We start from the raw sequence: 56,443 nt of genomic DNA on the forward strand, positions 1-56,443 counted from the left end.
CGACGTAGACCACGTAGTTGTTGACGTGGTCGTTGTCGGGGATCGTGTGGGCCATGTTCTGCTCCACCTCGACGAACTGCACGACGGTCTCGCCCGGCGCGATGACGGGCTGGGACTCGTAGAGCTGCGACCAGACGGCCTCGCCGCCGGTCCGCACGAAGGCGGCGCGGATCGGCAGGTTGATCGGGCCGTTGTTCCATTTCGGGCCGGTGATGACGCGGCCGGCGACGCCGAAGCTCATCTTCAGGTTCTTGCCGTCGAAATCGCACTCGCGGGCGACCTTGGTGATGCCGCCCTGGTAGATGACGTGGGCCGGATCGCCCTCGAAGCCGCGCTCGTAGGCGCGGAAGGTCTCGGTCCCTTCCCGGATGACCACCGGCGGGCATTTCGCCGCCACTGCCGGCGGCGGCGCGTCGGGATCGACCTTGAGCGCGTTGGGATCCTCGCCCGAACCGACCATCAGCCGGAACAGACCGACCGTCGAATCGCTGGCATCGCGGCTGGCCTGCGTGTCGCAGCCGGCCGCCGTCAGACCGAGAACGAGGAGGACTGCACCCTTGAAGGCCGGAACCCGGCCGGAAACGTCGCGGAACGACCGCATGCTGCACATACCCTTGTCTGCGCCCCCTCGACGCCGCCTGGCGGAGCGAATTCGACGTCCGAGCCCCACATGGAGCAGGTGCTCTGCCGGACATCGAATTCCGAAACTCCTTCGGATTCGATCGGTGCCGGCGATCCGCTGGGATCCCGGCATCTGCTCTGCATGCCGCTTCGGCGGCATGCGAATGTCGGACCATGACCCCTTGGTCTGGTTGCCTGCGCCGGCCGACGGCCGGCGCGGGCGCCCTTATATCAGCAGGCGAACCGATTTCCCAAGACCTCGCTTCCCGGCACCCGGCCGCGACGACCTGGCGGGTTGACGCGGCGGGGTCCAGGGACCACCTCACCTTGACAGGAACGGGGCCGGACCGGATACAGGCCCTGCCTGTCCGGATTCCCCGAAACGTTGGACTCAGGGACACCGGGCGAACCGAGGGACACTTCCCCGCATTCCGGCCATGACCGCAGCCACGAAGCCTCCGCTGAAGATCCTGCTCTGCTCGCCGCGCGGCTTCTGCGCCGGCGTCGACCGGGCCATCCAGATCGTCGATCTCGCCCTCAAGCGGTTCGGCGCGCCGGTCTACGTGCGCCACGAGATCGTCCACAACCGCTACGTCGTCGACAGCCTGAAGGCGAAGGGGGCGATCTTCGTCGACGAGCTCGCCGAAATCCCGGAGACCGACGCGCCCGTCGTGTTTTCCGCGCACGGAGTGGCCAAGTCGGTCCCGGAGGCGGCGGCGGCGCGCAACATGTTCCAGATCGACGCGACCTGCCCGCTCGTCACCAAGGTGCACCGGGAAGCCGTCATTCATCACAGGAAGGGCCGCGACATCGTGCTGATCGGCCATGCCGGCCATCCCGAGGTGATCGGCACCATGGGCCAGCTGCCCGAGGACGCGGTCGTCCTGATCGAGACGGTCGAGGACGCCCGGACGTTTTCGCCGAAGCGCCCGGGCGAGCTTGCCTACATCACCCAGACGACCCTGTCGGTCGATGACACCGCCGCCATCGTCGCGGAGCTGCGCGCCCGCTTCCCCGCCATCGTCGGGCCGCACAAGGAGGACATCTGCTACGCCACCACCAACCGGCAGGAAGCGGTGAAGGTGGTGGCGCCGCGTGCCGAGGCGACGATCGTGGTGGGCGCGCCGAACAGCTCGAACTCGCAGCGCCTCGTCGAGGTCGCCGAACGCGCCGGCTGCCCGCGAGCCGTGCTGCTGCAGCGCGCCGCCGATATCGACTGGTCCGTGTTCGGGCATATCGGATCGCTGGCCATCACCGCCGGCGCCTCGGCGCCCGAGGTTCTGGTGGAGGAGGTCATCGAGGCCTTCGCCGAACGCTACGCGATCGACGTCGAGGTCGTGTCGACCGCCGACGAGACCATCACCTTCAATCTGCCGCGGGCCCTCCGCGAAGCGGCCGAATAGGATTTTCCGGCATATGGCCGTCTACACGGAAGTGCCCGACGAGGATCTCACCCGATTCCTCGCCGAATACGACGCCGGCCGGCTGCTCTCCTTCAAGGGCATCGCCGAGGGCGTCGAGAACACCAACTACATCGTCCACACCGACCGGGGCAGCTTCATCCTGACGCTCTACGAGAAGCGGGTCGACCCGAAGGACCTGCCGTTCTTCCTCGGCCTGATGGAGCATCTCTCCGGCAAGGGCGTCACCTGCCCGCTGCCGATGCACGACAGGCAGGGTCGCAGCCTCGGCACGCTGTGCGGTCGTCCGGCGGCGCTGATGACGTTCCTGGAGGGCGTCTGGGTGCGCAGGCCCGCCGTCGGCCACTGCCGCTCGCTCGGCACCACGCTGGCGGCGATGCACAAGGCCGCGCTCGACTATCCCGGCGAACGCACCAACGCCCTGTCCGTCGAGGACTGGCGGCCGATCTTCGCGGCCGTCGCCGACCGGGCCGACACCCTGCAGGCGGGCCTCGCCGCGGAGATGGAGGCCGAGCTGACCTACCTGGAGGCCAACTGGCCGCAGGATCTGCCGCTCGGCGTCATCCACGCCGACCTGTTTCCCGACAACGTGTTCTTCCTGAACAGCCGGCTGTCGGGCCTGATCGACTTCTACTTCGCCTGCCGGGACGCGCTTGCCTACGACATCGCCGTGTGCCTCAACGCATGGTGCTTCGAACCTGACCTGTCGTTCAACGTGACCAAGGCGCGGGCCATGCTCACCGCCTACGCCGACCGGCGGCCGCTGACGACGGCCGAAGCCGCAGCCCTGCCGCTGCTCGCCCGCGGCGCCGCCATGCGGTTCTTCGTGACCCGCCTCTACGACTGGCTGAACCACCCGCCTGGCGCCTTCGTGCGTCCCAAGGATCCGCTCGAATACGCCAGGCGGATCAGGTTCCACCGCTCCGTCGGCTCGGCCGGCGAATACGGTCTCGACTGATGGCCGAGACCGCGCGCGTGCAGATCTGGACCGACGGCGCCTGCTCCGGCAATCCCGGCCCGGGCGGCTGGGGCGCCCTGCTGGTATGGGGCGATCACGAGAAGGAACTGTGTGGCGGCGAGGCGCTGACCACCAACAACCGCATGGAGCTGCTGGCGGCGATCCGCGCCCTGGAGGCGCTGAAACGCCCCACCGCCGTCGACCTCCACACCGATTCCGCCTACCTGCGCAACGGCATCATGACCTGGCTGAAGAGCTGGAAGGCCCGCGGCTGGCGCACCGCCGACAGGAAGCCGGTCAAGAACGTCGAGCTCTGGCAGGAACTCGAGGGTGTCATCGGCCGGCACGACATCGTCTGGCACTGGGTCAGGGGCCACGCCGGAGACCCCGGCAACGAACGCGCCGACGCGCTCGCCCGCCAGGGCATGGCACCCTTCAAGCCGTCCCGCCGCCCCCCCCTGTCGGCACCCCGTCCGAAAGGCTGACCCCCCGCGGCGCCTCCGACCGGCCGCCGCGCTGCCGGGGAGGCATGGCGCCGGCCGACCGCGCGCCTGCAGCGCGAGCCCCCTCCCCGACCCTCCCCCACCGGGGGGGGAGGGAGATGGAGGCCGTGTCGCAGAGCCTCCCTCTTCCCCACTTGCGCTGCGAATTGCGTCCGAACCGAGTACCGCGCAAGCCGATGGGAGTCCCACACGAGGCAGCAGGAACCGCGAATCGTGCCACAGCGCCTCCCCTCCCCCTCGTGGGGAGGGGTCGAGGGTGGGGCGCGCAGCGAGCCTGTGGCGAGCGGAGCGTGCGGCGGGCGCGCTGTTGCTCGAGCGACGGCGTCCTTCACCAAGGCCCAGCACGTGGGCATCATCGTACCGCCGAATGCCGCATTCGAAGAGCAACTCCGCAGAATCGGGCCAACGGCTGAACACCCCGCTGCCGCAGAACGCGCACCTCCGGCGCGCGCCCCCTCCCCGACCCTCCCCCACGAGGGGGGAGGGAGGAGAGGGCCGCACCGGAAAAGCTTTGTCTCCCCCTTGTGCAGCGGCGCCCCTTCGCCATGACGGTGAAGGCAGAAGAAGGCCGTGCCACAGTGCCTCCCCTCCCCCTCGTGGGGAGGGGTCGGGGGTGGGGCGCGCAGCGAGCGTCAGCGAGCGGAGCGTGGGGCCGGGCCGCATCCGCGCTATGATCCTCCCTCGACCCGCGGAGCCGCCCGTGCCGATCAGCCGCGTCACCCACAGGACCCGCCGCCGCGCCCGCGCTCTGCGGCGCGAGCCGACGGACGCCGAGCGGGCGCTGTGGCGCGCGCTCGATCCCGTGCGGCGCCGCGGCGTGCCTCTGCGGCGGCAGGCGCCGATCGGCCCGTTCATTGCCGACTTCGCCATCCTGTCGCTGAAGCTCGTCATCGAGATCGATGGCGGACAGCATGCCGACAACGCCCGCGACCGGGCGCGCGACGCCTGGCTCGCCGCGCAGGGGTTTCGTGTCGTGCGGCTATGGAACAGCGACGTCCTGTCGAACACCGACGGCTGCTGCCAGGTGATCGAGGCCGCCATCGAAGAGCAGCGGCGGATGATCGTGCCCGACCGCGACGGCTGAACCGGCCGCTGCCGCAGAACGCGCGCCTCCGGCGCGCGCCCCCTCCCCGACCCTCCCCCACGAGGGGGGAGGGAGAAGAGGGCCGCACCGGAAAGGCTTCGTCTCCTCCTTGTGCAGCGGTGCCCCTTTGCCATGACGGTGAAGGCAGAAGAAGGCCGTGCCACAGCGCCTCCCCTCCCCCTCGTGGGGAGGGGTCGGGGGTGGGGCGCGCAGCGAGCGTCAGCGAGCGGAGCGTACGGCGGTCGCGACCGATGCCGGGGCCGCCGCATGCCGGCGCCGGTGCGGCGGCCTCCGAAAGGACCGGCCGGACTGGCGCTGCCCGTTTGGCGGAATCCTGCCTAAATCGACACCGGCCGCCGGGCCCAGCCGCCGGGGCAGACCGTCGGGGCAGACCGTGGCAGACCGTCGGGGCAGACCGTCGGCCGGCTCAGATCTGCGCGAGCAGTGCGTCGGCGCTGGAGGCCTCGGCGGTGGCGCCGGTCTCCTCGACGTTGAGCACCTTGACGACGCCGTCGTCGACCAGCATCGCGTAGCGCCGCGAGCGGGTGCCCATGCCGCGCGGGGAGCCGTCGAAGGACAGGCCGGTCGCCCTGGCGAAATCGGCATTGCCGTCGGCCAGGAACTCGATCGTGCCCTCGGCCCCGGTCGATTTCGACCAGGCGTCGAGGACGAAGACGTCGTTGGTGGAGACGCAGGCGATCGCGTCGACGCCCTTGGCCTTGAACTTGTCGGCATTGGCCAGGAAGCCGGGCAGGTGAAGGTTGTTGCAGGTCGGCGTGAAGGCGCCGGGCACCGCAAACAGCACGACCTTGCGGCCGGAAAACACGTCGCCGGTGGATTTCTGCGCGGGACCGGATTCGCCCATTACCATGAAGGTGGCATCCGGCAGCTTGTCCCCAACCTTGATCATTTCCCTCTCCTCTTCGAAAACCCCGGGCACCGGCGGACGTCCGCCGCCGGCCGATCCCGGCATGGTACCCGACATGACCTAATCGAGGGCGACCCGCTGCTCAAACGAAAAGGTGGGCGACACGCCCGTGACGCGCAGTTCGGCGCCCCGGATCGCCGCTGCGTCCGGCGCGCCGTCGAGCGGCACCAGGAACAGGCCGGGCTCGGCGTCGGACCGTTCCGGGACCGGCAGGTACCATCCCTCGGGGGCCTCGACCACCGCATAGGCGTCATCCGGTTCGCCGGGCAGCTTCAGCCGCAATTCGAGCACCGGCACCTCGCCGCTGCGATCGACCGTCGCCGAGACGACGCCGCCGCGCCCGTCCGGACCGTCGACGGCCACGGGCACGCGGGCCCGGTAGAACTCGATGCCGGCCGGCCGCGCCGAGCGGCCGTCGAGCAGCCGTTCCGCCTCGGCTTCCGCCGGGACGCAGATGTCCTTGCAGACGCCGTAGGCGAGCCTGACGTCGAGGTCGACGGGCACGTCCGGGTCCTGCGGCGTGACGACCAGCGGAAACACCACCGCCTCGGTATAGCCGACGATCCAGGCATAGCCGTCCCAGTGCAGCTCCGGGGCCGGCCATTCGATTTCGACGGCGGCGAGGTTCCGCGACCCGGAGAAGTCCAGCTGCGGCGGGATGCCGGAGTCGCCGGGATCGCGCCAGTAGGTCTTCCAGCCCGGATCGAGCAGGATCTCCAGGCCCGCCAGCCGGTCGGGACCGTCGGCCAGCACGCCGCCGTCGATCAGCCGCACCCGTGCGGGATCCTGCCAGGCCTGCGCGGCGGCCGGTGCGGGCGCGGCGGCAAGGATCGACAGCGCAGCGATGGCGGCGGCAAGGGCAGGAATTCGCAACACGGGGCGCGGCACTCCGGTATGGGCTGGCGGCTCGGACCGCCTGATCATGGCCTAATCCGGTGACGCGGCGACATCAAGGCCCTTCAAGCCTGTGTGACCTCCGGCTCGCCGCGGCACTTCCAAATTCCGCCGGGAGCGCTACCATTGCCGTCATGGCGTTCAAGGAGTTCCAGGGTTTCGGCGGCGGCGGCGGACGGGGTTTTCTCGACGGCCAGGTGCTGATCGCCATGCCGACGATGGGCGATCCGCGCTTCGAGCGGAGCGTCATCTACATGTGCGCCCATTCCGACGACGGCGCCATGGGGATCATCCTCAACCAGCCCGCCGAGAACATCCGCTTCACCGACCTGCTGCGCCAACTCGACGTCATCGGCGAGGGCGACGAGATCCGCCTGCCCGCCGATGTCGGCCGGATGCGGGTCCATGTCGGCGGGCCGGTGGAGACCGGCCGCGGCTTCGTGCTGCATTCCGCCGACTGGTTCGTCGAGAACTCGACCCTGCCGATCGACGAGGGCATCTGCCTGACGGCGACACTGGACATCCTCAAGGCGATCGCCAAGGGCGACGGGCCGCAAAGCGCGCTGCTGGCGCTCGGCTACTCCGGCTGGGCGCCGGGTCAGCTGGAGAGCGAGATCCAGGCGAACGGCTGGCTGCATTGCGGCGCCGATGCGGACCTGATCTTCGGGGTGGATCTGGATTCCAAATACGACCTGGCGCTGCGCAAGCTCGGGATCGACCCCGGCCATTTCTCGCCGGACGCGGGCCGCGCCTGACGGCACACCGATGGCACACTGACGGCAGGGCGACGGCAGTCCGGCGGCACCGTCCTGGCAGGCTAATGACGCATCATGGCGGACTGGCGCGCCAGCAGGTGCCGGCATTCCTCCGCCGACATCGGCTCGCCGAACAGAAAGCCCTGCGCGTACTCGCAGCCGAGCGCGTAGAGCTCGATGGCGTCCTCGTCGGTCTCGGCGCCTTCCGCGACAACTTCCATGCCGAGATCGTGGGCCAGCGCGACGATCGAGCGCAGGATCACCGGCCGCGTCCCGCTGCCGTTGTGGCGCACGAACGACCGGTCCACCTTGATGGTATCAAAGGGGAATCTCTGCAGGTAGCTGAGCGATGAATAGCCGGTGCCGAAGTCGTCCAGGGCCAGCCCGGCGCCGAGTTCGCGGACACGCTCGAGGACCTGTGCGGCGTATTCCGGGTTCTCCATCACCAGCGACTCGGTGACTTCGAGCTTCAGCGTGCCCGGCACAACCTCGTTGCGGTCGAGCACGGCGCGGATGTCGTTGATCAGGTCGTGGCGCAGCAGCTGCCGGCTGGAGACGTTGACGGAGGCGAAGATCGGCAGGTGGACCCCCATCGCCCGCTGCCAGGCGCCGAGCTGGCGGGCCGCGCGATCCATCACGAACAGCCCGATCTCGACGATCATGCCGCTTTCCTCGGCGATGGACAGGAATTCCTGCGGATTGAGGCGGCCGTGGCGGGGGTGATCCCACCTGACCAGCGCCTCGAATCCCGCGATCCGCTTGTTGTCCAGCCGCATGATCGGCTGGAAGACGAGCTTGATCTCCTCCCGCTCAAGCGCCCTGCGGAGGTCTGATTCCAGGGCCAACCGGTCGCCGCCCATGGTGCGCATCACCGGCTTGAACGCCTCGACCCGGTCCGGTCCGAACCGCTTGGCGTGGTACATGGCGATCTCGGCGTCCTCCAGCAGGTCCTCCTTGCGCTTGTCGCCGCCGTCAAAGACGGAAATGCCGACGCAGGCAGTCAGGAACACCTCGCGGTCGCCGAAGGTGATCGGGGTGCGGATGGTGCGGCGCACGGCCTCGGCGAAGGCAGCAATGCGCTTGGGATCGCCTTCCGACACGAGGATGATGCCGAACTGGTCGCCGGCCAGCCTGGCCAGCGTGTCCGACAGCTTCAGATGGCGCTGCAGGCGCCTTGCCATCGTCAGCAGGATCGAATCGCCGACCGCGATGCCGAACCCGTCATTGACCTGGCGGAAGCGGTCGATATCGATGACGAAGACCGTCGGCCGGGTCTCGCCGCTGCGGCCGCGCAGGATCGCCGCCTCGAGGCGGTCGAGGTAGAGCTCGCGATTGGGCAGGCCCGTCAGATTGTCGTGCACCGCGTCGTGCAGCAGGCGCTCCTCGGCGTTCTTGATCTCCGTGACGTCGACGAGCGTGCCGACGAGGCGGATCGCCTCGCCGTCGTCGCCGAGGATCGGGCGCGCGCGCATCCGGTACCAGAAATAGTGGCCGTCGGCGGCCCTCAGCCGGAAGTCCTGGGCGATCCGTCCGCGCCGCTGCTCGACGACGGCATCGAGCGAGGCGCGAAACCGGTCGCGGTCTCCGGCATGAAGCGCGTCGATCCAGCGGCGCACGCTGCCTTCCAGGGCGTTCGGCTTCAGGCCGAGCTTCTCCTCCAGCTCCGGCGAGACGAAGATCCGGTCGCGCGGAACGTCCCAGTCCCACACCAGGTCCCCGGCGCCGATCAGGGCCAGCGCCTTGCGGTGGAAGTCGCTGAGCATGCCCGAGCCGATCGCTCCGCCGGCGAAGGCGTGCTGCATGACGGTGAAGCCGACCAGCAGCACCAGCACCACGAGGCCGCCAGCCAGGGCCGGAGAGACCAGATCGTTCGACAGCCGGCCGGTTACGGTCATCCCCGCGGCAACGAGCCAGGCGAGCAGCAGCAGCCAGGTCGGTATCAGCAGGATGGCCCGGTCGAAGCCGCGGAAGGCCAGGAACAGGATGAGAGCCATTCCGATGATGCCGATGCCGCCGAGCGACAGGCGGGCGATCCCGGCGGCGAGCGGCGCGTCGAACACCGCAAGGGCGGCGACGCCGACAAGAGTGATCAGCCACAGCGCCGCGACATACAGCAGCCGCACGTGCCATCGCATCAGGCTGAGATAGGCGGTCAGGAAGATCAGCAGCGTTGCCGCCAGGATCGCCTCGGCGCCCGCCCGGAACACCTGGTCGCCCTGGACCGGCACGTCGAAGATCTTGTTCCAGAACCCGAAGTCGATCGACAGGTAGGCCAGAACCGCCCAGGCGATGCTCGCGGCGGCCGGAAAGATCAGCGTGCCCTTGACCACGAACAGAACGGTGAGAAACAGCGCCAGAAGGCCGGCTATGCCGATCACCATGCCCTGGTAGAGGGTGAAGCTGTTGACGTTCTCCTTGTAGGCGTCGGGCTGCCACAGGCGCAGCTGCGGTATGCTGTCGCCGGCGAGTTCGACGACGTAGGTCACCACGGCGCCCGGATCGAGGGTGATCAGGTAGATGTCGGCGTCGTGACTGTCTTCCCTGTCCGGCCGGAAGCCCTGACTCGGGGTGATGGCGCTGATGCGCGACTGGCCGAGATCCGGCCTGACGATGCCCGAGCCGACCATGCGGAAATAGGGGGCCACCAGAAGGCGGTCGATCTGTTCGTCGGAATCGTTGCGCAGCGCGAACACGGCCCAGGACGCGGTGTGGCCGGGCTCGCGGGAACGTACCTCGATCCGGCGCACGAAGCCCTCCGCGTCCGGCGCGGTCGAAATCTGGATGCGGTCGCCGTATCTCAGATACAGGTCGACGGACTCGGTCAGGTCGATGGCGCTGCTGTCGAGGGGAACGGGGATTGCCTCAAGGGCATGCGCCGGTAACACGGCGAGCGCCAGCACGACCAAGCCCAACAGGGCTGCGGCCAGCCGTCCTAGGTGCCCCCCGATCCTGTCTTTCATCCGGCCTTCCGTGTGTCGCGATTCCGGCGCCGCCGGCATGTCAGCATTCACCGCACCAGGGGGCGCGGATCGTCGCTGAGCATCGCGTAGAGGAAATGGTCCTGCCAGACGCCATTGATACGCAAATACCGACGCGCAAAGCCCTCGCGCGCAAATCCGACTTTTTCAAGAAGCCGTATAGACGCCGCGTTCGAGGGAAGGCAAGCCGCTTCGAGCCGATGCAGCCTGAGCTGTTCAAATACGAATGGTACCAATGCGCTCACGGCAGCGGTCATATAGCCTTGGCGGGCGAAGGATTCGCCGATCCAGTATCCCAGCGATGCGGACTGGGTCACGCCGCGCCGTACATTTGACAGGGTGACACCGCCGATGAACGCGTCGTTGTCACTGCGGAAAATGAAGAACGGATATGCGGCGTCCTCGCGGATGTCCTGGAGGTAGCGTCGAATGCGGCGGCGGAACGCCGATCGGGTGAGATCGTCCATCGGCCAGGTGGGTTCCCAGGGGGTCAGGAATGCCCGGCTGCTCTCACGCAGTGCCATCCAGGCGGGGAAATCCCCCATCTGAGGGGTGCGCAGCAGAACCCCCTCGCCATGGATCGCCGGTCCCGTTTCGGCGGTTACCGACCTGAGGAACACCATCTTGCCAAAACCGTCGCCCGATCATGCCGCGTCGCGCGCGGCTGCACGCAATCTTTCCTGCAAATCAGAGGCGGATTCAAGGCGTTCGACGGGCCCGACCGCCGCAAGGGTCGGCGGATTGTCGTAGATGATCCTGGCCAGGATGTTCCTGACGCTTGCGGCATCGACCGCGTCGATACGACGGGTGAGTTCCTCCATCGATACGGTGCGACCGAGGAACAGCGACTGGCGCGCGATCTGTTCGACCCTGGCCGCACAGCTTTCCAGCCCCATGAGCAGGCCGGCCTTGAGCTGGGCACGTGCGCGGGTGACCTCCTGATCGTCGATCTCGCTGATCGCGTTCGACACTTCCGCGGTCGTGACATCGATCAGCTGCTCGATGTCCTGCGGTTCGGTCGCCGCCGATATGCCGAACAGACCGACGTCGGAAAACGCCCAGTTGAACGCATAGATCGAATAGCAGAGGCCCTTCTCCTCGCGGACGCGCTGGAACAGCCGCGAGGACATGCCTCCGCCCAGCACGGCGGCTGCGATCCGGGCCGCATAGAAATCCTCGTCGACGAACGCCGGTGCGGGAAACGCGAACAGCAGGTTGGCTTCGGACAGGTCCTTCTCGACCTTGCGCTCGCCCCCGACGTAACGCGCCGCCGGCGACGGCGCGCCCGGTGTGGCGGCGAAGCCGCCGAACAGGTCGCCGGCGAGATCGACGATCGCCTCGTGGTCGACGGCGCCGGCCGCGCCGACGATCATTTCCGGCGCCCGATAGTGCTCGGACAGGTAGGAACGAAGCCCCTCGACGCGCTGGGCGGCGACCGTCTCGGCGGTGCCCAGGATCGGCCGGCCGATCGGCTGGTCGCCGAACGCGGCTGCCTGCAGCAGATCGTGGACGAGATCGTCCGGATCGTCGAGGGCGGCACCGATCTCCTGCAGGATCACGTGCTGCTCGCGGCGCAGTTCCTCGCCGTCGAAGACGCTGTCGCGCAGGATGTCGGAGAGGATGTCGAAGCCGAGCGGCACGTCCTCCTTCAGCACCCGCGCGTAGTAGGCGGTGGTCTCGTGGCTCGTTGCGGCGTTCAGGTCGCCGCCGACGGATTCGATCTCCTCGGCGATCTGGCGGGCATTGCGACGCCTCGTGCCCTTGAAGGCCATGTGCTCCAGCAGATGCGAGAGGCCATGTTCCTCCGGACGCTCGTTGCGCGCGCCCGCGCGCACCCAGACACCGAGGGCCGCCGTCTGCACATGGCTCATCTCTGCCGTGACGACCCGCAGGCCGTTGTCGAGAGTGGTGGTTCGTACGCTCATCTACGCTTCCTCGGTGACGACGCGCGTCGTCGATACGATGTGACTTGCAACTGCGGCCTGATCGGCAGGCAGACGCGTGAAGGTCTCCTCCCGTTCGTGCAGGTCCGACAGCCAGTCCGGCAAAGCCGGCCTGACCCCGGCGGCGGCTTCGACCGCGTCCGGGAACTTGGCAGGATGCGCCGTCGACAATGTGATCATCGGGGTCGCCGGATCATTGCCGTGCCGGCGCGCCGCCGCCAGCCCGATCGCGGTATGCGGATCGGCGAGATAGCCGCCGGAGGCGAGCATGTCGCGGATCGTCGTGCCGCAGGCGTTCTCGTCCACGCTGACGGCGTCGAAGCGTTCGCGGATCGCCGCGAGCGTCGCGTGGTCGATCGTGAAGGAGCCGGACTGCCGCAGCCCGTCCATCCAGCGGGCGACCGCGTCGCTGTCACGGCCCGACGCCTCGAACAGCAGCCGCTCGAAATTGCTGGAAACCTGGATGTCCATGCTCGGGCTCGATGTCGGCACCACGGAACGGACCTCGTAGCGGCCCGTGTCGAGGGTCCTGGCCAGAATGTCGTTCACATTGGTGGCCACCACCAGCCGTTCAATGTCGAGCCCCATGCGCGAGGCGACGTAGCCAGCGAAGATGTCGCCGAAGTTGCCCGTTGGAACCGCGAAGCTCACCGGCCGGCTTGGTGCCCCGAGTGCCACGGCGGAGGTGAAATAGTAGACGACCTGCGCGACGATGCGGGCCCAGTTGATCGAGTTGACGCCGCTGAGCGTAACCCGGCTGCGAAAGCCCTCATCCCCGAACAGGCCCTTCACGATCGCCTGGCAGTCGTCGAACGTGCCGTCGAGTGCGAGCGCATGGACGTTGTCCTCCCGCGCCGTCGTCATCTGTCGGCGCTGCACGTCGCTGACCCGCCCGTGCGGGTAGAGGATGTAAACGTCGACCCGTTCAAGGCCGCGGAAGGCCTCGATCGCCGCGCCGCCGGTATCGCCCGAAGTCGCGCCCACGATAGTCGCGCGGCCGCCGCGTTCGGCCAGAACATGATCCATCAGACGCGCGAGCAGCAGCATCGCGACATCCTTGAAGGCCAGTGTCGGACCGTGGAACAGCTCCAGGATCCAGCCGTTCGGCGACGACTGCACGAGCGGTGCGACGGCCGGATGCCGAAACTGCCCGTAGGCGTCGTGCAGCATCTGGCGCAATGCGCCGGCCTCGATGGCCTCGCCGACAAACGGCGCGATGATCCTCTGCGCTGCGTCGGCGTAGTCGAGGCCCGCCAGCGCCGAGATCTCGCCCTGGCTGAGGGAAGGCCAGGTTTCCGGCACGTAGAGGCCGCCGTCAGCCGCCAGGCCGGTCAGCAGAACGTCCGAAAAATCGAGGGCGGGCGCCTGCCCGCGCGTGCTTACGTATTTCAAGTCAGCTCCGAAATGTCACTTGATCGATGCTTCACTGCCGAACTGGTCCCGGAGCCTATTGCCGGGGCTGGTGGCCGGCAAGGTTGCGGTTCTGGCGCAGCTGACCCGCTGCCCATACCGCGAAGACGACGCCAAGCGCCAGCGCCAGTCCGAACCATGTCAGCGCATAGCCGAGATGATCGTTGCGGAATTGGACCCGGGTCGTGCCGCCGATCGGCAATCCGCCGGGATTGGGCGTGGCATCGGCATCGATGAAGAACGGGGCCACCCTGTCGAGGTTCCGTGCCTCGGCAATGCTGGCCGGGTCCCGGACGAACCAGGCATTCGCGCCGGGGTCCGCGTCCGGCGTGAACAGGTTGCCTCGCTCCGGCATGCGCAGGAGACCGGTAACGTCCACTTCGCCATCGACCTGTCCTTCCGGCCGGGTCGCAGGATCCTTGCGCTCTATCGGGACGAAGCCGCGATTGACCATCACGATGGAACCGTCGGGGAGACGCAGCGGAGTCAGGATCCAGTACCCTGCCCCGTTCAGCCCGAACTTCGGATCGTCCAGCGTGGTGAAGACGGGTGCTTCGAGATCGTGGCGGAACTCGCCGGACAGCGTCACCTTGCGGTATTCGTCCTCCTCCCTGTTGACCGCCGGCCACTCCGATTCCTCGGGCAGTGGAACGGCGGGCTTCTCGACCCGCTCCTCGACCATCGCGATCAGGCCGTTCTTCCAGGCGAGACGCTGCATCTGCCAGATGCCGAGGCCGCACAGGATCGCGAACGCAACCAGGACGAGCAGACCGGTCAGTGCGACCTTGCGCCAGGCCGGCACGTCAGCCCTCGCCGCCTGCGCCGGGGTCGCGTGGCGTTTCCATTCGGCCCTCCTGGGCCTTGTGATGGTACTGCTGTGCAATCATCAGGCCCTTCAGCGGCCGCAGCATGCCGAGCGACAGGATCACGATCAGAGGCAGCCACAGCACCAGATGAAGCCAGTACGGCGGCCTGTAGTTGAACTCCACGAAGAAGGCCAGGCCGACGACGATCGCTCCGACGATGAAGATGACGAAGACGGCGGGACCGTCCCCGGAATCGATGAAGGAATAGTCGAGTCCGCAGTTCGGGCATTCCGGCGCCGTCGACAGGAAGCCCGAAAACAGCCGGCCCTCGCCGCAGCGTGGACAGCGGCCCGCCAGGCCGGTGGAGAGCGGCGGCAGCGGCGGATATCGGTGGTCGTCTGTCATGGTCTCCTGGTTGCCGCGCCGGAGGTCCCCGAAAAACGGAAGGCGGCCGGGGGCCGCCTTCGCAATGATTCAGCGGCGCAGGCGCCTCGCGTCAGTAGATTTCGGCCGCACTGGAGCCCCAGATGTAGATGCAGATGAACAGGAACAACCAGACGACGTCGACGAAATGCCAGTACCAGGCCGCGGCCTCGAAGCCGAAATGGTGGTCCGGCTTGAAGTGGCCGGCGAAGACCCGGAACAGGCAGACGATCAGGAAGATCGAGCCGATCAGTACGTGGGCCCCGTGGAAGCCGGTCGCCATGAAGAAGGTGGCCCCGTAGATGTTGCCACCGAAGGCGAAGTCGGCATGGGCGTATTCGAACGCCTGCACAAACGAGAACAGGACGCCCAGGATGACGGTGCAGATCAGGCCCCACTTGAGGCCGTTGCGATCGTTGTGGAGAAGGGAATGGTGCGCCCAGGTGACCGTCGTTCCCGAGGTCAGCAGGATAAGCGTGTTGAGCAGCGGCAGGTGCCAGGGATCGAAGGTCTCGATACCGACCGGCGGCCACACCCCGCCCGTGGCCTCGACGCGGCTGTACTGGATCGCCTCGCCGGTGAAAAGCGACGCGTCGAAGTAGGCCCAGAACCAGGCGACGAAGAACATCACCTCCGAGGCGATGAACAGGATCATGCCGTAGCGCAGGTGAAGCTGCACGACCGGTGTGTGGTGGCCTTCGACCTCCGCTTCGCGAATCACGTCGCGCCACCACGAGATCATCGTATAGGCGACGCCCAGCAGGCCGACGATCAGGACCCAGGGGCCCATGTCGTGCATGAACATGACCATGCCGGTCGCCGACACGAAGCCCGAAAGGGCTCCGACGAACGGCCACGGGCTCGGTTCGACCAGGTGGTAGTCGTGATGCTTGGCGTGGGCGTCTGCCATTTTGATCCCCTCGTCAGGTCGCGCGATACGGCTTAGCGCGGGCCCTTGTCTCTATCAAGTTCTTACAGTGGACGCTTGTCCGACCCGTCCGGCACCGAAGCGACGGGCCTTGCCGGATCCTCCCCGTCGGCCTCGACCGGGAAGAACGTGTAGGACAGCGTGATTTCGGACAGATCGCGAGTGTCCTTGTCTTCGGCGAATGCCGGATCGACGAAGAACACCACCGGCATGTCGGCGGTCTCGTTCGGGCCGAGAGGCTGCTCGGTGAAGCAGAAGCACTGGATCTTGTTGAAATAGTATCCGGCGGCCGGCGGCGAGACGTTGAAGGTCGACGTGCCGATCGTGGCCGCGTCGCTGGTGTTGCGCGCGACATACACCATCGTGCCGGTCTCACCGATCCGCAGCTTCAGCCTGGTCTGTTCCGGCTTCACCGACCACGGCAGGCTGCCCGACATGTTGGAATCGAAGCGAACCGTCACGGTGCGATCGAGAACCTGGTCGGACGCCGCCTCCGCGCGTTGCGTCGTGCCGCCGTACCCGGTGACGCGGCAGAACATGTTGTAGAGGGGGACCGCCGCAAAGGACAGGCAGACCATGCCGGCGACCAGCGCGAACAGGGCGAGGGCGGTGGCCTTCTGCCGGCGGTTGCCCGAAGACTTGTGTTCGCTGCTCATCCGCCGATCCTCCGGGACCACCTCACAGCGGCCGCTCGATCACGTCGGGGCCCATCCTGACGATGGTCACCAGGTAGAGCAGCAGGACAAGGCCGGCCAGCGACAGGGCGATTGCGATCGAACGCATTCGCCTGCGCCGCTTCTGCTCCGGGGTAAGAACGATGCCTGGTTCTTCCATGGATCACGCGGCAAGCCCCGACTGAACAAGGCCTGCGAAGGCATTGCCGAGAGTCTCCTGGCCCGGCAGCCCGAGCACATGCTCGGCAAGCAGGGCGGCGAACAGGCCGAACAGATAGACGATCGAGAAGCCGAACAGCCGGCGGGCGACGGGTCCGATCGCGTCGCCATGTCCGCTGCGCAGCTTCCATGCCAGAACAAGGAAGATCGCGCCGAGACCGAGCGACACGGCCAGGTAGAGCCATCCCCCGAATCCGAGCACCACCGGAGCAAGGCCGAGAGGCACCAGCACGAGCGAATACAGTAATATCTGCCGACGGGTTTCCTCGGCACCCGATACCACCGGAAGCATCGGCACGCCGGCACGGGCATAGTCGCCGGAGCGGACCAGAGCCAGCGCCCAGAAATGCGGCGGCGTCCAAAAGAAGATGATCAGGAACAGCACGATCGGTTCGATCGAGACCGTGCCGGTCGCCGCCGCCCAGGCGATCACCGGCGGGAACGCGCCGGCCGCGCCGCCGATGACGATGTTCTGCGGCGTCGCCCGCTTCAGCCACATCGTGTAGACGACACCGTAGAAGAATATGGTGAAGGCGAGCAGCGCGGCGGCGAGCCAGTTGGTGGCGAGACCGAGCACCAGCACGGAAAACACCGCCAGCACCATGCCGAAGGCCAGCGCCTCGCTCGGCGCGACCGCGCCCGAGGGGATCGGCCGCTCGCGCGTCCGGCTCATGACCCGGTCGATATCTGCGTCGTACCACATGTTGAGCGCGCCGGCGGCGCCTGCCCCGGTGGCGATGGAGAGGATGGCGGCAAACGCGATGATCGGATGAACCGAAACCGGCGCTACCGCCAGCGCCACGACCGCGGTGAACACGACCAGCGACATCACCCGCGGTTTCAGGAGCGAAACGAAGTCGCGCACGCCGCCGTGGCCGACCGTGACCATCGACGGTTCGGCGGACGCGTTCAAATCGATACGGGCTTCAGTCATGAGGAGCGGGGGATCCTGTTGGGTTCAAGCTCCGGCAAGCCGGAGCCGGCGGCCCTGACGGGCCGCCGGTCAATGGTTGCGGTCAGCTGATCCGCGGCAGCGTGTTGAACTGATGGAACGGCGGCGGCGAGGACAGCGTCCATTCCAGCGTCGTCGCACCCGCGCCCCACGGATTGTCGGCCGCCTTGCGCTTGGCCATGAAGGCCTGGATCACGCCGTACAGGAAGATGAAGACCGCAAAGGCCGAGATGTACGAGCCGATCGAGGACACGAAGTTCCAGCCCGCGAAGGCATCCGGATAGTCCACGTAGCGCCGCGGCATGCCCGCCAGACCGAGGAAATGCTGCGGGAAGAACAGCAGGTTGACGCCCACGAAGGACACCCAGAAGTGCAGCTTCCCGACGAACTCGGAGTACATGTATCCGGTCATCTTCGGGAACCAGTAGTACCAAGCCGCGAAGATCCCGAACAAGGCGCCCAGCGACATCACGTAGTGGAAGTGGGCGACCACGTAGTAAGTGTCGTGCAGCGAACGATCGACGCCGGCATTCGACAGGACAACGCCCGTCACGCCGCCGACCGTGAACAGGAAGATGAAGCCGATCGACCACAGCATCGGAGTGCGGAACTCGATCGACCCGCCCCACATGGTGGCGATCCACGAGAAGATCTTCACGCCCGTCGGAACCGCGATGATCATCGTCGCCGCCACGAAATAGGCCTGCGTGTCGACGTCCATGCCGACCGTGTACATGTGGTGGGCCCAGACGACGAAGCCAATGCCGCCGATCGCGACCATGGCATAGGCCATGCCCAGATACCCGAACACGGGCTTGCGCGAGAATGTCGCGACGACCTGGCTGACGACGCCGAAGGCCGGCAGGATGATGATGTAGACCTCGGGGTGGCCGAAGAACCAGAACAGGTGCTGGTACAGGATCGGGTCGCCGCCGCCCTCGGGCGAGAAGAACGTGGTGCCGAAGTTGCGGTCGGTCAGCAGCATCGTGATGGCGCCGGCGAGAACCGGCAAGGCCAGCAGCAGCAGGAAGGCCGTGATCAGGCACGACCACACGAACAGCGGCATCTTGTGCAGGGTCATGCCCGGCGCACGCATGTTGAAGATCGTCGTGATGAAATTGATCGCGCCGAGGATCGACGACGCGCCTGCCAGATGGAGCGAGAAGATCGCAAAATCCATTGCCGGACCGGTATGCCCTGTGGTCGACAGCGGCGCATAGGCCGTCCAGCCCGTACCGACGCCATATCCCGACGCGGTGCCGGGAACGAACATGGAAACGACGAGCAGCAGGAAGGCGGCGGCGAGCAGCCAGAACGAGATGTTGTTCATCCGCGGGAACGCCATGTCCGGCGCGCCGATCATGATGGGGACGAACCAGTTCCCGAAGCCACCCATCAGCGCCGGCATGACCATGAAGAACACCATGATCAATCCGTGACCGGTGACGAACACGTTGAACATCGCGCCGGATCCGAAGATCTGCATCCCCGGCTCCATCAATTCGGCACGCATCATCACCGAGAGGAAGCCGCCGACGATGCCGCCGGTCATCGCGAGCAGCAGGTAGAGGGTCCCGATATCCTTGTGGTTCGTCGAAAGCAGCCAACGGCGCCATCCGGTGGGATGGTGTTCGTGAGCTTCATGTGCCGCTGCATATGCCATATGCCGTTATCCTTTTTCTGATCCGCTGCGCCGCCGTTCGAGCGTCGCCTGCCCGATCACTCGCTCCCGAGGGTGTTCTGGGCGAACTTTTTCTTGTCGTCGCGCGGCTGGAGACCCGCCGTACGTTCGGAGACCCAGGCGTCGTACTCGGCCTGCTCCACGACCTGAACGGAAATCGGCATGAAAGCGTGGTCGCGCCCGCACAGTTCCGAGCACTGGCCGTAATACATGCCGGTCTTCGTCGCCTTGAACCACGTCTCGTTCATTCTGCCCGGAACCGCATCGACCTTGGAGCCGAAGGCGGGGATCGTCCAGGAATGGATGACGCCCATCGGATCGCCGGTGACCAGCACCTTGACGATCTTGTTGACCGGAACCACCACGTTGTTGTCCGTCGCCAGCAGCCGCGGATCGCCCGGCTGCAACTCGTCATCGGCGAGCATTACCGCATCGAAGCTGAGGCCCTCGTGATCGGGGTACTCGTAGCCCCAGTACCACTGGTATCCGGTTGCCTTGATCGTGAGATCGGGCTCCGGCGTCTCGAGCTGGAAGTACAGGAGCCGGAACGATGGAATCGCGATCACCACGAGGATGATCACCGGAAGCACCGTCCACGCCACCTCGAGAATGGTGTTATGCGACGTCCTGGAGGGAGTCGTGTTGCTCTTGGAGTTGAACTTGACGATGCAGATCGTCAGCAGCACCAGGACGAACAGCGTGACCAGCGATATGATCACCAGCAGGAAGTTGTGGAAGCCGGTGATCGACTCCATCACCGGCGTCGATGCGGACTGCAGTCCAATCTGCCAAGGCTCCGGCTGCTGCGCCAGCGCGGGTATCGCTCCGGCCGACAGCATGGTCATGGTCGCGACGAGTGACGCGAATACCCTCGATGAAGCCATATTGAGATCGCTCCCTTGCCTCTTGCTTCGCCCAATGTGGTGCTGCACCGATGCACCGTCGGCCATTCTGCGGGGACCAGCCATTGGGGCCTGTCTTAAAAATCACATTTACGCCATTGTCGGCAATGACCTTTCCCCGCCGGCGGCGCGACAAATTTCCGCATGCGAAGCCGCTCGGCGGCCGCGCTCACGGCAAAAGCGAGAACAATTGGGAGAACCTTGCCGGCAAACGGCCCCAGCCATCCCAAAACAGGGCCGAAAGCGCGGATCGGACGTCGTTTCCGCCCCGCCTGCAGTCTCGGCGGCGCGATCACTTGACAGGGATGGGGGGTCTGCTAGCACCGCGCCTGCAGACGAATTCCGTCGGCCGATCGGCCGTACGCACGCTCAAACGGACACCGAAAAGGCAATACGGAAATGGCTAACGGGTACAGGTCGGCGATTCGTGCGCTCGCAGTGGCGACGCTTTGTGCGGTCGGCGCGTTTGTTGCCGCCCCGGCATACCTGGCCGGCCCCGCCAGCGCGCAGGGAACGCTTCGCGAGAATTACGGCGACTGGCAGATCCGCTGCGACACACCGCCCGGCGCCCAGGGGGAACAGTGCGCGCTGATCCAGAGCGTGACCGCGGAGGACCGTCAGAACGTCGGGCTGACGGTGATCGTCCTGAAGACCGCCGACGGCAAGGACCAGATTCTGCGCGTGCTCGCCCCCCTCGGCGTCCTCCTGCCGACCGGCCTCGGCCTGAAGATCGACGACGACGACGTCGGCCGCGCCCAGTTTATCCGCTGCCTGCCGAACGGATGCGTGGCAGAGGTGATCATCGACGAGGAACTGGTGGAGAAGCTCGAGGGCGGCGAACTGGCGACGTTCATCATCTTCCAGACCCCCGAAGAAGGCATCGGCATCCCGATGTCACTGGGGGGGTTCACGGAAGGCTACGCGGCACTGCCCTGACGCGGGCAGACCCAAGGAGCGGGGCACCATGGCAAGGATCGACACGCTCGAGTCCCTCAGGGCAGTCTACGGGCAGCCGTCGAAACGGGTGATCGACAAGCAGCTCAGCCGGCTCGATCCCCACTGCAGGACCTTCATTTCTCTGTCGCCGTTCTGCGTCCTGGCGACGCAGGGGGCGGACGGTCTCGGCGACGCCACGCCGCGCGGGGAGCATCCCGGCTTCGTGGCCGTGCTGAACGACAACACCCTCGCCCTGCCCGACCGTCCCGGCAACAACCGGCTCGACACGCTGTCGAACATCATCGCCAATCCCGCCGTCGGCATCCTGTTCATGATTCCGGGGTTCAGCGAGACACTGCGCGTCAACGGGACTGCGGATATCCGCGACGACGAAGACCTCAAGGCGCGCTTCCCGATCAACGGCCGGCTTCCCGCCACCGTGCTCGTCGTCCACGTGCGGGAGGCATATCTGCACTGCGCCAAGGCGTTCATGCGCTCGAAGCTCTGGGATCCCTCCTCCCAGGTCGAGCGCTCCCGCATGCCGCCGCTCGGCCAGATCATCAAGGAGCAGATCGCGGACGAAGCACCGGCGATCAGCGAAGAGCAGATGCAGGAAATATACGCACGGACGATGTACTAGGCATCCGGTCGGCATGCGGCGCCTCGGTCCGGCATGGCCCCCCTCACGATCTCGGCTTCATCCTCGTGACCTTGTAGATTGCGCCGGCCTTGTCGTAGGTCGTCCAGTCCCCGACCTGCTCGCCGTTGTCGAAGTATCCAGATCGCAGTTTCGTCCCGTCCTTGCGGAACCACTCCCAGTAACCGGTGGCGACGTCGTCGATCGTCTGACCAGTCGCCCAGACCGATCCGTCCTTGTGGTACTGGATGAAGTCTTTCGGCTTGCTCATGTGTCCTCCCCGTCATCGCCGTCCGATCGCTCGCGGCTATAGCCAGCATCAACTTAGCCACCGGAATATATCCGGTAGCACCGCTCCGTTGAGGAATCTTTCACATCCGAATACACTTCCCGATAATTTTCGTCGGGAGCATGCAAATTGAAGAAGTACTTTCCGCCCATAGCATTGGCATTTGCAATTGCCACGATCTCGACCGGGTCCGCCCTGGCGGACAGGGTGGGACCGCAGCTTGATCTCAGCGAGCACGAGGTCGCTGTCGAACTGTCGACGCCAGATGTCGCGGCGCTGCGCAACGGCGGCTTCGTTGCCACCTGGTACGGAAAGGGCGGAACTCCCAGGCGGTCGTCCTACCTTCGGGTATTCGACAGCGAGGGCGTCGCCCAGGGACCACGGCTTGCAATCGACCAGGGATCACAAATGGCGAGTGCCGTCCAGGTCGTCGGCCTGAGTGACGGCAGCTTCATGGTGCTGTGGAACGGCGCGAAATGGGCGCAACGCTATGACGAAAGCGGCGAGCCATTGGGGCCGATCTTCAAGACGAGAAGATCGGGACGCCGACCATACACCGACGTGGCGGCATTGCGGTTCGGGGGATTTATCACTGCTTTTTCCCATGGCGGAAAAATCGTCGTGAAGCGGTACAGCAACAGCGGGAATATCAAGAAAAACAAGAAATTCGTGATCAGGAATGACGATGAATATCTGTTCGGTCGGCCAGAAATTCACGCGGCCCCGGGTGGTGGATTCTTGATTGCGGCTTTGTCCCAGCCCAGATCGCAGGATGATCTGAGAAGCATCTTGTTCTGGCGCGTCAACCGGAAGTTCGAGGCGGTCGCCAGCAAGATCGTCGTCGCGGAGGGAATCCCTGAGGACAACATTCCCTACCGCTTGGCGCTTTCCGTCAACAGCCTCGAGGATGGCGGCTCGTTCGTGACGTGGGCCGAACGCGGCGACGGGACGGACCAGAACAAGAAAAACGTGCACGTCCAGTTCTTAGCTCGGGACAATCAGCCCGCGGGGACCCAACTTGCCTTCGGCGCCAGGGGTTCCAGAGATCCGGTCGGCGTCGGTCTCGAAGGGGGAAATGCAATGTTGGCTTGGACCCGTGGCGGCAACTACAATTCCGACATTGCAGGTCGTCGCTTCGAGAGCGACGGCCAATCGTCGGGAAAAAGTTTCCGGATCGACGATGTGGACCGGGGGCGCCAGTACACACCCGCCATTGCGGCCCTGCCCGGCTCGAAAGCCATCGTGATATGGCTGTCGAAACCGGCCCATGACGTGCTCGGGCAGATCGTCGACTGAGCAATACGGGCACAAAGCAACGACGGAAGCGGTTCGCGGGACCGCGGGCTGTCGCTGCCTTGTTCCGGACCACTACCGTCGCCCGAACAGCCGCTCGATATCCGATAGCTTGAGTTCGACGAAGGTCGGCCGGCCGTGATTGCACTGGCCTGAATTGGGTGTCGCTTCCATTTCGCGGAGCAGCGCGTTCATTTCCTCGGCGTTGAGCCTGCGCCCCGCGCGCACCGAGCCGTGGCAGGCCATCGTCGAGGCGACCGCCTCGAGACGGTCGAGCAGCCGCGTCGACGCGCCGGCCTCGGCAATATCGTCGGCAAGGTCACGCACCAGTCCGCCGATGTCGAAGTCGCCGAGCATCGCCGGAACCTCGCTGACCGCCACGGCGCCGGGACCGAATGACTCGATCACCAGGCCGAGTTCCGCAATCTCGCCGGCGCGCTCGGCAAGCCGGGCAGCGTCGGCAGGCGGCAGGTCGACGATCTCCGGGATCAGCAGCGCCTGCCGGGCGACGCCGTGGGCCGCCATCGCCGTCTTCAGCCGCTCGTAGACCAGGCGTTCGTGGGCGGCATGCTGATCGACGATGACGATGCCGTCGCCGGTCTGCGCCACAATGAAGTTCTCGTGGAGTTGCGCCCGCGCGGCGCCGAGCGGATGGCCGCTCGCGGATGCCTCGGCCGCCGCGACCGCCGCGCCGGCCACCGTGCCCGCGCGCGCATCGGCCGAGGGGGCAGCGAAACTCTCGAAGGTGGCGGTCGGTTCGGAAAAGCCGCGAGCAAGCGCGCGCGACACGGCAAAGGCGTCCCGCCCGCCGTTGGAGTCCCCATATCCGTTGCCGCTTCCGCCGCGAAAGCGTGACAGGGTCGCGTCCGCCATTGCCTGGGAAGCGGCCGGTCCGGTGCCCTGCAGCGCCGTTCTCAGGGCGCTGACCACAAGACCGCGCACCAGTCCGGCATCCCGGAACCGCACCTCGGCCTTGGCCGGGTGGACGTTGACGTCGACCTCGCGCGGATCGAGCGACAGGAACAGCGCCGCCGCCGGCCAGCGGTCGCGCGACATCACGTCGCCGTAGCCCGCCTTGACCGCCCCGGTCAGCGTCCGGTCGCGAACCGGACGGCCGTTGACGAAGATATAGAGGTGGCGAGACGTCGGCCGGTGCCAGTTCGGATGCCCGGCAAGGCCGTTCAGCCGCACGCCGCCGCGCTCGTAGTCGAGCGCGAGCGAATTGCCGCGGAACTCGTCGCCGAGCACGTCGGCGATGCGTGCCGCCGTCGCATCGGCGGGAACCGTCAGTCCGCCGGCGGCGGTGACGGAGAGCGTATTCCGCTCGCCGACCGTTAGAGAGAAAGCGATGCCCGGATGCGCCAGGGCGAGGCGCCGCACCACGTCGGTCACGGCCTGATTCTCGGCCGCCTCGGACTTCAGGAAGCGCAGGCGCGCCGGCGTGGCGTGGAACAGGTCGGTGACCTCGACGCGGGTGCCACGATTGCGCGCCGCTGGCGCGGGACCCTCCCGGACGCCGCCATCGACGGTGATGCGGCTTGCAATCTCGTCGCCGACGCTGCGGCTCGTGATGGTCAGCCTGGCGACGGCGCCGATCGAGGGAAGCGCCTCGCCGCGGAAGCCGAGCGTGCGGATGTCGACGAGGTCGCCCTCGGGCAGCTTCGAGGTCGCATGCCGCTCGACGGCAAGCGCCAGGTCCTCGGGCGACATGCCCGAGCCGTCGTCGTCGACCCGGATCAGCTGCTTGCCGCCGCCGACGACAACGACGTCGACCCGGCTTGCGCCCGCGTCGATGGCGTTCTCGACCAGTTCCTTGACGACGCTCGCCGGCCGCTCGATCACCTCGCCGGCGGCGATGCGGTCGACAATCGTATCGGAAAGGCGACGGACGGCCATGGGCTCAAGCGATTCGCTGAAGTCGTGGGACGTTGCAGTGTCGCGCAATCAAGGCACGGCGTCATCCCGTCGTCGCTCGATTGCCGTTTCGCCGTCCCGCCAGCTACGCTCGGGAAAGAGCGCCCGTCGGGTCGAGCCGCGCCCTACATCTCCTCTAGATAGGTCCGCGCCAGGATCTTGCCCTCCTCGACCGCCGGCTGGTCGAAGGCGTCGACGCCGAGCAGGTGGGCGGCGATGATCGTCTCCAGCATGAAGTGCATCATCAGTTCGCCGATGCTCTCGGCGTCGACCGAGGAGACCTGCAGGAGACGCACGGGGCGACCGTTGCGGGCGAGCGTCTCCACGGTGGCACGCTGCTGGCTGGCGACGAAATCGCCGACCGTGCGGCCGCCGAATTCGGGCTGCCCGGCTTCGGCGGCGAGCGCCGGATCGATGCGCGGCCCCTTGTCGCCGGCATCCGTGGCGATCACGGTGAACAGCTTGTCGGCGGGTCCGTCGAGAAAGAGCTGCAACTGGCTGTGCTGGTCGACCGGGCCGACGGCGGGAACCGGTGTCATGCCGCGGCCCTGCTTGCCGAGGCTTTCCGCCCAGAGCTGCACCCACCAACGGGTAAACCTCTCCAGCCGGTCGCCGTATCCGAACATGACGTTCTGGACGATGCCATGGTGCTCGGCATAGCCGACGGCGAGCGCCGCCCCGATCGCGGCGGGAACCCCATCCGCGTCAGCGCCGGCGAGAACTGGCTCGAGCGCGCGTGCCGCGCCGGCGCGGACGGCCCTTGGATCGATGCCCATGAGCGCACCCGGGATCAGTCCCACATTGGTCAGCGCCGTGAAACGGCCGCCAACGCCCGGGTCGTGGTCGAGGAACCGGAGTCCGTAGGGCTCGAGCAGCTTGCGGAGCTTGTTGAGATGTCCGGACACGGCCGGCTCGCTGAGACCGAGGATGTGGTCCTTGACGTCGTCGCCGAGCCCGGCGTCCTCGTAGGCGGTCAGCAGCGCCATCGCCTGGATCAGCGTTTCGCCGGTGCCGCCGGACTTCGACACCACGAGCGCCCGTGTCGTCTCCAGCGGCAGCGCGTCGAACGCCGCGGCCAGGCTGACCGGGTCGAGGTTGTCTAGAAAGTGAAGTCGCGGTCCGGCACGCAGGTCGCCGACTACGGGCAGCCGCCAGCCGCCGACCTGGGCCAGCGTCTGTCCGCCCAGGCTGGACCCGCCGGTCCCCAGAACGATCACGTCGGTCGCGTCCGCCGACAGCCAGTCGGCTGCTTCGGCGATCCCGGCGAGATCGTCGTCGCGCGCAGGCAGGGACAGCAGCGGCAGGGCACCGGTCTCGTGCACTTCACGAAGCCAGGCGAGACCGGGCCGAGCACGGCCGAGCACGGCCTGGAAGGCCTCGCGCGACAGGCCCGTTTCTCCAACCTCGACATCGAAGCAGGTGTCGATCGTTTGCTTGAGCGGCATTGTTGCGTCCCTCACCTGAGACGCGGCACTCCCCGTATCGCGTGCCGCGGTCCCCGATGTTTAGGCGAAAGACGATCGGCCCGCTACCCCGGCCGACCGGCCGGAAGCCGATCGGATTCAGCCCCCCTTCGCGGGGGTGACGAGGCCGTCCGGCTTGCCGACCATCGTCACGTACAGGCTACCATCGCCATATAGCCTTTTTGCGACGCGCCTGGCGTCCTCGATCGTCACCCCTTCTATCAAGCCATTGCGCTCGTTGATGTAATCAATACCGAGATCGTCGCGCTGGATCTCGACGAGCTGGCGGGCGATCTTCGTGGAGGTGTCGAAGCGCAGCGGATACGAGCCTTTGAGGTAGCGCTTCGCCTTGGCGAGTTCCTCCTCTGTGGGACCCTCGTCGGCCATCCGCCGGATTTCGGCGTCGATCAGCGCGAGCGATTCCGCGGCGCGGTCGTTGCGCGTCGCCGCCCCCCCGGCGATGACGCCGACCCGGTCGAGCGGATACAGGTAGCTGTACACCGAGTAGGACAGGCCCCGCTTTTCGCGGATTTCCTGGTAGAGGCGCGAGGAGAATGAGCCGCCGCCGAGGATGTGATTGACCACATAGGCGGGGATGAAGTCGGGATCATCACGCAGAAGACCGGGACGACCAAACTGGATAATCGTCTGCGGGATTTCCATCTCGACGACTTCCTGCACGTCGCCCTCGGGAAGGTTGGGCTGAGGTATCGGCGACAGGTCGGCGTTTTCCGGCAGCCCGCCGAAGATTTCGTCGAGCAGCGGGCCGAGGCGCTCGGCGGTGATATCGCCGACCACCGCTATGGTCAGCGTGTCGCGGGCGAAGACCCGGCGATGGTAGTCCCGCAGTGCCTCGGCATCGATCTCGCCGAGGGTTTCCAGCGTTCCCTTCACCGGCCTGCCATAGGGATGATCACCGAACACGGTTTCCGACCAGAGCCGGCCGGCCACCGAATCGGGATCCTGCAGTGCGCGGCGCAGTCCGGATGCGGTCTGGGCGCGCATCCGCCCGATGGCATCGTCGTCGAACCGCGGCTCGGTGATTGCAAGCCGCAGCAGTTCGGATGCCTCGTCCAGATTCTCGGTCAGCGTCTGCATCTCGCCGTAGAAGCTGTCGCGACCGGCATCGAAGGACATCTCGATCGCCAGGGTTTCAAGTTTCTCCTGGAACTCGGCGGACTTGATATCGCCGGCTCCTTCGTCGAGCAGCACGCTCATCAGGTTCGCGACCCCGGGCTTGCCCGCGGGGTCCTGGGCGGCACCGCCATCGAAGGCGAACTGCATCGAGATCAGCGGCACGGCCGATTCGGAAACCAGCCAGGCTTCGATGCCGCCGGGCGAGACCACCTGCTCGATTTCGATAGCGCGTGCCGGCCCTGCGGAAACGGTGGCGATCGTTGCCAGCGCCAGGGCGGGCCCCGCCACCGCGGGTGCGAGAGTTTCAGTCATGAATTTCCACACGAAAGACCTCACCTGTTTGCGGACGCTCGCCCCGCTCGTTCGGTGGCGGGACGTCGCGCGACCGGACGTCTCGCCCACACTCGTCGACCTCGCGGATCACCCCGGCGGTCAGGATCGCTTGGCCGGCAGTTCCTCCGCCGCGTCCGAACCGTCAGCCGCGGGTGCCACCCCCTGCGGGGCGGCACGAAGGAACGCCGTCACCGAACGTTCGGGCCGCAGATACTTGCGGGCGACCTCCACGACCTGGTCGGCGGTGACGGCACGGATGCTGTCACTCCACTCCGCCACGTCCTGGGTGGTCGACCCGGTGGTCAGAGCGACGCCGTAGATTCGGGCGAGCGATGACTGGCTGTCCTGGGCGTAGACCGCCTCGGCGATCAGCGCGTTCTTGACGCGGGTGAGTTCGCTGTCGCTGACGCCGCCGTCGACCAGCTTGCCGATCACGGTGTCGAACGATGCGGCCAGATCGTCCAGGGAGGTGCCAGGCTGGGGAACCCCATAGATCATGAAACGGGAATCGTCGAGCGCGGACCCCTGATACCAGCCGCCGGCCGACGACGCGGTGGTGCCGTCAACCACCAGTTCCCTGTACAGCCGGCTGTTGGCGCCTCCACCAAGCACGCTCGCCATCACATCGAGTGCAGCAGCTTCGTCGGCATTCTCCGAGTAGCTGGGCACCAGCCAGGCGCGGCGGACGCTCTCCTGCTGGACGCGCGGGCTGGACATGCTCACCGTCCGCGCGGCCCGCGGCTCCGGCTCGCGCGGACGCAGCCTTTCACCGGGTTCGGCACGGCGGGCGACCTTGCCGTATGTCTGCTCGGCCAGGGTGCGCACCTCGGCCGGAGTCACATCTCCGGCAACGACCAGGATGGCATTGTTCGGGGTGTAGTAGCGCTTGTAGAAATTGAGGGCATCCTCGCGCGACAGCGCCTCGATCTCGTGCTTCCAGCCGATGACGGGACGGCCGTAGGGATGCGCCAGGAAGAGCGCCGCGTCGAGTTCCTCGCCGAGCTGTGCTCCGGGATCGTTGTCGGTGCGGCTCGAGCGCTCCTCGAGCACGACCTGCAGTTCCGACGTCACGTCCTCTGGATCGAGCACCAGTCCGGTCATCCGGTCGGCCTCGAATTCCATCATCTGGCCGAGATGCTCCTTGGCGATCTTCTGGAAATAGGCGGTGTAGTCGGAGGACGTGAAAGCGTTCTCCTGACCGCCGATATCCGCCACCACCCTGGAAAACTCGCCCGCCGGGTGCGCGTCGGTTCCCTTGAACATCAGGTGCTCGAGGAAATGGGCGATACCGGACTTCGTCGGCGGCTCGTCGGCCGAACCGACCTTGTACCAGACCATGTGGGTGACGACCGGTGTGCGGTGATCCTCGATCACCACCACTTCAAGGCCATTGTCGAGGGTGAAACTCGTCACCGCATCGGTTTCGGCGGCGCCGGCAGGCGCGCGGAAGGAGAATCCGTAGGCCATCATGACAACCAGTGCTGGAATGATCAGACGGGCGGGTGCAAGTGCTCGCATCTGGCAATCCTCGTATTGACGCTCACGACGGGCCAGTACGACCCGAAGCGAAAGTTTGGACGATATAGTCGGATGCCCCACCCGGCGCCACCTTCATCCCGAAGACGTGATTGCCGGGTCTCCTCGGGCGACGCGGGTTCGCTATGAGCCGTCGCGGTTGAACAGCCTGGCGAAAAAGCCCTTCTTCTGCTCCGTCTCGCCGTAGCCTTCGACCGGCGGAGCCGGCGTCCTGTAGCCGGGCGGCGGTTCGCTGAGCGTGACCCGTGCCGGCTCCGAGGTCAGCTGATCGGGATCGAGGCGACGATCCAGGAGCTCGCGCGGGCTAACCACCTTGTTCTCTGCCTTGCCGTCAGCCCGGGTGCCGACGGCCAGGCCGGCCCCGTTGCGTCGACCGTACATCCGGCCCCACTGGTCCAGTTCGCCCGGCGTCATCGGCTCGGAGGCATACTCGACGTCCCTGGGCTTTTCGTCCATGGCCGCCTTCTGCATTGCCTTGAACTCGCGCTTGGCGCGCTCGTCGGGATCGTCCGGCCACATCTCGCCGTAGGACTCGGTGGGCTCGTAAGGGGTCGGAAGCTGCGCGTTTTCGGTTGCCGTCGGCATCACGAGCGGCGACCGCGGACCGTACTCGATCTCTTCCTTGTTGGGATCGATCTTCAGTCCCATCATCACCAGCGGGTCGCCGATCGCATCCTCGATGGGATCGCTGAAGCCGCTGCCGGAATTCGAACATGCACCCGCAAGACCGCCGATCAGGCAGACGACCGCCACGATTGGCGCTGTCGCTGCCATCCGGCCGGTCGAGTTCATGTCGCTCTTCATGCGGTCATCCGCTCCTCGTGCCGTCGGCTCGCCGCCCGTCAGGGGCGCGGGGTCGCCGTACGCAGGTACCAGCACGCATCATACGCCCGTGCGGCAAGCCGACTAGTCAGGCTTTGGGGCACTTTTGTGACTGTCTCGGAATGACTCATACAGAAGCCCGATGACGCCCGCAACAATGGCGACATCGGCGAGGTTGAACACGTACCAGGAGTAGCCGAAGGCGTGCAGATGGAAAAAGTCGGCAACCGCGCCGTAGATCACGCGATCGAGGCCGTTGCCGAGCGCGCCCCCGATCACCAGCCCCAGCGAGACTGCCGTCAGCCTGGACTGCGCACGCGCGAGCCAGATCCACAGGACCACGGCCGCCACGATGTTGATGCCGACCAGGATCGCCCGGCCGCCGGCGGAGTCCTGCTGGAACAGCCCGTAGCTGACCCCACGGTTCCAGACCAGCATCAGGTCGAAGAACGGGGTCACCGGGATCACGTCGTTCACACCGATGCCGACAGGCCCCAGCATGACCCATTTGTGCACGCGGTCGACGAGGAACACGGCGGCCGCCACCGCCGCGCCGAGGCCGCTCAACCGGCCATACAGAAAGCGCCGCGTCATCATACAAGGAGGGCGGACGACAGCGGCAGGATGGGTTTCGACGGGATGGTCGCCGCCGCAGGGCCCACTACGGCCGATGGCTCGATGCCGCCGGCCGGCGCGCGGGTAGTGTTCGGTATCACGCTCCGCGGCCCAGTCACCGCCTACTCCGCCGCCGCCAGGCTGGCCTCGAACTCGCGCATGGCCTCCGCATCCCGAGGCGAGAGGTCAGGCCAGTCGGGATCCGAACCGACCTCCGGCAGCACCTTCCAGGAGCGGGCGCATTTGCGGCCTCCTGCAAGAGCGGGAATGACGGCGACGCCGGAGACGTCCTCCAGCCGGTAGGCTTCGGACGGCCCGTCGCCCTCTATCAGGGTCGCCTGGCTGGTGATCGCGATCTCGGCCAGGTCGATGTCGGCGACCGCAGCATGGAGATCGGCGTCCGACACGTAGATCTCCGGCGCAGCCTCCAGGCTGGAGCCGATCCGCTTGGCGGCACGCTCGACCTCGAGCGCTCCCGTCACCACCCGGCGGACACGGCGGATGCGGCGCCACTTTCCGGCAAGCCTCTCGTCGAACCAGCCCTCCGGAGTGGCCGGTGCGAGTTGAAGGTGCACGGAGTCCTCATCGGAGGGATATCGCGATAGCCACGCCTCCTCCATCGTGAAGGGCAGCATCGGCGACAGCCAGATCACCAGCCGGTCGAAGATTTCGCTCAGCACCGCCAGGCATGCCTTGCGCTTCAGACTGGATGCCGGGTCGCAGTACAGCGTGTCCTTGCGGATGTCGAAGTAGAAGGCCGACAGATCGACGGTGGCGAAGTTGAACAGCGCGTGCGAGATGCGCTTGTAGTCGAAATCCTCGTAGCTGCGTCGCACCAGCCTGTCGAGTTCGGCCAGCCGGTGCAGCATGTAGCGCTCCAGCTCCGGCATATCGGCGACAGCGACGTCCTCGCCCCGGTAGTGGGCGAGCGAGCCGAGCATCCACCGGATGGTGTTTCGCAGCTTTCGGTAGGATTCGACGTTGGTCTTCAGGATCCCGGGGCCGATGCGCAGGTCCTCGGCATAGTCCGAGGTGACCACCCAAAGGCGCAGGATGTCGGCACCGGACTGCTTGATGACGTCCTGCGGGAAGACCTGGTTGCCGAGAGATTTCGACATCTTGCGGCCGTCCTCGGCCATCACGAACCCGTGCGTGACGACCGCGTCATAGGGCGCCCTGCCTCGCGTGCCGCAGGATTCCAGCAGCGAGGAGTGGAACCAGCCGCGATGCTGGTCGGAGCCTTCCAGGTAGACGGAGGCGGGCCATTTCAGGTCCGGCCGCATTTCCAGGACGAAGGAGTGCGTGGAGCCTGAATCGAACCAGACGTCGAGGATGTCGTCGACCTTGTCCCACTCCGCAGGATCGTCGACCAGTCCGGACAGGAAGCGCTCCCGCGCACCGTCGGCGAACCAGGCGTCCGCGCCCTCCGCCTCGAAGGCCTCGGCGATGCGACGGCCGAGCGCATCGGATTCGCCGAAGTTCGCGTTGGGGATGACTTCTCCGGTCTCGCGGTGCACGAACACCGTGATCGGCACGCCCCATGCACGCTGGCGCGAGATCACCCAGTCGGGTCGCTCGGCGATCATGTTGCCGAGGCGCACCTGGCCGGACTCCGGCACGAAGCGGGTTTCCGAGATCGCCTTCAGCGCCTTGGCACGCAGGCCGTCGGCGCCGCGCCCGTCCTCCATCGAGATGAACCACTGCGGCGTGTTGCGGAAGATGACCGGCTTCTTGGAGCGCCAGGAATGCGGGTACTGATGCTTCAGGCGGCCGCGCGCCACCATCATCCCGGCGGCCGCAAGCGCCTCGATCACCGCCTGGTTGGCGTCGCCCTTGTCGCCCTTGTCGGTGATGACGCGGCGTCCTTCCAGGCCGGGAGCGTCCTTCGTGTAGAACCCGTCCGCATCGACGGTGTAGGGAATCGTCGGGTCGATCCCGCGGGCTTCGAGGTCGGCCTTCGCGTCGGTCCAGGCCTCGAAGTCCTCCGCACCGTGACCGGGCGCGGTGTGCACGAAGCCGGTGCCGGCATCGTCGGTGACGTGGTCGCCGGGCAAGAGCGGCACCTGGAACTCGTAGCCGCCGGCGAGGCCTTTCAGAGGGTGCGCGCAGACCATCTGTTTCGGCTCGGAGTAGTCGATGTCGCGCACGCGTTCGAACGTCTCGACGCGGGCAGCCGCCATGACGTCGGCGGCGAGCTTGTCGGCAAGCACATAGAGGTCTCCGGGCTTCGCCCAGTTCTCCGCCGGCGCATCGACGACCTTGTAGAGGCCGTACTCGATGCGCGGGCTGAAGGAGATTGCGCGATTGCCGGGGATCGTCCAGGGCGTTGTCGTCCAGATCAGGACCGACGCCTCGCCCGCTTCCGGGCCCTCGACGATCGGGAACTTCACGTAGATCGTGTCGGACGTGTAGTCCTGGTACTCGACCTCGGCCTCGGCCAGCGCGGTCTTCTCCACCACCGACCACATCACCGGCTTGGACCCGCGATAGAGCGCGCCGTTCATGGCGAACTTCATCAGCTCCCGCGCGATCTGGGCTTCCGCCGCGAAGCTCATGGTGGTGTAGGGGTTGTCCCAGTCGCCCTCGACGCCGAGCCGGCGGAACTCTTCCTTCTGGACGCCGATCCAGTGCTGCGCGAACTGCCGGCATTCCTGGCGGAATTCGTTGATCGGCACGTCGTCCTTGTTGCGACCCGAGGCGCGGTACTGCTCCTCGATCTTCCACTCGATCGGCAGGCCGTGGCAGTCCCAGCCCGGCACGTAGTTGGAATCGTAGCCGAGGATCTGGTGGGAGCGCGTCACGACGTCCTTGAGGATCTTGTTGAGGCCGGTACCGATGTGGATGTTGCCGTTGGCGTAAGGCGGGCCGTCGTGCAGGACGTACTTTTCCCGGCCCTTCGCCACCTCGCGCTGGCGCTTGTAGATGTCGATCCTGTCCCAGCGGTCAAGAAGCTCCGGCTCGCGGGCCGGCAGGCCGGCGCGCATCGGGAACTCCGTCTTCGGCAGGAACAGTGTCTTGGAATAGTCGCGCTTTTCAGCGGTATCGGAACCGTTTGTCATGGCTTTCCAGGCGATCTTCGATGGGGTTCGAACAGGCGGCGACGTTCCCGGCTTCCGGCCCGGCGGGACGAGGCTCCCGCGTCAGGCGAAAACCGGGCCAGTAATTCGCCGCCCCGTGGCCGGACGGCAGGCTGCCTGTTCTTCGCATCGCATGGCGCGCCTTCTAGCAGGCACGGCGACGGGGATAAAGTCGTGCATTTCGGTAATCGCGCCCGGTCAAACGACGGCGCGATCAGATCGTGCCGGTCCGCGGCCCCTGGATATCGGGCGGCAGTGCGGTTTTGATCCTGCGGGCGCGGAGAACGACGTACAGGCCGCTTGCGACGATCACCACGACGCCGACCCAGGTCCATCCGTCGGGGAAGTCCCCGAACACCAGGTAGCCGAAGGCGCTCGCACCGACGATCTCGAGATAGGTCAGCGGCGCAAGCATCGAGGCAGGCGAGCGCGAATAGGCGAATATGATCACCAGATGCGAAATCGAGGCGATGATGCCGATGATGACGAGCAGGCCCCACTGTACTGCCGTCGGCGCAGACGGGGTTATCACGGGCCCGCCGATCAACAGGCCGATCGCGAGCGGCACGCTCAACGCCGCGGTTCCGACGACCGCGGTGAAGAAATGCGTCGAGATCGGCGGAGAATGTGTGGTGAGGCGCCGGGTCACGATCAGGTAGCAGGCATAGCAGACCGCCGCGACGATCGGCAGCAGGGCCGCTGCGCCGAACAACCCGCTGCCCGGGCGTATGATGATCATGGCACCGACCAGTCCGACGACCACCGCCGTCCAGCGCCGCGGCCCGACGGCTTCGCGCAGGACGATCGCCGACAGCGCGGTGACGATCAGCGGCGCGACGAAGACGAGCGCGATCGCATCGGCGAGCGGCATCAGGGTGACCGCGAACGTGAAGGTCACGACCGTGGCGCTGAGGAAGAGCCCGCGCAGGATCTGCAGCCCGTACGGCCGCGGCGCCAGCCCCGGGAGGCCGTACCAGGCCATCACGATCGGCAGCGTGAAGAGCATCTGGAAGAACATGCGCGCCCAGGCGACCTGAAGCGGCGGGATCTGCCCGCCGAGATATTTGGTGACCGTATCCATGCCGGGCTGCAGCACCATCGCCGTGCCGGCCATCATCACGACCCCGATGACGATTTCGCGCTCGGCCGTTGCAGTCGGATCCTTTGTTGCATGAACGGTCATTCGGCGCGCTACCGGGTGGCATCGAGCACGGGAATGGGTCGGTCGTGTCCTCCGGCCGTTTCCGCCTCGGCCAGGATGCGGCGCGTCTCCGCAACGTCCACATGCATGCGCGCGACCAGATCGTCGACGCTGTCGAACCGCATTTCGGGCCGGATGCAGCCGACGAACTCGACCTCGACGCTCTTGCCGTAGAGATCGGGCGAGACGTCGAGAAGGTGAACCTCGAGCAGCGGCGCGCCGTTGTCGAACTGCGGGCGCCTGCCGAAGCTGGCGACCCCGTCGTGGAAGCCGTCATCCACATGCATTCGCACCGCATAGACGCCGAACAGGAGCTCGGTCTCGGGGGCCAGCGGAATGTTGGCCGTGGGAAAGCCGAGGTCGCGGCCGCGCTTGGCGCCGTGCTCGACCTTGCCCCGGACGAACCAACGGTAGCCCAGGATCCGCGCGGCCTCCACGACATCGCCGTCGGCCAGGGCCGCACGGGCCGAACTCGCCGACCACACCGTATCGCCCTCCCCGGCCGGCGCGACGATCGCTACGTCGAAGCCGCGCGAGGTCCCCAGCGAGGACAGCACCTGTGGCGATCCCGAGCGCGCCTTGCCGAAATGAAAGTCGTGACCGACGACGGCGCCGCCGATGCCGAGACGGTCGACGAGGATGCGGTCGACAAATCCCTCCGCCGTCAGTGCTGCCAGGGCGGCGTCGAAGGTGACCTCGATCATGCCGTCCAGGCCGAGCGCGTCGAGAAGTTCGGCCTTCACCTCCGAGGGCGTCAGCCGGAACAGCGGCGTTTCGGGCCGGAAAAATGTGCGCGGGTGCGGCTCGAAGGTCAGGGCAAGTGCCGAGGTTCCGCGTGTCCTCGCCATTTCCTTGACCTGCTGCAGGACGACCTGGTGCCCGCGGTGCACGCCGTCGAAATTGCCGATGGCGACGATGCCGCCGCGAAGCGTCGGTGGAACGTGATCGCCGTTTCTCACGATGTTGAAGTGTCGGGATGTCATCGGCGCCGGTCGCGGATGTGGTCGGCCGTGTCGCGGCCGGATTCAGGATCGGCGGGAAGGGACCATCACGATCGCCTCCCCGTCAAGCACGGTCTTGGCGTCGACGATGCATTCGCACTCGAGCCGCGCCTGCCGCTTGTCGGCATCGAGTTCGCGGACCTCGACCCGCGCAGTGATGACGTCGCCGATCCGCACGGGCGCACGGAAGTTCAGGCTCTGCGAGATGTAGATGGCCCCCGGCCCGGGCAGGCGGGTGCCGAGCAGGGCGGAAATCAGGCTTGCCGTGTACAAGCCGTGGGCGATGCGCTCCCGAAACGGTGTCTGCGCCGCGAAATGGTCGCTCAGGTGAACCGGATTGTTGTCACCGGACAGCTTGGCGAAACCGATGACGTCGTCGGCCATCACCGTGCGCATCAGCGAATCGCTCATGCCCACGGAAAGGTTCTCGAACACATAGCCGAAGCCGGCCGGCGGCGTGTTGACGGTCAACGCTTCGCTCTCCCTCTCGCGCGCGGATAAGCCAAACTAGAGCATGCATGAACGCCTTAGAAGGCGGGATTCGATCCTGCGCGATTCACCACACCAGCCGCGTCATGGCGGCGCGCGGCTCGACCCCGGCCTCCCGGAAGGACCGCTCCAGCGTCGGCAGATCGAGAGCGGCGTCGCGGACCATTTCGTTGCCGTGAATGCCTGACGCGATGAACAGTGCGTCCAGTCCCGATGACATGGCCCCGGCAAGATCGGTGCGCAGACTGTCGCCGATTGCCAGTACGCGCCCTCGCTCGACCGGGTGTCCGGCGGCCGTCCGCAGCCGTGCCAGCGCCTCGTCGTAGATCGGGGCGTGCGGCTTGCCGGCCCAGTGCACCGTCCCGCCCAGTTTCTCGTAGGCGTCGGCCAGGGCGCCGGCGCAGTAGACCAGCCGGTCGCCCCGCTCGACCACCGCATCCGGGTTTGCGCAGATCATTTCCGCGCCCGACGCGCGGAAGCAGGCAAGCATTTCGCGATAGTCGTCGGGGGTCTCGTTGTCGTCGTCGAACAGACCGGTATTGATGACCAGTTCGGCTTCGTCGGCATCGACCATATGCAGGTTCAGCCCTTCGAAGACCGCACGGTCCCGCTCCGGCCCGAGATGGAAGGCCTTGCGATCGGCGCGCTCCGCGACCATGGCATGGGTCAGGTCACCGGAGGTGACGATGTCGTCGTAGGAGTGGTGCGGCACCTTTAGGTGGTCCAGCAGCTCGCGTACCGACGCGGAGGGACGCGGCGCGTTCGATATCAGCACGACGCGGCCGCCGCCCTCCCGGAATTGGTACAGCGCCTCGCAGGCGTCGGGCCACGACCGGACGCCGTTGTGGACGACGCCCCAGATGTCGCAGAGGATGCCGTCGTATTCCGACAGGAACTCGCGCGCCTGCAGCAGGACCCGCGGCGGCCCGGCCGGAAATCCCGATCCTGGAGTCAGCAGCCTGCCCCCCCGGTCACGCGGAAGTTAAGCGTCGGCCGCCCCGCCTTCATCACCGTCACCTCGCCGGAGGTCACGGGCACGTCCTCCGGCTCCGTCGGCTCGCCGAAGTCCACCTCGACGACCACCCGGACGCCGTTGTCGGGCGTGTCGAACACCTGGCGCGGATACTGGCCGTAGCCCAATGGCTCCCCGTCCGCCGTCGTGCGCTCCAGGATCACGAGCGACCCGTCGAGGATCATCGCTGCCGGCATGGCGCCGTTGGTGTCGTCAGCCAGCGCATCGACGAATATGACGTCCTCTTCGCCCTCCCGCGACAGGAACAGGCCGCAGCCGGTCTGGAACGGCAGGCTCGCCACATCCAGCGGTGCGACGGTCGGCATGTCGCCCGTCGCCTGGCTTGCCGGCGTAGCCGTCGAAGACGTGGTGATGCGCGAGGTGTCCTTGGTCGGCTGGGCGGGCTTGGTCGCCTCGACGATCGGCTCCACGCCGAGTTGGTCGAGCGCGTCGGGCACGACCAGGACGTAGGCCACGGCGGCCGCGATCATCACCGCGACCGCGGCGAAAAACAGGCGAGTCATATCCGTCTATTCCGGCAGTACAGCACGTCGCAGACCTCGACCCGGCTCAGTCGATGGTGTCGAGGAGCCGGCCGAGGCCGTCGAACAGGCCTGCCATCTCGTCGCGCGAAATCGTCAACGGCGGCGACAAGGCGATCGTGTCGCCGGTGACGCGGATCATGATGCCGTGGTCGTGGAAGGCCCTGTCCATCGCCTCGTAGGCGCGCGCGCCCACTGCGCCGGGGCGCGACTCCAGGTCTATCGCCGCAACGAGCCCGATGGTGCGGATGTCGACGACGTTGCGCTTGTCCTTCAGGCTCATGGCGGCGTCCGCCCACTCCTCCTCGAGCTCGCCGGCCCGCTCGAACAGACCCTCGTCGCGATAGACATCGAGGGTTGCCAGGCCGGCGGCAACCGCGATCGGGTGAGCCGAGTAGGTGTAGCCGTGGAACAGCTCGATGACGTGCTCCGGTCCGTTCATGAAGGCGTCGTAGACGTGCTTGCGGACAATCACGCCGCCCATCGGAACGGTGCCGCTGGTGACGCCCTTGGCAAAGGTGATCATGTCGGGCACGACGCCGTAGCGCTCGGCGGCCGTGGCAAAGCCCAGACGGCCGAAGCCGGTGATGACCTCGTCGAAGATCAGCAGGATGCCGTGCTTGTCGCAGATCTCGCGCAACCTCTTGAGATAACTCTTCGGCGGCGGCAACACGCCCGTCGAGCCTGCCATCGGCTCGACGATGACGGCGGCGACGGTGGAGGCGTCGTGCAAGTTGACGATCGATTCAAGGCTGTCGGCGAGGTGCCCGCCCCATTCCGGCTCGCCGCGGGTGAAGGCCTGCTCGGCCCGGTTGTAGGTGTGCGGCAGGTGGTCCGTGCCGGTCAGCAGGCCGCCGAAGAACTTGCGGTTGTTGACGATGCCGCCCACCGAGATGCCGCCGAAGCCGACGCCATGGTAGCCGCGCTCGCGGCCGATCAGCCGCGTCTTCGACCCCTTGCCCTGTACGTTCCAGTAGGCGAGCGCGATCTTGAGGGCGGAATCGACGGCTTCCGATCCGGAATTGGCGAAGAAGACGTGGTCGAGATCGGCCGGCGCGAGCATCGCAAGGCGGGTGGCGAGCGCAAAGGCCTTGGGGTGGGAGAACTGGAACGACGGCGCGTAGTCGAGTTCGGCGGCTTGTTTCTGGATCGCCTCGACGATCGGCTGGCGCGCATGTCCGGCATTGCAGCACCAGAGACCGGCGGTAGCGTCGAGCACGGCACGGCCGTCCGGGGTGTAATAGTACAGATCCTTCGCCCGGGAGATCAGGCGGGGGCTCTTCTTGTATGCCCGGTTCGGCGTGAACGGCAGCCAGAAGGCCTCAAGGTCGTTGGGGGAAAGCTCCGCCGAAGTGTCGAGATCGTGCGCGACGGACATCTTGTTCTCCTTGAAGGCGTACACGTGAGGGTGCGTCGGTGGGCGCGATGCTAGCAGAGGGTCGAAGCGGACGAAACCGCTCGGCCCCGCCCCTCCGAAACCGTTTCTTTACCCTAATCGCGGATTAATCAAGGCGTTCGCGATCGTCGCCCGAAGCGGAATGCTCTTCAGGGTGCGGGGTGGTCTCAGGGGTCCGTCCGGTTCATGGCATCGGCCGATAGTTCGTCAATCCTGTCTCGGGTCCTGGTCGTCGACAGCGATCCCGTGTTCCGGCGCGTCGTTCGCGAACAGATCGCCGCGACGTTCGGGCGGGGTGCCGTGGTACTCGAGGCCGACGTGCTGGCGGACGTCCCCGGCCTCCACGCCGACACCGCCGACGTCCTGCTGCTCAGCGTCGGATCCCCGCATACGGATGTCGTCGCAGAGGTGGCGCAAGCCAGCGGGCATCTCCCCGTCGTTGCGGTGAGCGCTACCGGATCGCTCTCGCTTGCCGTCTCGGCCATGCGTGCCGGGGCCGCGGACTTTCTGGTGAAGCCGGCCCGGAGCGACGTCCTGTGTGCGGCAATCCAGCGCGCTGCCTCCAGACGTCGCCATACGAATTCGCCGATGGCCGTGCCGACCGCCGACTTCGAGCGCTTCATCGGCCGCTCCGACGTCATGCGGGGCGTCTTCGAGATGATTTCTCGGATCGCACCCTCCAGGGCCCCGGTCTTCGTCACCGGCGAAAGCGGTACGGGCAAGGAACTGACGGCCGAGGCGATCCACGCGAGATCCGGTCGAACCGGCAAGTTCGTCGCCATAAACTGCGCGGCAATCCCCCGCGATCTCATGGAGAGCGAGATCTTCGGCCATGTCCGCGGCGCCTTCACCGGCGCCCAGGACGACCGGACCGGGGCTGCCGAGCTCGCCGACGGAGGGACGCTGTTCCTCGACGAGATCTGTGAGATGGAAGCCGACCTGCAGACCAAGCTGCTTCGCTTCATCCAGTCGGGGACCGTGCGAAAGGTCGGCGACACCCGGCTCAAGCCCGTGGACGTGCGGTTCGTCTGCGCCACCAACCGCGATCCGACGGTCGAGGTCGGCGAGGGACGGTTCCGCTCCGATCTGTACTACCGCCTGCATGTTCTGCCGGTGCACCTGCCGCCCCTGCGGCAGCGGCGCGACGACATCCTGCCGCTCGCCGAGGCGGTGCTCTCCGCCTTCGCCGAGGAGGAGGGCCGCCGCTTCACCGGGTTCGACGCGCGGTCGCGGGCGTTGCTGCTCAACTTCGACTGGCCGGGCAATGTCCGGCAGCTCCAGAACGTCGTCCGCCGCGTCGTGGTCATGAACGACGGCGATGAAATCGCGGCGGAAATGCTGGCGATGGCGATGGCGCATGCCGGCTACGGCGGCGACCGGCCGGTCGCGCAGCATGGATCGGCGTCGATCGCCGCGCCGACAGGCCGGCCGGCCGGGATCGAGCCGTTCTGGCTCCAGGAAAAACGCATCATCGAGGAGGCGCTCTGCGCTCACGGTGGCAATGTCGGCCGGGCGGCCGCTGCGCTCGGCATCAGTCCCTCGACGATCTATCGCAAGAAGCAGGGCTGGACGGCGACGAGCTCCGCGGCCTGACGTTAACCCCCTGCGGCGGCGACGCTTGCGGGTTGCGTCGGTATTGCGCCAATATGGCCCAAAATGGGGACGTCGGCATGCCGGCAGTCTGCCATACGGGGGCCAGATGACGTCAAACCTGCTGGGTGCCGCGATCGGGGCGGCAACACTTCTGCTCGCATTCGCACCGGCCGTCACCGCCGACGATCTCTCGACACTCTCGGCGGAGGCCCGGAAGGCGGTCGCGGAGGGCAGGACGGTCGAGGCGCTGGATCTCGCCGACCAGTTCAGCCGCGCCGTCTGGGACGCAGCGCCGCTCGCGTTCAGGCAAACGATGCTCGTCGATCACGAGCCGACTGAATACGGCGCGCAGACGCCGCGTGCCGACAATGTCTATGGCGTCGACGAGGAAATCCACCTCTACGTGGAGCCCGTCGCGTTCGGATGGACGAAATCCGGCGACGGATGGGAGACCGACATGGTCGCCGACGTGCGGGTCTCGCAGGCCGACGGCACCATCATCGCCGGCCACAAGGCGTTCGCGACGTTCAACATCAAGTCGCCGGGCCGCGACCCAGATGTCTTCCTGACCCTGACTTACGTATTCGCCGGCCTGGGTCCGGGAGACTACGTCGTCTCCACCACGCTGATCGACAAGGTCACCGGAAAGTCCGGGGCCTTTTCCACGCCGATCACCATAGAATAGAAGCCTACCCGGCCTCGATCGTCACCCGGTCGGGATAGAAGGCGAGGTGGCCAACGATGTCGGCAACCGCGGAGAACGGTGTCTCGTAGGACCACACCGCATTGTCGCCGGCCTGTCCCAGCGCAGGTATCGAGTAGTAGTTCGCGTCGCCCTTGTAGGGGCAATGGGTGGTGTGCCCGGTCGGCTCCAGGAGGCGCATGTCGGCGTCTTCCCGCGGAAAATAGTAGACCGGCGGATAGGAGCTTTCCCGCATCATCAGCGCATGCGTGGTTGAGACGATCACATCGTCGCCGACCTTGACCCTCACCACGCCGGCAACAGGTTCGATGGTTATGGGATGGTCGGGGCCCGGGAGTTTCATCACTCTGCTCCGCGCATCGTTGCAGGTCCACAAGACAATATTGGACTCGGCCGGCTATCCGTCCAGATCCATCTTCTCCAGCGACGCCAGCGCCGTGCGGATCGGCGGCATCGCCAGGGCTGCGACGGTCAGGACCCCGTAGGCGGCGGCGATCGTCAGCGGCAGACCGACGCCGCCCAGGCCCGTCATCGCCGCACCCGCCGCCCAGGGGCCGAGCAGCGCGCCGATCCCCCACATCACGCCGAAGGCGGAATTCGCCGCCACCAGCCGTGCGCCGGTCAGGTGCTGGCCGATCAGTGTCACCGCCAGCGTGTAGACGCCGAAGGCAAGCGCTCCCCAGACGAACAGGAACAGATAGGTCGCCGGATGCGTCAGCGGCAGGACGGGCAGCGCCACGGCGCCGGCAAACGCGACCCCGGCCAGGATCGCCAGCAGCAGGCGGCGGTTCATCCGATCGGCAAGCCAGCCGATCGGGTACTGAAGCACCACGTTGCCGATCACCAGCAGCGACAGCGTGGTGGCGGTGGTCAGTTCCGTCAGACCCCGGTCCATGCCGTAGACGGCCCATAACGAGAACGCTGCACCATCGAAGAAGGCGAAGGTGAAGACCGACAGCAACAGCACCGGGATGGCCAGCATGACTCGCGGCAGTTCGCCGACCGGCACGTGCTCGACCGGCGGCGAGGAATGGCGCAGCCGCCAGAGCGGCAGCCCGAGCAGCAGGTAGATCACCGCCACAGAGCCGAAGGAGTAGGCGCCTTCGAACCCGACCAGGGGGACCAGCAGCGGGCCGAGCGCGAACATCCCGGAGATCACCGTCGTGTAGGCCCCGACGATGCGCCCGCGCTGCGCATTCGGCGCCAGCACGTTGATCCACACTTCGCAGATGACGAACAACGCGTTGGCGCCAAATCCGAGCAGGAAGCGCAGGATCGCCCAGACGTAGAGATTCTCGGTCATGCCGAGTGCGGCGATCACAGCCGCCGTACCCAGGAGCGCGACCGCTGCCAGTCGCCAGGCGCCGATGGTTGCGGTCAGCCACGGCAGCATGAAGGCGCAAATTAGAACGCCCAGCCCCTGTACGGCGGCCTGGGTGCCGATCACCACGGTCGACACGCCACGCGCCTCGAGGTTCAGCGCGACAGCCGGATAGGTGTACCCGACGGACAGCCCGAAGGCGCCGATCACCGCCATGACGGCGGCGAGTTCGGCGATCGGCAGGCCCCGCCTCGGGAGCAAGGATGTGGCGGCCCCGGACATCAGGCACCCGTTGTGAAGTGGCCGGCCCGCACTATCGGAAGGGTCGCCTCCAGGCAATCCGAATCAGGGCGGAGGGGTGGTAGAGTTCGGGGATTGCGGCGATCGCGATTCGAGGCACCGGGGGCAGCAACGTTGAGCGAACAACCATCCCGCAGCATCTGGACGCGGCCGCTGCGGATCCATATCGGCCTGGTTCTGGTCGGGATTCTCGTGGCCACGACGGTCCCGGACCTCTGGATATCCTACAATCGCGGACATCAGGCGGCCTACGAGGCGATCGATCTCGAGATGGAGTCGCTGGCGGAACGCCTCATCGATCGCTACCAGATCGCCTTTTCCGACAAGCTGGCCATGGTCCAGGTCGGCGCGGCCCTGGATGCGATGCGTTCAAGTCCCCCTGCCGATCTCGATGCAAAGCGCAGGTTCATGTTCGAGGTTCTGGAACTTGCGCCCGGGCTCGAGGGCCTGTTCGCCGGATACCCGGACGGCCGATTCCTGCGGATCGTCGGACTGCGGGAGGGCTCGCCCTGGATCGACGACCTGGACCCGCCCGACGGGTCGGCCGCCGCGATAGAGATGATCATTCCCGATGCGGGAGGCCGCCCGACGGTCCGTTGGACCTACCTGGACGCCAACGGCGAGCCGATGTCGTTCCTTCCTGCCCGGCCGACCACGTTCGATCCGCGCACGCGTCCCTGGTATGCCGAGGCAGTCGAATCCGAAGGCCCCATCGCGACTGCGCCATATCTCATGCCGCTCAGCGACGCCTACGTGAAGACGGTCGCCGACAGGCACAGGGAGGATCCCGGCGTGGTGATCGCGGCGGACGTGCTTCTGTCGTCGGTCGCGAAATTCCTCGCCGACGAGCGCATTTCCCCCAATGCGGAAACCTACGTCTTCGATGACGAGGGCAGACTCATCGTCCACTCCGACCAGGCCCTGATGGCCGAACTCGTCGAGACGGCCAAGGGCGAGTTGCCGGATGATCACGCGTATCTCGAGGAACACGACCCGTTCCTGCAGGACGTCGTCCGCCTGCTGGGGGAGGTGGGCTCGGGTGAGGCCCACTTCGAGATCGCCGGCGAGACCTTCGAAGTGCTGTTCGTGCCCGTCGACTTCCTGTCGGTGCTGAACGGCTACACGTTCGCGGCCGTGGCGCCGCGGGCCGACTTCACCGTGCAGGTCGAGGCCGAACTTCGGCGTGGTCTGATGCTCACGCTGGTGATCCTTGCCGCAGGGATCATCGTCTCGATCTTCGTGTCGCGGATGATCAGCGGGTCACTGGCGCGGCTGAGCGGCGAGGCGCTGCGTCTCAAGGAACTGGAATTCAGCGAGCCGGCACCCTTCAATTCGCGCATCTCCGAGATCAACAACCTGGCTGCGGCGATCGCCGCGGCGCGCACGGCGATCCGTTCGTTCGCGCACTACGTCCCGCGCGAACTGGTCAAGCGGATCGTCGAGTCCGGCCTGTTCGACCGGAAGGCCGCCGCGCGGGAGACCGTCACCGTCATGTTCACCGACATCAAGGATTTCACGACGATCTCCGAAAACAACGAACCTGAGGCGGTCGTGGCGCTGCTGTCGGACTATTTCGAGCTGATGAACAAGGGGGTCGAGGACAACGGCGGGACGATCATCCAGTTCATCGGAGACGCGGTCTACGCGATGTGGAACGCCCCCGTCGCCGATCCCGACCACGCCGCCAACGCCTGCCGCTGTGCTCTGGATCTCGAGCGGGCGATCCATGTCTTCAACGCCGCCCAGCGCGCCGCCGGACGTCCCGAACTGGTCACCCGCATCGGGGTCCATACCGGCCCTGCCGTCGTCGGCAATGTCGGGGCTGAGGATCGCCTGCAGTACACGGCAATCGGCGATACGATAAACGTCGCCGCCCGGCTGGAGGGGCTGAACAAGGAATACGGCACGACCATTCTCGTCAGCCGCGAGACGCGCGAGAGGTGCGGCGACCGTTTCGTCTTCGCCGATCACGGCGGGACAAGGGTCAAGGGCCGCGCCGTGCCGGTAGAGATCTATGAATTGCGTCCTGCGGCGGCTTAAGGTCGCTGCTTCGCGCGGCACAGAGCCAATCGAATCCAATCACGGAGTATGCGAATGATTGTCGAGATGGTCAGTTTTGATCCCCCCGCCGGCGCCACGCAGGACGACATCCTCGAGGATGCGCGCGGGGTCGTCGAGCACTGGCGCTCCAACCCGGATCTGATCCGGAAGCACTTCGTCCGGGGAGAGGACGGCAGGCACGCCGGGATCTACATCTGGCCGTCGCGCGAGGCCGCGCAGAAGGCTCACGATGCCGCCTGGATCGCCCGCTTCAGGGAACGTACCGGCCAGACGCCGACGATCACCTATTTCGACATGTTCATGCTGATCGACAACGAGGCGGAGAAGGTCACCGAGTTTCCGATTCCGTGACCCTGCCGGGAGTCCACGTCGCCACCGGCGGCCCAATCTACCCCGAGGTTTCGACCCAACTCAGGTGACCGCCAGTCCGGCGGTCGCCATCTCGCGTTGCCGATCCGCACACCAAGATTCGGTCTTTTCCCACCAGTCCCCCAAGGCATCGATGAGAGGGACCAGTTCCTGTCCGGCGTCCGTCAAGTCGTATTCCACCCTCAGCGGATAGCCTTCGAATTCGGTGCGCCGGACGATGCCGGCATCCATCAGCTTGCGCAGTTCGAGCGTCAGCATCCGGTGTGAGATCGTGGGATTGTCCCGCCGCAGATCGCTGAACCGCCTGGTGCCGTCCTTGAGATAGTAGATCAGCAGGCTCGGCCAGCGTCCGCCGAGAACCTGCATGACCTCTTCGATCGGGCATCGTGAGACGAGTGTTTTCATGGCCGCTCGTGGTTACAAAAAGGTGCGTAATTTACCGGCACGGCAGATCCGTTAGGTTCCCACTGCGCTGCGCAGCGTGATCATCAGAAGTCACGGAGAAACAGAACATGGAACCCATACTACTCTACGGCTTTCCGTCGGGAAGCTCCATGGGCCTCGTCGCCGCCCTGGAATGGCTTGGCAAACCTTACCGACTCTGCCGGGTACACATGCTGGGCGAGATGCGCGAACCGGCCTATTCCCGGATCAATCCGCGGTTCGAGTCACCCGCCTTCATAACCGACAAGGGCGAGGTGTTGACGGAAACCTTGGCCATCGCCGCCTGGCTGGAGGCGCGGGACCCGGAGCGGCGCATCAGTTTCGATCCGCTGACTCGCGCAGCCGACGAGATGCACCGGCTGATGGCGTTCATCAATACGGGCTTTACCGCCGCATTCGGTCCGCTATGGGCGGCGATGGAGATGGACCCGCCGAATCCCGCAATGCAATCGGCCCTGCGGCAATGGGGGCGCGACTGCGTGACCGAACGCCACGACCGGCTCGAGGAGTTGATCGGCGACACCCCGTTCCTGATCGCGGACCATCCTACACTGGCCGACGGCCTGTTGGCGGGCGTTGCGCGCTGGCTCGAGGTCCACGAGGTAGCCGACAGGAACCGGTGGCCGGAACTCTCCGCCCTCCGGGATCGTATCGAAGCCGATCCGGCCGTCGTCTACGCCATGGCAATGGAAGGTGGTCGAAGCGAGACGGTGAGCAGCGCCTGCGTTGGCCACCTGACGCTTGCCGACGTGACACGGCAATTCGGCAGCTAGGCGAACGAGCGCGGGGCGACGACCTGTGTCGGAGGCCCGCGCTCCACCCTCCCTCCCGCGTATTGGCCGCGTTCCGACGCGGCAGGCATGCACGTTCGGTGATAGGCGCGCGCGATGTGCCGTGGTATTGGCGCCTCCAGATTGTTGCGAATGCCCGCTTGTCCCGAAGGATCGCCAGATGGTCGAGGTCCGTACAGCCGACGCAGCCGCGTCCCTGCGCCCGGCGATGGTCGTGGCGCTGTCCATCCTTCTGCTGTCGGCGATGGATGCGCTGGTCAAGAGCATGGGGCCGACCTACCCGATCCTTCAGCTGGTCTGGCTGCGCTACGTGTTCGGCGCCGTCTTCGCAGTGGCGGCCTTCGCGGCCACCGGCCCCCATACGATCAACCTGAAATCGATCAAGACGAACGCCTTGCGCGCCGCCATTATGATCGTGGCGGCAGGATCGTTCTTTTTCGCGATCACGCGCATGCCGCTCGTGGAAGCGGTAACGCTGTCGTTCACCGCGCCGATCTTCATGGTTCTCATCGCCCGCATCGTGCTCGGCGAGCCGATCACCTCGCGCGCAATCTTCGGCGTGATGATCGGTTTCGCCGGCGTCCTCGTCGTCGTCGCCGGCGATATGGGCACCGGCCGCACCCTGATGCCGCTGGGCGTCGCCGCGGCGCTGCTGGCGGCGGTCTCCTACGCGCTCGGCATCATCCTGCTGCGCAAGCACTCCGCCCACGACGCCATACCGGTCATGGTGTTGCTTCAGGCTGCGTTCGCGACGCTCATGCTGACGCCGTTCGGGCTCGTCGCGTGGTCCGGCGTATCGATGGCGGAACTCGGCCGCTTCGTCGTCATCGGTTTGCTCGGCACCGTCGGACACCTGCTGATCGCCTGGGGGTTCAAGCACGCCGAGGCCGGCAAACTGGCTCCGCTCGAATACACCAACCTGCTCTGGGCCACGATTTTCGGCGTGCTGTTCTTCAGCGAGCGCCCGGCGATGACGACCCTGGCCGGGGCCATGCTGATCATCCTGGCGTGCCTGATCGCGACGAGGTCGGGGCGGCCGATCTTTCCGCGCCGCCGGATTAACGCTCCGGGAAGCTGATCGCCCTGGAAATCCGCTTGGAGGTCCTTGCGACACGCAAGGCGGGAGCCCACCTCTGGGTCACCCTCTTGACAGGCAAGGGCACCGCGCTTATCTCGTGCGCCGTCTGCTGGCACTCTGATCAGATGAGTGCTAACAGTCGTCCCCTTAGTCTCAACAACCCAGTGGCCCAAAGGGCTATCCAATTGGAGGAGCTACGTTTCATGCACTTCCGTCCCTTGCACGACCGTGTGCTTGTGAAGCGCATCGACGAGGAAGCGAAGACCTCGGGCGGCATCATCATTCCGGACACCGCCAAGGAAAAGCCGAGCGAAGGCGAAGTCATCGCCGTCGGCCCGGGTGGCCGCGATGAAGATGGCAACCGCATCGACATGGATGTCACCGTCGGCGACCGCATCCTGTTCGGCAAATGGTCGGGCACCGAGGTGAAGATCGATGGTGAGGACTACCTGATCATGAAGGAGTCCGACATCATGGGCATCGTCGACGTCAAGAAGTCCTCGAAGAAGAAGGCCGCGTGACCACCCCGGGTGGACGCGGTTTTTTTGTACCCGAGAACTCCAGGTAGAAGAGGTAATCAGCAATGGCTTCGAAAGAAGTTAAGTTTTCCGGCGACGCACGCGAACGCATGCTGCGCGGCGTCGACATTCTCGCCAACGCGGTGAAGGTGACGCTCGGCCCGAAGGGTCGCAACGTCGTCCTCGAGAAGTCGTTCGGCGCGCCGCGGATCACCAAGGACGGCGTCACCGTCGCCAAGGAGATCGAGCTCGACGACAAGTTCGAGAACATGGGCGCCCAGATGGTGCGCGAAGTGGCCTCGAAGACCAACGACATCGCCGGCGACGGCACCACCACCGCCACGGTGCTGGCCCAGTCGATCGTGCGTGAAGGCGCCAAGTCGGTTGCCGCCGGCATGAACCCGATGGACCTGAAGCGCGGCGTCGATCTTGCCGTTGCCGAGGCCGTCAAGGATCTCGAGAAGCGCTCGAAGAAGATCAAGACGTCCGAGGAAGTCGCCCAAGTGGGCACGATCTCCTCGAACGGCGACCGCGAAGTCGGCAACATGATCGCCGAGGCGATGCAGAAGGTCGGCAACGAGGGCGTCATCACGGTCGAGGAAGCCAAGTCGCTCGAGACCGAGCTCGAGGTCGTCGAGGGCATGCAGTTCGATCGCGGCTACCTGTCGCCGTACTTCATCACCAATGCCGAGAAGATGATCTGCGATCTCGAGGATCCCTACATCCTCCTGCACGAGAAGAAGCTGTCGAACCTGCAGGCAATGCTGCCGGTGCTCGAGGCGGTCGTGCAGTCCGGCCGTCCGCTGCTGATCATCGCCGAGGACGTCGAGGGCGAGGCGCTTGCCACGCTCGTCGTCAACAAGCTGCGCGGTGGTCTGAAGGTCGCCGCCGTCAAGGCGCCGGGCTTCGGTGATCGCCGCAAGGCCATGCTGGAGGACATCGCCGTCCTGACCGGCGGCCAGGTGATCTCCGAGGACATCGGCATCAAGCTCGAGAACGTCACGCTCGACATGCTCGGCAAAGCCAAGAAGGTTAACATCACCAAGGAAGAGACCACGATCGTCGATGGGTCCGGCAAGAAGAAGGACATCGAGGGTCGGGTTGGCCAGATCAAGGCCCAGATCGAGGAGACGACCTCCGACTACGATCGCGAGAAGCTGCAGGAGCGGCTGGCGAAGCTCGCCGGCGGCGTTGCGGTGATCCGCGTCGGCGGCGCCACCGAGGTCGAGGTGAAGGAGAAGAAGGACCGCGTCGACGACGCCCTCAACGCCACCCGTGCGGCGGTCGAGGAAGGCATCGTTCCGGGCGGCGGCGTCGCGCTGCTGCGCGCCAAGGCCGCGGTCGCCAAGCTGAAGTCCGACAACTCGGACATGATGGCCGGCATCAAGATCGTCCTGAAGGCCCTCGAGGCGCCGATCCGTCAGATCTCCGAGAACTCGGGCGTTGAGGGATCGATCGTCGTCGGCAAGGTGCTCGAGGCGAAGGCCGACAACTTTGGCTTCAACGCCCAGGACGAGACCTATGGCGACCTCGTGGCGCAGGGCATCATCGACCCGACCAAGGTCGTGCGCACCGCGCTGCAGGACGCCGCTTCGGTCGCCGGCCTGCTGATCACCACCGAGGCGATGGTGGCCGAGCTTCCGAAGAAGGAAAGCCCGGCTCCGGCGATGCCCGGTGGTGGAATGGGCGGCATGGACTTCTGAGGAAGTAAGGTACGTCGAGAATACCGGGGCGGCCCAACGGGCCGCCCTTTTTTTATCCTCCTGTTGGCGGCGGCCCAATGTGCCGCCCTTTTTTGTCCACGTATTGGCGGCGGCCTGCGGGTTCCTCTTTTCCGTGTTCCGAGGAAGGTCGACTTACGCATAGGTTGCGGGGACCCGCCAACTCTGGTTCAATTTCCCTTACGGAAGATTGGCCGGAGGGGGACGTTTCGGATGGCGTGGGGGAAGCCGCGCCGGCGCATCTGCATCGCGCGTTGGCGGACGACATGTCTGCTCTCTGCTGCCGGACTGGCACTGAGCTTCCCGCTGCAGGCGCCGGCCGGAACCGAGCTCCCGCCGCGCTGGCATCTGTTCTTCGGCGGCGACAGCGCCGCAGAGTCCATGTTCGGCCACGCCGGTCTGGTCTGGGCGCCCGTCGACGATCTTCACCAGACCGGATGGCGGCTGCGGGCCATCGCCGGGGGTGGCGAGTTCGCGTACCTCTCCGGATCGACCAGGATCAGCGGACGCCTGTTGACCGCGGCCGTCATGCCGGGCTTCGAATGGATCGGCGACGATGCCGGCGTGACCATCTACGGCGGCGCCACGGTCCAGGACCAGACGACCCGTCCCCATGATCCGGGCAAGTCGCGGCAGGGCACGCGGTTCGGGGCGAAGGCCCGCATCGAAGGATGGTTCCGCCCGACCTCCGACGTCGTTCTCAACGGTTCGGGGTCCTATGCGACGGCGGCGGAAAGCTATACCGCCCGCATCTCCGCAAACGTAGCCCTGTCGCCGCACTTCGCGCTGGAGCCGGAGATGGCGGCCTTCGGCGAACCCGGCTACGATCAGCAGCGCTACGGGCTGCTTGTCGAATACCGGCACGACCGGCAGCTGACGCTCAAGCTCGGCGGCGGGTGGGCGATCGAGCCCGACGACGACGGCCCCTACGTCGCCTTCCAGGTCAAGACATGGCGCTGACGCCCGTTGCCTACCGCAACACGATCCGGAACAGCAGGAAGATGGCCGTCTTGACGATGGCATAGACGACGCCTGCCGCGACCGTCGCGGCGATTGCGGCGATCAGCAGCCCCGTTAGCACGGCCAGGCCGTCCTTCTGCAACAGCCCGAGCGCAAGCACGACGATTGCGGTGGCCGGAAGCAGGTTGGCAAAGGGAATCGGCAAAAGCAGGATCACCGACAGCACGAGGCACACCACTCCGACGGCACGCATCGCGCCGGGCGACGTCAGCCACAGCCAGCGCGGCGACAGCAGCCGTTCCGCCCGCGCGACGGTCGGGATCAACGGGCCCATGACGGCCCGAAACTCGCCGGCGGCGACGGACCGTCTCCCGATCCAGCCCGGCAGCCAGAGAGTCCGGCTGCCGGCCGCCATCTGTGCAGCGACGAAGGCCATCGGAATGCCGAGGACGGTCGACACGCCGATCAGCGGCAGCGGCACGATGTTCGGCAGCGCAAACAGCAGCAGCAGCGCGCCGAATGCACGATCGCCGAAGGCGACCAGCAGATCCTCCAGGGACACCCGCCCGTCTCCGGCCGTCCGGGTGATCTGCCGGAGAACGCGCGACAGGCGTGGCCCCGGCCGCGGCCGGGCGCGCCTGCGAAGTCGCGGCAGGACCGCGTCGGTCGCCGTCACGCCTCGCGCTCCGGATCGCCTGGCGGCTGGCGCACTCGTCCGCCCAGTCGAACCGCCGCGAACCCGACCAGATCCCCGGCCGTCACCGCACACCAGGCCAGCAGCCGCAATACCGGAAGCACCAGGGTGCCGGTCACTTCGGCGAGGAGGAGACCGCCGGCCGCCCCGCCCAGGACGCCCGTGCCTGCCTCGAAGACCGACTCCGACATCACCGCGCCCGGCAGCGCGCAAGACAGGCCGATCAGGATGCCGGCGATGCGCCTGCTGCGCGGTCCCTTCGCGATCAGAAGTGCCGCGGCGATCATGACGAGCCAGGCCAGCGGATTGACGAATGCCCCTGCGAACTGGCCCAGGGCCGTCCCCCCGAGCGCCCAGCCGTCGGACACGGTCATGCTCCCGTCATTCCTTCGCCGGCGGCGCCGCGCGGCAAGGCCTCACGCCACGGTCCCGCCGGCGCGCCCGGCGATGGCCGCGACCGCCACGCGGACCAGTCCGAAGACGACGGCCAGTCCGGCGACTGCCGTCAGCGCGTCGCCCCAGAGAGGAAGTGGCAGCAGGAAAGCGGCCCCGACGAAGAAGCACACCGCCCCCGCGATGCATCCCGTCAAGGCGACGCTCACCAGCATCACGACGGATTCCCTGTCGACCCAGGCCGGCCGCTGGGGCCACCGGTACAGCCTTGCCGTGAGCGAAAAGGCGGCAAAGACCGCAGCCAGCGCGACGACGGCGACGAGAAAAGTCATGGTGAACCTGACCTCGAAACGGGCGCCGTCCGTTGCGGACGAGCGCACACAGCCACGCGAGACGCCCTCGCGCACGGCTCGAGGCGGATGTGTTCGGCTTGCCGATCGCGTTGCACCGAAGGCCGCAAGACGCGTCTTGCAGGCCGCGCCCGGTGTCGCCTGTCAGGCCGGACTCTCCGTCCGACGGGCGCTACGCCGCGCCCGAATTGCGGCAAACGCGTGGCCGAGCGCGCGTGCGGATAATTATTTTTGCCCCTCTTCCGCAGGATCGGCGCCGGTCCGATATTCGCGTTCGCGGATGCCGTCGTTTCAGCCGTGCTCCGCTCGCACCATCGTCTTCGAGGACACCCGCATGAACGCCACCGCCACCGTCGGGGCCGGTCCCGCGCCCAGCCAGCCCGTCGCGAGCGCACTTCTCCCCGCTATCGTCAGCACGGTCGGAATGACCGTCCTGGTCGGATCCGAAGCCCTGTTCGCCGCGGTTGCGCTCGACTGGGCCGGCGGCGGTCTGCTGCATCTTCCCGCCTCCCTCCATCTCGCACTGGGAGCGGTGCCGGTGGCGGCCGCCATGTACGCGACCTACTGGGTGGCGCGTCGCACCTGGCAATACGAACGGTCCGAGGCGCTTCTGTCCGCCGCCGGCCCCGCCTAGGACCCTTCCGCGATCGGCACCTAAACCACGCCGTACGTGATCAGCAGGTGGACGAGCATGTTCACTGCGATCGCGAGCACGAAGAGCCCGTACAGCCGGCGGTGCAGCCGATCGGGCACCCGCGCGTTGATCCGCGTGCCGAACGGCGCCGCCACCATCGCGCCGATCGTGATGAAGACGAACCCGAGCAGGTTGACGTATCCGAACTGCCCGGCGGGAAGGCCCTCGACGCCAAGGCCGCCGATGATGACGACCGCGAGTGCCGGCCCGACGATGGCCGGTGCAATCGCAGCCGACGTGCCGACGACCCTGTCCTTCGGCAACCCGCAGCCGCCCAGCAGCATCACGTTGAAGACGCCGCCCCCAAGCGCGATCAAAGCCGAACCGGCTCCGACCACCGTCTGGATCAGTGTACCGAAGATGTTGACCGGCGCCTTCGACAGCAGGTGGATGCCGGCGGGCCGCGCCAGCGAGATGACGCCGATCGGCATGATCAGCACGACATAGGCGATCTCCACGACGTTCGAATGCACGTTGATCGCCGCGACGGTCCCGACCACCGCGCCCGCGAAGGCGCCCGGCGCGAACCATCGCCAGATATCCCAGTCGACGTCGCCTGCCCTGGCATGGGCGCGCGCAGCGGCCAGCATCGTCGGTAGTGCGGTGGCTAGCGAAGTCGCCAGCGCGACGTGCATCCGCATCTCGGGCGGGATGGCCAGCCAGCCGCCGAGGAACAGCAGCAGCGGCACCCGAATGACGCTGCCCGTGACGGCGAAGAACCCGGCGATGAACCCGGACGCCAGGCCCATGGCGAGCATGACGGCGATCACGAGCACGAGGTGCTCCGGAGTCGTCGAATGGAACAGGTCCGCCCCCTCCCCCGCCGCGCGGTTCGCCGGACCCTTCTATATCACGGCTGGCCGCCCAGCCGAGAAACGACCTTGTCGTAGAGCGGATTGCGGGCCTGGAAGACGTAGTCTACCTGTCCGACGGTCACCGCCTCGGCGTCCGCCTCGCGAAGATAGTCGATCAGCCCGTACAGCGTGTCCGTCGGGCAATGGAGCAGCAGCGGCCCGCCCTTTTCGACTCCGAACGGAGCCTCGCAGCCGAACCGGCCGGCGGCTTCCTCGAACACCCTGCGCCCGTCGCCGGGGACGCTCGCCCGCACTTCGCGCACGAGACGGGCGCGCTCCTCGGCGGCGATGCGGTCCAGAAGGATGCGCAGGGCCCGGCGTCGCGGCTCGTCCCACTCGGCCCGCAGCGCCGCGACGAGATTGGCCTGGCTCATCAGGATGACGCCGTCGTCGAGCACCTTCAGCGCGTTCGCCGCCAGCGTAGCCCCGGTCGTCGTGATATCCACGATCAGGTCTGCGGCGCCGGAGGCCGGCGCCCCTTCGGTCGCCCCCAGGCTCTCGACGATGACGTAGTCGCCCACCGAATGCTCGGCGAAGTACTTGCGCGTGAGATTGACGTACTTGGTGGCGACGCGAAGCCGCCGGCCGTGACGTGCGTGGAACCCCTGTGCGACGTCGTCGAGGTCGGCCATCGTGCGGACGTCTATCCACATCTGCGGCACCGCGACGACGACGTTTGCACCGCCGAAGCCGAGCGGCGTCACCAGTTCCACGGCGTCGTCGGCATCCGCGATCACCTCGCGGACCAGGTCTTCGCCGGTGATGCCGAGGTGGACGGCGCCGGCGGACAGCTCGCGAGTGATCTCGGAGGCCGACAGGAACAGCACCTCGACCCCGTCGATGCCGGCGATCGCACCGCGATAGTCGCGGTGGCCGCGCGACCGCGTCACGGCGAGGCCGGCGCGCGCGAAGAAGGCGTCGGCGTTCTCCTGCAGGCGTCCCTTCGAGGGAACGGCGATCAGCAACGGCGCGCTCATGCCGCCTCTCCCCCGGTCAGCCGGTCGACCCAGATGGCGCAGCCGACGGCGGGAATCTCGCCCGGCGCGCCGAGCCGGCCGAGCAGCCTGTCGTAGCGGCCGCCGCCGACGACCTGGCCGATCTCGCGCCGCGTCGGGTCGAAGACCTCGAAGACGAAGCCGGTATAGTAGTCGAGCCGGCGGCCGAAATCGGCGGCAAAGCTCATCCGCTCCAGCGGCACGCCTCGCTCCGCCATGGTCAGCAGCCGCTGGGCGAAGGCCACGAGCTGCTCGTCGAGGTCGAGGCGGGCGCTCTGGGCCAGTGCGGTGAACGTCTTCAGCGCGTCCTCCGGATTGCCGGCCACGGCAGCCGCCCGGAGCAGCACGTCGCGGGCATCCGGGTCGAGGCCGCCGTCGGTGGCGAGCTGGGCCTGCTCGATCAGCCGGTCGGCAATCTCCTGCGGGCTGCGCCCGCCGATCGGCGCGATGCCGGCGACCGCTACCATCTCCTCGACCGCGGACCGGGCTGCGGCCGGGTCCGTGCGCGCGAGGCCGGCCAGGTAGGCGCCGCGCCCGTCGGCATCGGGCTTCGGCGCCGCGCTCAGCACCTCGGCGACGCCGCCGGGCCGTCCGAACGCGGAGCGCAGGCGGCGCGGCCACGGCTCCGGCAGGTTCAGCGCCTCGACGAAGGCCATGAACAGACCCGGATCGCCGAGACGGATCTCCGGAGCGGTCAGTCCGAAACGCCTCACCGCCTCCAGCGACAGGGCGACGATCTCCGCGTCGGCGTTGTCACGGTCCTCGATGCCGTAAAGCTCGATGCCGGCCTGGTTGAATTCCCCCGGCGAGGACTGGGCCGGCCGGTAGCGG

Annotated in this window: 55 protein-coding genes (2 of these 55 cut by a window edge); 18 read left to right on the top strand and 37 right to left on the bottom strand. The window is 66.7% G+C overall.

Annotation, left to right across the window (positions count from 1 at the left end; translation table 11 throughout):
* A protein-coding gene (locus tag V3328_RS09745) for a hypothetical protein (RefSeq protein ID WP_340329447.1) crosses the window boundary here: on the bottom strand, positions 1-601 show its 5' portion. 32 nt of this gene lie to the left of the window's left edge; only the first 601 of its 633 coding nucleotides appear in the window; the start codon lies at positions 599-601; its stop codon lies off the left edge, out of view.
* A 457-nt stretch (positions 602-1,058) separates the two neighbouring features.
* Here V3328_RS09745 and ispH point away from each other — a divergent pair, with 457 nt between their 5' ends.
* The 4 genes from ispH (at position 1,059) to V3328_RS09765 (ending at position 4,587) form a co-directional block, all read left to right on the top strand.
* On the top strand, positions 1,059-2,024 hold the full coding sequence (gene ispH / locus V3328_RS09750; protein ID WP_340329448.1) for a 4-hydroxy-3-methylbut-2-enyl diphosphate reductase: 966 nt from the start codon (positions 1,059-1,061) through the stop codon (positions 2,022-2,024).
* Between the two features lie 13 nt (positions 2,025-2,037).
* A complete protein-coding gene (locus V3328_RS09755) occupies positions 2,038-3,000 on the top strand; it encodes a homoserine kinase (protein WP_340329449.1) in 963 nt (320 codons plus the stop codon).
* Positions 3,000-3,485: a ribonuclease HI gene (rnhA, locus tag V3328_RS09760; RefSeq protein WP_340329450.1), complete on the top strand. Its 486-nt coding sequence runs from the start codon at positions 3,000-3,002 to the stop codon at positions 3,483-3,485. The genes V3328_RS09755 and rnhA overlap by 1 nt, the downstream gene beginning before the upstream one ends.
* Before the next feature lie 718 nt (positions 3,486-4,203).
* Positions 4,204-4,587: an endonuclease domain-containing protein gene (locus V3328_RS09765; RefSeq protein WP_340329451.1), complete on the top strand. Its 384-nt coding sequence runs from the start codon at positions 4,204-4,206 to the stop codon at positions 4,585-4,587.
* Between the two features lie 427 nt (positions 4,588-5,014).
* Here the strand turns inward: V3328_RS09765 and V3328_RS09770 are convergent, their stop codons facing one another.
* Together V3328_RS09770 and V3328_RS09775 are read right to left on the bottom strand one after the other, a co-directional pair.
* A complete protein-coding gene (locus V3328_RS09770) occupies positions 5,015-5,497 on the bottom strand; it encodes a peroxiredoxin (protein WP_340329452.1) in 483 nt (160 codons plus the stop codon).
* A gap of 78 nt (positions 5,498-5,575) precedes the next feature.
* Positions 5,576-6,439 (bottom strand): protein-disulfide reductase DsbD domain-containing protein, encoded by an 864-nt coding sequence (locus tag V3328_RS09775; protein ID WP_340329453.1) that lies wholly within the window; start codon positions 6,437-6,439, stop codon positions 5,576-5,578.
* 104 nt (positions 6,440-6,543) lie between these two features.
* Here V3328_RS09775 and V3328_RS09780 point away from each other — a divergent pair, with 104 nt between their 5' ends.
* Positions 6,544-7,164 (top strand): YqgE/AlgH family protein, encoded by a 621-nt coding sequence (locus V3328_RS09780; protein ID WP_340329454.1) that lies wholly within the window; start codon positions 6,544-6,546, stop codon positions 7,162-7,164.
* Between the two features lie 62 nt (positions 7,165-7,226).
* On the opposite strand, the gene V3328_RS09785 is transcribed toward V3328_RS09780, so the two are convergent.
* From V3328_RS09785 to coxB, 11 genes are all read right to left on the bottom strand, one after another.
* Positions 7,227-10,124: an EAL domain-containing protein gene (locus V3328_RS09785; RefSeq protein WP_340329455.1), complete on the bottom strand. Its 2,898-nt coding sequence runs from the start codon at positions 10,122-10,124 to the stop codon at positions 7,227-7,229.
* Positions 10,125-10,171: 47 nt separating this feature from the next.
* On the bottom strand, positions 10,172-10,765 hold the full coding sequence (locus V3328_RS09790) for a GNAT family N-acetyltransferase (RefSeq protein ID WP_340329456.1): 594 nt from the start codon (positions 10,763-10,765) through the stop codon (positions 10,172-10,174).
* Positions 10,766-10,786: 21 nt separating this feature from the next.
* Positions 10,787-12,067, bottom strand: coding sequence for a M16 family metallopeptidase (locus V3328_RS09795; RefSeq protein ID WP_340329457.1), 1,281 nt, complete (start codon positions 12,065-12,067; stop codon positions 10,787-10,789).
* On the bottom strand, positions 12,068-13,477 hold the full coding sequence (gene thrC, locus V3328_RS09800) for a threonine synthase (RefSeq protein WP_340329458.1): 1,410 nt from the start codon (positions 13,475-13,477) through the stop codon (positions 12,068-12,070).
* 55 nt (positions 13,478-13,532) lie between these two features.
* Entirely contained in the window at positions 13,533-14,297 is a 765-nt protein-coding gene (locus tag V3328_RS09805; RefSeq protein ID WP_340329459.1) for an SURF1 family protein, read from the bottom strand.
* 1 nt (position 14,298) lies between these two features.
* Positions 14,299-14,706 carry a DUF983 domain-containing protein gene (locus V3328_RS09810; RefSeq protein WP_340329460.1) on the bottom strand — a complete coding sequence of 136 codons (408 nt, stop codon included), beginning with the start codon at positions 14,704-14,706 and terminating at the stop codon, positions 14,299-14,301.
* Positions 14,707-14,797: 91 nt separating this feature from the next.
* On the bottom strand, positions 14,798-15,634 hold the full coding sequence (locus V3328_RS09815; RefSeq protein WP_340329461.1) for a cytochrome c oxidase subunit 3: 837 nt from the start codon (positions 15,632-15,634) through the stop codon (positions 14,798-14,800).
* Between the two features lie 62 nt (positions 15,635-15,696).
* Positions 15,697-16,308 carry a cytochrome c oxidase assembly protein gene (locus V3328_RS09820; RefSeq protein WP_340329462.1) on the bottom strand — a complete coding sequence of 204 codons (612 nt, stop codon included), beginning with the start codon at positions 16,306-16,308 and terminating at the stop codon, positions 15,697-15,699.
* Between the two features lie 181 nt (positions 16,309-16,489).
* Complete coding sequence (locus V3328_RS09825) at positions 16,490-17,479, bottom strand: heme o synthase (protein ID WP_378758869.1); 990 nt, start codon at positions 17,477-17,479, stop codon at positions 16,490-16,492.
* 82 nt (positions 17,480-17,561) lie between these two features.
* Positions 17,562-19,160: a cytochrome c oxidase subunit I gene (gene ctaD / locus V3328_RS09830; protein WP_340329463.1), complete on the bottom strand. Its 1,599-nt coding sequence runs from the start codon at positions 19,158-19,160 to the stop codon at positions 17,562-17,564.
* Between the two features lie 56 nt (positions 19,161-19,216).
* Entirely contained in the window at positions 19,217-20,062 is an 846-nt protein-coding gene (gene coxB / locus V3328_RS09835; protein WP_378758868.1) for a cytochrome c oxidase subunit II, read from the bottom strand.
* A 417-nt stretch (positions 20,063-20,479) separates the two neighbouring features.
* Here coxB and V3328_RS09840 point away from each other — a divergent pair, with 417 nt between their 5' ends.
* Both V3328_RS09840 and V3328_RS09845 read left to right on the top strand, forming a co-directional pair.
* Positions 20,480-21,016, top strand: coding sequence for an invasion associated locus B family protein (locus tag V3328_RS09840; RefSeq protein ID WP_340329464.1), 537 nt, complete (start codon positions 20,480-20,482; stop codon positions 21,014-21,016).
* A gap of 28 nt (positions 21,017-21,044) precedes the next feature.
* The gene (locus tag V3328_RS09845) at positions 21,045-21,656 is read left to right on the top strand and encodes a pyridoxamine 5'-phosphate oxidase family protein (RefSeq protein ID WP_340329465.1); all 612 of its coding nucleotides are present in this window, start codon (positions 21,045-21,047) and stop codon (positions 21,654-21,656) included.
* A 43-nt stretch (positions 21,657-21,699) separates the two neighbouring features.
* On the opposite strand, the gene V3328_RS09850 is transcribed toward V3328_RS09845, so the two are convergent.
* The gene (locus V3328_RS09850) at positions 21,700-21,924 is read right to left on the bottom strand and encodes a toxin-antitoxin system YwqK family antitoxin (protein WP_340329466.1); all 225 of its coding nucleotides are present in this window, start codon (positions 21,922-21,924) and stop codon (positions 21,700-21,702) included.
* Positions 21,925-22,071: 147 nt separating this feature from the next.
* Here V3328_RS09850 and V3328_RS09855 point away from each other — a divergent pair, with 147 nt between their 5' ends.
* Positions 22,072-23,238 (top strand): hypothetical protein, encoded by a 1,167-nt coding sequence (locus V3328_RS09855; RefSeq protein WP_340329467.1) that lies wholly within the window; start codon positions 22,072-22,074, stop codon positions 23,236-23,238.
* Between the two features lie 72 nt (positions 23,239-23,310).
* On the opposite strand, the gene mutL is transcribed toward V3328_RS09855, so the two are convergent.
* The 13 genes from mutL to aptA all read right to left on the bottom strand — a co-directional run bounded on the left by mutL (position 23,311) and on the right by aptA (position 39,755).
* Positions 23,311-25,131, bottom strand: a complete 1,821-nt coding sequence (gene mutL / locus V3328_RS09860) for a DNA mismatch repair endonuclease MutL (RefSeq protein WP_340329468.1) — start codon at positions 25,129-25,131, stop codon at positions 23,311-23,313.
* A 143-nt stretch (positions 25,132-25,274) separates the two neighbouring features.
* A complete protein-coding gene (locus V3328_RS09865; RefSeq protein WP_340329469.1) occupies positions 25,275-26,594 on the bottom strand; it encodes a glucose-6-phosphate isomerase in 1,320 nt (439 codons plus the stop codon).
* Between the two features lie 117 nt (positions 26,595-26,711).
* Positions 26,712-28,061 carry a M16 family metallopeptidase gene (locus tag V3328_RS09870; RefSeq protein WP_340329470.1) on the bottom strand — a complete coding sequence of 450 codons (1,350 nt, stop codon included), beginning with the start codon at positions 28,059-28,061 and terminating at the stop codon, positions 26,712-26,714.
* A 120-nt stretch (positions 28,062-28,181) separates the two neighbouring features.
* Positions 28,182-29,600, bottom strand: a complete 1,419-nt coding sequence (locus V3328_RS09875) for a M16 family metallopeptidase (RefSeq protein WP_340329471.1) — start codon at positions 29,598-29,600, stop codon at positions 28,182-28,184.
* Positions 29,601-29,741: 141 nt separating this feature from the next.
* Positions 29,742-30,422, bottom strand: coding sequence for a hypothetical protein (locus V3328_RS09880; RefSeq protein ID WP_340329472.1), 681 nt, complete (start codon positions 30,420-30,422; stop codon positions 29,742-29,744).
* Positions 30,423-30,524: 102 nt separating this feature from the next.
* Positions 30,525-31,007 (bottom strand): signal peptidase II, encoded by a 483-nt coding sequence (gene lspA / locus V3328_RS09885; RefSeq protein ID WP_340329473.1) that lies wholly within the window; start codon positions 31,005-31,007, stop codon positions 30,525-30,527.
* A gap of 170 nt (positions 31,008-31,177) precedes the next feature.
* On the bottom strand, positions 31,178-34,114 hold the full coding sequence (gene ileS / locus V3328_RS09890; RefSeq protein WP_340329474.1) for an isoleucine--tRNA ligase: 2,937 nt from the start codon (positions 34,112-34,114) through the stop codon (positions 31,178-31,180).
* Positions 34,115-34,346: 232 nt separating this feature from the next.
* Entirely contained in the window at positions 34,347-35,315 is a 969-nt protein-coding gene (locus tag V3328_RS09895; protein WP_340329475.1) for a DMT family transporter, read from the bottom strand.
* A gap of 8 nt (positions 35,316-35,323) precedes the next feature.
* Positions 35,324-36,316, bottom strand: coding sequence for a bifunctional riboflavin kinase/FAD synthetase (locus tag V3328_RS09900; protein ID WP_340329476.1), 993 nt, complete (start codon positions 36,314-36,316; stop codon positions 35,324-35,326).
* 42 nt (positions 36,317-36,358) lie between these two features.
* Positions 36,359-36,745 carry a MaoC family dehydratase gene (locus tag V3328_RS09905; RefSeq protein WP_340329513.1) on the bottom strand — a complete coding sequence of 129 codons (387 nt, stop codon included), beginning with the start codon at positions 36,743-36,745 and terminating at the stop codon, positions 36,359-36,361.
* Between the two features lie 145 nt (positions 36,746-36,890).
* Positions 36,891-37,781, bottom strand: a complete 891-nt coding sequence (locus V3328_RS09910; protein WP_340329514.1) for a TIGR01459 family HAD-type hydrolase — start codon at positions 37,779-37,781, stop codon at positions 36,891-36,893.
* The gene (locus V3328_RS09915; RefSeq protein WP_340329477.1) at positions 37,775-38,359 is read right to left on the bottom strand and encodes a hypothetical protein; all 585 of its coding nucleotides are present in this window, start codon (positions 38,357-38,359) and stop codon (positions 37,775-37,777) included. Before V3328_RS09915 ends, V3328_RS09910 begins: the two co-directional genes overlap by 7 nt.
* A gap of 46 nt (positions 38,360-38,405) precedes the next feature.
* Positions 38,406-39,755, bottom strand: a complete 1,350-nt coding sequence (gene aptA, locus V3328_RS09920) for an omega-aminotransferase AptA (RefSeq protein WP_340329478.1) — start codon at positions 39,753-39,755, stop codon at positions 38,406-38,408.
* A gap of 204 nt (positions 39,756-39,959) precedes the next feature.
* Between aptA and V3328_RS09925 the strand changes: the two genes are divergently transcribed.
* Both V3328_RS09925 and V3328_RS09930 read left to right on the top strand, forming a co-directional pair.
* On the top strand, positions 39,960-41,366 hold the full coding sequence (locus V3328_RS09925) for a sigma-54-dependent transcriptional regulator (RefSeq protein ID WP_340329479.1): 1,407 nt from the start codon (positions 39,960-39,962) through the stop codon (positions 41,364-41,366).
* A gap of 106 nt (positions 41,367-41,472) precedes the next feature.
* Positions 41,473-42,051, top strand: a complete 579-nt coding sequence (locus tag V3328_RS09930) for a hypothetical protein (RefSeq protein WP_340329480.1) — start codon at positions 41,473-41,475, stop codon at positions 42,049-42,051.
* Positions 42,052-42,055: 4 nt separating this feature from the next.
* Here V3328_RS09930 and V3328_RS09935 read toward each other — a convergent pair whose 3' ends face one another.
* The gene (locus V3328_RS09935) at positions 42,056-42,412 is read right to left on the bottom strand and encodes a DUF427 domain-containing protein (protein ID WP_340329481.1); all 357 of its coding nucleotides are present in this window, start codon (positions 42,410-42,412) and stop codon (positions 42,056-42,058) included.
* A 54-nt stretch (positions 42,413-42,466) separates the two neighbouring features.
* Complete coding sequence (locus V3328_RS09940; RefSeq protein WP_340329482.1) at positions 42,467-43,651, bottom strand: MFS transporter; 1,185 nt, start codon at positions 43,649-43,651, stop codon at positions 42,467-42,469.
* Positions 43,652-43,804: 153 nt separating this feature from the next.
* Between V3328_RS09940 and V3328_RS09945 the strand changes: the two genes are divergently transcribed.
* Together V3328_RS09945 and V3328_RS09950 are read left to right on the top strand one after the other, a co-directional pair.
* Positions 43,805-45,730: an adenylate/guanylate cyclase domain-containing protein gene (locus tag V3328_RS09945; protein ID WP_340329483.1), complete on the top strand. Its 1,926-nt coding sequence runs from the start codon at positions 43,805-43,807 to the stop codon at positions 45,728-45,730.
* Between the two features lie 54 nt (positions 45,731-45,784).
* Positions 45,785-46,102, top strand: a complete 318-nt coding sequence (locus V3328_RS09950) for a hypothetical protein (RefSeq protein ID WP_340329484.1) — start codon at positions 45,785-45,787, stop codon at positions 46,100-46,102.
* Between the two features lie 60 nt (positions 46,103-46,162).
* On the opposite strand, the gene V3328_RS09955 is transcribed toward V3328_RS09950, so the two are convergent.
* Complete coding sequence (locus tag V3328_RS09955) at positions 46,163-46,525, bottom strand: winged helix-turn-helix transcriptional regulator (protein ID WP_340329485.1); 363 nt, start codon at positions 46,523-46,525, stop codon at positions 46,163-46,165.
* A 107-nt stretch (positions 46,526-46,632) separates the two neighbouring features.
* Here V3328_RS09955 and V3328_RS09960 point away from each other — a divergent pair, with 107 nt between their 5' ends.
* From V3328_RS09960 to bcsS, 5 genes are all read left to right on the top strand, one after another.
* Complete coding sequence (locus V3328_RS09960; RefSeq protein ID WP_340329486.1) at positions 46,633-47,337, top strand: glutathione S-transferase family protein; 705 nt, start codon at positions 46,633-46,635, stop codon at positions 47,335-47,337.
* 178 nt (positions 47,338-47,515) lie between these two features.
* Positions 47,516-48,433, top strand: a complete 918-nt coding sequence (locus V3328_RS09965; protein WP_340329487.1) for a DMT family transporter — start codon at positions 47,516-47,518, stop codon at positions 48,431-48,433.
* A 203-nt stretch (positions 48,434-48,636) separates the two neighbouring features.
* Positions 48,637-48,954 carry a co-chaperone GroES gene (gene groES / locus V3328_RS09970; protein WP_340329488.1) on the top strand — a complete coding sequence of 106 codons (318 nt, stop codon included), beginning with the start codon at positions 48,637-48,639 and terminating at the stop codon, positions 48,952-48,954.
* A 62-nt stretch (positions 48,955-49,016) separates the two neighbouring features.
* Positions 49,017-50,654 carry a chaperonin GroEL gene (gene groL / locus V3328_RS09975; RefSeq protein WP_340329489.1) on the top strand — a complete coding sequence of 546 codons (1,638 nt, stop codon included), beginning with the start codon at positions 49,017-49,019 and terminating at the stop codon, positions 50,652-50,654.
* A 231-nt stretch (positions 50,655-50,885) separates the two neighbouring features.
* Positions 50,886-51,632 carry a cellulose biosynthesis protein BcsS gene (gene bcsS, locus V3328_RS09980; RefSeq protein ID WP_340329490.1) on the top strand — a complete coding sequence of 249 codons (747 nt, stop codon included), beginning with the start codon at positions 50,886-50,888 and terminating at the stop codon, positions 51,630-51,632.
* A 10-nt stretch (positions 51,633-51,642) separates the two neighbouring features.
* Here the strand turns inward: bcsS and V3328_RS09985 are convergent, their stop codons facing one another.
* The 3 genes from V3328_RS09985 to V3328_RS09995 are packed head-to-tail and all read right to left on the bottom strand — an operon-like array spanning position 51,643 to position 53,051.
* Positions 51,643-52,308 carry an exopolysaccharide biosynthesis protein gene (locus V3328_RS09985; RefSeq protein WP_340329491.1) on the bottom strand — a complete coding sequence of 222 codons (666 nt, stop codon included), beginning with the start codon at positions 52,306-52,308 and terminating at the stop codon, positions 51,643-51,645.
* Positions 52,305-52,700: a hypothetical protein gene (locus V3328_RS09990; protein ID WP_340329492.1), complete on the bottom strand. Its 396-nt coding sequence runs from the start codon at positions 52,698-52,700 to the stop codon at positions 52,305-52,307. The genes V3328_RS09985 and V3328_RS09990 overlap by 4 nt, the downstream gene beginning before the upstream one ends.
* Before the next feature lie 42 nt (positions 52,701-52,742).
* Positions 52,743-53,051 carry a hypothetical protein gene (locus V3328_RS09995; RefSeq protein WP_340329493.1) on the bottom strand — a complete coding sequence of 103 codons (309 nt, stop codon included), beginning with the start codon at positions 53,049-53,051 and terminating at the stop codon, positions 52,743-52,745.
* Between the two features lie 352 nt (positions 53,052-53,403).
* Here V3328_RS09995 and V3328_RS10000 point away from each other — a divergent pair, with 352 nt between their 5' ends.
* Entirely contained in the window at positions 53,404-53,703 is a 300-nt protein-coding gene (locus V3328_RS10000; RefSeq protein WP_340329494.1) for a hypothetical protein, read from the top strand.
* 20 nt (positions 53,704-53,723) lie between these two features.
* Here V3328_RS10000 and V3328_RS10005 read toward each other — a convergent pair whose 3' ends face one another.
* The 3 genes from V3328_RS10005 to V3328_RS10015 form a co-directional block, all read right to left on the bottom strand.
* Positions 53,724-54,539: a sulfite exporter TauE/SafE family protein gene (locus V3328_RS10005; protein WP_340329495.1), complete on the bottom strand. Its 816-nt coding sequence runs from the start codon at positions 54,537-54,539 to the stop codon at positions 53,724-53,726.
* A 74-nt stretch (positions 54,540-54,613) separates the two neighbouring features.
* Positions 54,614-55,594, bottom strand: coding sequence for an ATP phosphoribosyltransferase (gene hisG, locus V3328_RS10010; protein ID WP_340329496.1), 981 nt, complete (start codon positions 55,592-55,594; stop codon positions 54,614-54,616).
* On the bottom strand, positions 55,591-56,443 hold the 3' portion of the coding sequence (locus tag V3328_RS10015) for an ATP phosphoribosyltransferase regulatory subunit (protein ID WP_340329497.1). Its footprint extends 278 nt past the window's final position; only the last 853 of its 1,131 coding nucleotides appear in the window; its start codon lies beyond the right edge, outside the window; it ends in the stop codon at positions 55,591-55,593. Before V3328_RS10015 ends, hisG begins: the two co-directional genes overlap by 4 nt.

The organism is Microbaculum marinum (assembly GCF_037855135.1).
Lineage (GTDB): Bacteria > Pseudomonadota > Alphaproteobacteria > Rhizobiales > Tepidamorphaceae > Microbaculum > Microbaculum marinum.

Excerpts from the sequence above, each read along its gene's own strand:
- ispH (WP_340329448.1), top strand. The coding sequence starts at position 1,059 with ATGACCGCAGCCACGAAGCCTCCGCTGAAGATCCTGCTCTGCTCGCCG.
- V3328_RS09755 (WP_340329449.1), top strand. The coding sequence starts at position 2,038 with ATGGCCGTCTACACGGAAGTGCCCGACGAGGATCTCACCCGATTCCTC.
- rnhA (WP_340329450.1), top strand. The coding sequence starts at position 3,000 with ATGGCCGAGACCGCGCGCGTGCAGATCTGGACCGACGGCGCCTGCTCC.
- V3328_RS09770 (WP_340329452.1), bottom strand. The coding sequence starts at position 5,497 with ATGATCAAGGTTGGGGACAAGCTGCCGGATGCCACCTTCATGGTAATG.
- V3328_RS09775 (WP_340329453.1), bottom strand. The coding sequence starts at position 6,439 with ATGATCAGGCGGTCCGAGCCGCCAGCCCATACCGGAGTGCCGCGCCCC.
- V3328_RS09780 (WP_340329454.1), top strand. The coding sequence starts at position 6,544 with ATGGCGTTCAAGGAGTTCCAGGGTTTCGGCGGCGGCGGCGGACGGGGT.
- V3328_RS09785 (WP_340329455.1), bottom strand. The coding sequence starts at position 10,124 with ATGAAAGACAGGATCGGGGGGCACCTAGGACGGCTGGCCGCAGCCCTG.
- V3328_RS09790 (WP_340329456.1), bottom strand. The coding sequence starts at position 10,765 with ATGGTGTTCCTCAGGTCGGTAACCGCCGAAACGGGACCGGCGATCCAT.
- V3328_RS09795 (WP_340329457.1), bottom strand. The coding sequence starts at position 12,067 with ATGAGCGTACGAACCACCACTCTCGACAACGGCCTGCGGGTCGTCACG.
- V3328_RS09810 (WP_340329460.1), bottom strand. The coding sequence starts at position 14,706 with ATGACAGACGACCACCGATATCCGCCGCTGCCGCCGCTCTCCACCGGC.
- V3328_RS09815 (WP_340329461.1), bottom strand. The coding sequence starts at position 15,634 with ATGGCAGACGCCCACGCCAAGCATCACGACTACCACCTGGTCGAACCG.
- V3328_RS09820 (WP_340329462.1), bottom strand. The coding sequence starts at position 16,308 with ATGAGCAGCGAACACAAGTCTTCGGGCAACCGCCGGCAGAAGGCCACC.
- V3328_RS09825 (WP_378758869.1), bottom strand. The coding sequence starts at position 17,479 with ATGACTGAAGCCCGTATCGATTTGAACGCGTCCGCCGAACCGTCGATG.
- ctaD (WP_340329463.1), bottom strand. The coding sequence starts at position 19,160 with ATGGCATATGCAGCGGCACATGAAGCTCACGAACACCATCCCACCGGA.
- coxB (WP_378758868.1), bottom strand. The coding sequence starts at position 20,062 with ATGGCTTCATCGAGGGTATTCGCGTCACTCGTCGCGACCATGACCATG.
- V3328_RS09840 (WP_340329464.1), top strand. The coding sequence starts at position 20,480 with ATGGCTAACGGGTACAGGTCGGCGATTCGTGCGCTCGCAGTGGCGACG.
- V3328_RS09845 (WP_340329465.1), top strand. The coding sequence starts at position 21,045 with ATGGCAAGGATCGACACGCTCGAGTCCCTCAGGGCAGTCTACGGGCAG.
- V3328_RS09850 (WP_340329466.1), bottom strand. The coding sequence starts at position 21,924 with ATGAGCAAGCCGAAAGACTTCATCCAGTACCACAAGGACGGATCGGTC.
- mutL (WP_340329468.1), bottom strand. The coding sequence starts at position 25,131 with ATGGCCGTCCGTCGCCTTTCCGATACGATTGTCGACCGCATCGCCGCC.
- V3328_RS09865 (WP_340329469.1), bottom strand. The coding sequence starts at position 26,594 with ATGCCGCTCAAGCAAACGATCGACACCTGCTTCGATGTCGAGGTTGGA.
- V3328_RS09870 (WP_340329470.1), bottom strand. The coding sequence starts at position 28,061 with ATGACTGAAACTCTCGCACCCGCGGTGGCGGGGCCCGCCCTGGCGCTG.
- V3328_RS09875 (WP_340329471.1), bottom strand. The coding sequence starts at position 29,600 with ATGCGAGCACTTGCACCCGCCCGTCTGATCATTCCAGCACTGGTTGTC.
- V3328_RS09880 (WP_340329472.1), bottom strand. The coding sequence starts at position 30,422 with ATGAAGAGCGACATGAACTCGACCGGCCGGATGGCAGCGACAGCGCCA.
- ileS (WP_340329474.1), bottom strand. The coding sequence starts at position 34,114 with ATGACAAACGGTTCCGATACCGCTGAAAAGCGCGACTATTCCAAGACA.
- V3328_RS09895 (WP_340329475.1), bottom strand. The coding sequence starts at position 35,315 with ATGACCGTTCATGCAACAAAGGATCCGACTGCAACGGCCGAGCGCGAA.
- V3328_RS09900 (WP_340329476.1), bottom strand. The coding sequence starts at position 36,316 with ATGACATCCCGACACTTCAACATCGTGAGAAACGGCGATCACGTTCCA.
- V3328_RS09905 (WP_340329513.1), bottom strand. The coding sequence starts at position 36,745 with ATGAGCGATTCGCTGATGCGCACGGTGATGGCCGACGACGTCATCGGT.
- V3328_RS09915 (WP_340329477.1), bottom strand. The coding sequence starts at position 38,359 with ATGACTCGCCTGTTTTTCGCCGCGGTCGCGGTGATGATCGCGGCCGCC.
- aptA (WP_340329478.1), bottom strand. The coding sequence starts at position 39,755 with ATGTCCGTCGCGCACGATCTCGACACTTCGGCGGAGCTTTCCCCCAAC.
- V3328_RS09925 (WP_340329479.1), top strand. The coding sequence starts at position 39,960 with ATGGCATCGGCCGATAGTTCGTCAATCCTGTCTCGGGTCCTGGTCGTC.
- V3328_RS09930 (WP_340329480.1), top strand. The coding sequence starts at position 41,473 with ATGACGTCAAACCTGCTGGGTGCCGCGATCGGGGCGGCAACACTTCTG.
- V3328_RS09935 (WP_340329481.1), bottom strand. The coding sequence starts at position 42,412 with ATGAAACTCCCGGGCCCCGACCATCCCATAACCATCGAACCTGTTGCC.
- V3328_RS09950 (WP_340329484.1), top strand. The coding sequence starts at position 45,785 with ATGATTGTCGAGATGGTCAGTTTTGATCCCCCCGCCGGCGCCACGCAG.
- V3328_RS09955 (WP_340329485.1), bottom strand. The coding sequence starts at position 46,525 with ATGAAAACACTCGTCTCACGATGCCCGATCGAAGAGGTCATGCAGGTT.
- V3328_RS09960 (WP_340329486.1), top strand. The coding sequence starts at position 46,633 with ATGGAACCCATACTACTCTACGGCTTTCCGTCGGGAAGCTCCATGGGC.
- V3328_RS09965 (WP_340329487.1), top strand. The coding sequence starts at position 47,516 with ATGGTCGAGGTCCGTACAGCCGACGCAGCCGCGTCCCTGCGCCCGGCG.
- groES (WP_340329488.1), top strand. The coding sequence starts at position 48,637 with ATGCACTTCCGTCCCTTGCACGACCGTGTGCTTGTGAAGCGCATCGAC.
- groL (WP_340329489.1), top strand. The coding sequence starts at position 49,017 with ATGGCTTCGAAAGAAGTTAAGTTTTCCGGCGACGCACGCGAACGCATG.
- bcsS (WP_340329490.1), top strand. The coding sequence starts at position 50,886 with ATGGCGTGGGGGAAGCCGCGCCGGCGCATCTGCATCGCGCGTTGGCGG.
- V3328_RS09990 (WP_340329492.1), bottom strand. The coding sequence starts at position 52,700 with ATGACCGTGTCCGACGGCTGGGCGCTCGGGGGGACGGCCCTGGGCCAG.
- V3328_RS09995 (WP_340329493.1), bottom strand. The coding sequence starts at position 53,051 with ATGACTTTTCTCGTCGCCGTCGTCGCGCTGGCTGCGGTCTTTGCCGCC.
- V3328_RS10000 (WP_340329494.1), top strand. The coding sequence starts at position 53,404 with ATGAACGCCACCGCCACCGTCGGGGCCGGTCCCGCGCCCAGCCAGCCC.
- hisG (WP_340329496.1), bottom strand. The coding sequence starts at position 55,594 with ATGAGCGCGCCGTTGCTGATCGCCGTTCCCTCGAAGGGACGCCTGCAG.